The following is a 44,147-nucleotide window of genomic DNA, read 5'->3' as shown; positions in this document are numbered from 1 at the left end:
CTACAAAGCCGCTTGGGACATGCAAAATACAAGACCCCGCGGTGGCGATGGAGGCGTTATGCGTCGTCATAAGAGTAGCGCTGTCTCTGGACAAACTGCTCAGCTTGTTCTGGTGAGAATACGCCAAGCGAAACAGCTACGGTGACGGCGAACTTCTCTCTTGCCCAGTGTTGTGCCGTGATGAACGGTTGATCTACAACGATGTCGGCGCGTTCGAAAACGATTCCTTCTAAGATAGAGTCTGTGCACGCCAGAACCTCGGCAGTAGTGTGTTCGGCTGTGTAATTGTGCGTGGCTCTCTTTCCGTGCAGAAGGCCGGATCGTGCGATGACCAAGACACCCGCACAAATGCCAGCGAGTACCGCACCACGACCGTATGCCGCAGCAATGCAGGGGTTGGCACTGCCTAGTTCGATGATGGAGTCAGGGTTGCCGCCCGGAACAACCACGCAGTCGGCTGGAGTGTCCATGGCTTGTGCAAAGGAACCATTCACGACAACGCGCGTGCCATTGGACGCATCGTGAATGGTGCCATCTGGCGTAAAAAACGAGATATCGCACTCAGGTGCGAGCACTTCGAGCAAAGGGGCGATTTCCAGGAAGATGCTCCCTGGGTACAGGAGGACGGTGACTCTACGACGCATAACGTTGGAAGCAACCTGCCGCAGGAATGCCGTAGGCATGGAGGGAACTCAAGGCGTTGCTTTGGGGGGGGCAGGTTGATAGCAAGGTTAGGCGCGCCCAAGTTATAGCCTTGAAGTTGGTTGTGAGATTAAGCAGGCCGTTGAAATATACAGCCAGGTAGTGACAACGCTATAGCCAGCGAGGTGTATCCCCCTGAGTGGCATGGTGGCGCAAGATACGCTGGAATACGTTGGGGTCTTTACGGAAAGTCAGTTCGCCAGCTTGTGGCTTATGCCAATCCCACAAGCGGGAAACCCAGAAGCGCAGTGCAGCTGCCCTTAGCATCACAGGCCAGGCATCGCGTTCGCTTTGGCTGAAGGGGCGTACGGATTGGTATCCTGCGCACAGTGCTTCGGCTCTCATCGCGTCGATTTCGCCCCCTTCCTGCGCGCACCAGTCGTTCAGTGTGATGGCCAGATCGTAGATCAGGATATCGTTGCAGGCATAGTAGAAGTCGATGAAGCCGCCTATTTGTTCGCCATGCATGAGGACGTTGTCGCGGAACAGGTCGCAATGTACGACCCCGCTGGGCAGGTGGCTAAAGCGGTAGCGTGCTTGTAGCGCCAGTTCGTTGTGTAGCTGGGTGGCATCGGCCTCATCCAGGTAACCGTATAGATCTGCAGCTGTGGCTGTCCACCATGCCGGCCCACGGGGGTTGGCCATGCGGCCAGGATAGGTTTCTCCCGCCCTGTGCATTTGCGCCAGCATGGCGCCCAAAGCACGGCACTGTGCGGTCGTGGGGGTGGTGACCGGCTCTCCTTGGAGCCAGCCTACTATCACGGTCGGGCGTCCGGCCAGCGTGTCGATGTATTCGTCGCGCTGATTGGCAATGGGGGCTGCGCAGGCTATGCCGTGATGGGCCAGGTGGGCAATCAGGTTGACATAGAAGGGCAGCTCGTGTGCTTGCAGGGTCTCGAACAACGTCAGGACGTACTTGCCCTGCGTGGTGGTGACAGCATAGTTGGTATTGGTAATACCTGCGGCGATGCCCTTGAGTTCGACCAGCTCGCCCAGCGCATAATTCTTCAGCCAGGCGCCGAGTTCATTAGGGGTGACAGTAGTAAAGACGGACATGGGCAAGGTCGCATTAAACCCGATTCAGCCAACATGGCTGCATCGGTGGAGTGGTGAAACGGGAGTGCAGCCCAGTTGCCGCACTCCCCCTGGGCTCAGAAGCGCTTGATGACCCACATGGGCGGGCGCAATACGCCTTGGCCGTCACGTCTTACCATTTGACCCGTGCCATCGTCATCATGCAGGTAATACTCTGGTCCGACCTTGGGTTGCACCCTGATCATGTAGAGCTTGCCCCGCAGGCGGTATTCGCTGTAGGTGGCGTCTTCCTTCTGGATGATGGTGACTTCCGGCTGCACCGTGGCTTCATCCACCGTGGCGGCGGGAAGCGGTGGTGGTGGCGGTAGGTCGGCAGGTTTGGGGTCGGCAGCCAGCAAGGGCTGCGCAATCATCACGGCGATGAGCGACAGCAGGGTACGCATGATCGGGTTTCTCCTGGTCTTGGCCATCATAGGCTGAGTTGCATTTCACGCTCAGCAGGGCTGGGGGCAAAGCCCCGGGTTTCGTAGAAGGCAAATATGGCGTCGACGACCGCCTGGGGTTCATCGATGACCTGCATCAGATTCATATCGTCCGGATTGATCATCCGCTCGCCGGCCAGCGTTGTCTTCATCCATTCCAGCAGACCACTCCAGAAACTGCTACCTACCAGGATAATGGGTATCTTGCGGCTCTTGCCGGTCTGTATCAGCGTCAGTGCCTCAGTCAGTTCATCCAGCGTGCCGAAGCCTCCGGGCATCACTACATAGGCCGTAGCGTTTTTGACGAACATGACCTTGCGGGCAAAAAAGTGACGGAAGGTCTGGCTGACATCCTGGTAGGGATTGCCATGCTGCTCGTGGGGCAGCTGGATATTCAGCCCCACCGAGGGTGACTTGCCGTGGAAGGCGCCCTTGTTGGCAGCCTCCATGATGCCCGGTCCGCCGCCCGAAATCACGCTGAATCCCGCGTCGCTCAAGAGTCGGGCAATTTCCTCGGTTTGCTTGTAATAGGGGTGGTCGCGCGGCGTCCTGGCCGAACCGAACAGACTGACGGCGGGTTGTATCGCTTGCAGTCGCTCGGTAGCTTCCACGAATTCGGACATAATCTCGAAAACACGCCAGGCCTCCTTTGAACGGTAGGCTTGGCTGGCCGCGATGGTGGCCGGGTCGTTGTCACTCGGCAGCTTGCTGTGGGCACTCATGGTTTTCTCTTTTTCTCTTTATTTGACAGAGCGCTAGACGCTCGTGGTGGATAGGGCCCAAATGGCAACAGATTCCAATAAGACGCTCCTGCTGATCGACGGTTCTTCCTATCTGTATAGAGCGTTTCACGCCATGCCAGATCTGCGTGGGCCAACGGGCGCGCCAACGGGCGCCTTACGCGGCATCATTGCCATGCTGAAGAAACTGGTCAAGGAGGTTCCGGCCGATTATATCGGCTGCGTCTTCGACGCCAAGGGCAAGACCTTCCGCGACGACCTCTATCCCGAGTACAAAGCACAGCGTCCCTCCATGCCCGATGACCTGCGGGCGCAGATAGAACCCATACATGCTGCCATTGCTGCCATGGGTTTGCCCATACTGATGGTCGATGGGGTGGAGGCGGATGACGTAATCGGCACACTCTGTCGCCAGGCTGACGCAGCTGGCATGGCTGTGGTGGTTTCTACGGGTGACAAGGACATGGCGCAGTTGGTCAGTGCCAATGTGCGCCTGGTCAATACCATGAGCGAGGAAACCCTGGATGAGGCCGGTGTCGTGGCTAAGTTCGGTGTGGCGCCAGATCGCATCGTGGACTATCTGGCCTTGATCGGCGATACCGTGGACAACGTTCCCGGCGTGCCTAAATGTGGCCCCAAGACGGCTGTCAAATGGCTATCCGAATATGGCAGCCTGGATGCCGTCATGGCCAACTCGGACAAGATAGGCGGGGTGGTGGGGCAGAACCTGCGGGATACCTTGGCATGGTTGCCCATGGGCCGGCAGCTTGTCACGATCAAATGTGATGTCGATCTGAGCCAGGAGATGCCCCAGGGTATGGCCAGCCTCAGCCCGCGCGATGCCGACAAGCCCACGCTACTTGATCTGTTTGAGACCTATGGCTTCAAAAGCTGGTTGGCGGAGATGAAGGGTGATGCTGCCGTAGGCGACAAGATTGCTGCCGAGGGCAATAGCAGCAGCTTGCGCAGCTTTGCCCCGAATGATGTGGGTGAACTCACGGAGCTGCCACGCGACTATGAAACCATTCTGACTGAGCCCCAGCTCGATGCCTGGCTGATCAAGCTGGCGGGGGCAGGCCTGGTGGCGCTGGACACCGAAACAGACAGCCTGGAGCCCTTGCAGGCCCATATCGTGGGTATCAGCTTTGCCGTGGCGGAGGGCGAGGCCGCTTATCTACCGCTTGCCCACCGCTATGCCGATGCCCCCGATCAACTGCCGCTGGAGCCCACCCTGGCGCGCCTCAAGCCTTGGTTGGAAGATGCGGCTAGGCACAAGCTGGGGCAGAACCTCAAGTATGACCAGCATGTGTTTGCCAACCATGGCGTACGCTTGGCAGGGGTAAGGGAAGACACGCTGCTGCAGAGCTATGTGCTCGATAGCACCGAACGTCATGGCATGGATGAACTGGCTGCCAAGCACCTGGGGCTCAGAGCCATCAGCTATGAGGAGGTCGCTGGCAAAGGGGCCAAGCAGATCGGTTTCGGTGAAGTGGCCGTGGATGTCGCCACACGCTACGCCGCCGAGGATGCGGATATCACGCTGCGGCTGCACCATGCCTTTGCGCCACGGCTGGCCCAGGAGACGCGGCTTGATTATGTCTACAGGCAGATTGAATTACCTAGCCGGGAAGTGCTGTTCAAGATGGAGCGCCACGGCGTGCTGCTCGACAGCCAGCAGCTTAATCGCCAAAGCCATGAACTGGGCCAGACCATGCTCAAGCTGGAGCAGGAGGCCTATGAACTGGCTGGGCAGCCCTTCAACCTAGGTTCGCCCAAACAGATAGGCGAGATACTGTTCGATAAGCTCAAGCTGCCGGTCATCAAGAAAACGCCGAAAGGCGCGCCATCGACCGATGAGGATGTACTGACCGAGTTGGCGCGCGACTACCCCTTGCCGGCCAAGCTGATCGCCCATCGCAGCCTGGCCAAGCTCAAGTCCACCTATACCGACAAACTGCCGCTGATGGTCAATCCGCGCACGGGCCGGGTGCATACCAACTACGGCCAGGCAACGGCGGTTACCGGTCGGCTGGCCAGCAACGATCCCAATCTGCAGAACATCCCGGTGCGTACGCAGGAAGGTCGCCGCATACGCGAGGCCTTTATCGCCCCGCCAGGCCATGTCATTGTCAGTGCCGACTACTCGCAGATCGAGTTGCGCATCATGGCGCATCTCAGCGGCGATGAGGGCATGCTCAAGGCCTTTGAAGCGGGGATAGATATCCATCGTGCAACGGCCGCCGAGGTGTTTGGCACGCCCCCGGATGAAGTCAGCAGCGATCAGCGTCGCTATGCCAAGGCGATCAACTTTGGTCTGATCTATGGCATGAGTGCGTTTGGCCTGGCTGCCCAGCTCGATATCGAGCGTAGCGCGGCGCAAAACTATATTGATCGGTACTTTGCGCGGTATCCGGGGGTGGCCAATTATATGCAGACCACCCGTGAGACAGCGCGCGAGCAAGGCTATGTGGAGACCTGGTTTGGCCGGCGCCTGTGGTTGCCCGAGATACGCTCCAGCAACCAGGGCCGGCGACAGGGCGCTGAGCGTGCGGCGATCAATGCGCCTATGCAAGGTACGGCCGCCGACTTGATCAAGCTGGCCATGATAGCGGTACAGGATTGGCTGGAACGCGCGGGCATGGCCAGCAAGCTCATCATGCAAGTCCATGATGAACTGGTGCTGGAAGTGCCGGATAGTGAACTGGAGCAGGTTAGGGTTAAGCTGCCGGCGCTGATGGCTGGTGTGGCAGACCTGAAAGTACCGCTGCTTGCCGAGGTGGGTGTGGGCCTGAACTGGGAGGCTGCACACTAAGCGCCACCAGCAACCGCCTTTGGGCGCGCTTGCGGTATCTGGGTACGGATGGCTCAGGTGCTTTCCTTGCTCAGCTGAATGGCACGGCGACGCTGAGTTCTCCTCGCTGTGCCGGTCGCTGCCAGACACCCACTGCCTTGCAAGGGGTGAGCTGGCAGCGCGGTCTAGCTGGGGCTATCGGCGGCTGACAGGCCCTGGGTCTGCCGTAGATAAGAAGCGCCTTCAGTTTTGCTTAATCAAAGGTTAAGTGGTTCCGCTGAATTTCCTGGTAACAATGTTTTTTATTGGGTCTAGATTTAGTTTCTCTTCTCGCCCACACAGGAAATCACCATGGCTCGCCTGCTTGCCACCACCTTGCTTATCGCATTGGCTTTGCCCGCTGCAGCGCACTCATCCGGCGCTTATCTGCATGACGACCGTGCCGACATAGACCATAGCAACTGGATGGGGGTGCTGGATGGCAATACGCCGCTACGCAATCTCTCGCTGGTGGGCACCCATGACAGCCTGTCATTTCATGGCGGCGACATCGTCCAGACGCAGAGCCTGAGTCTGGCCAACCAGTTGCGTGCCGGCGTGCGTGCTTTCGATGTGCGTTGTCGACATATCAATAACGTCTTCGCTATCCACCATGGCATCGTGTTTCAAAAGACCATGTTTGGTGACGTACTCAATACCATGGCCGATTTTCTGCGCCGTAACCCCAGCGAGACGCTGATGGTCGCCGTGCAGGAGGAGCACACGCCCGAGGGTAATAGCCGTAGCTTCGAGGCTACCTTTGCAGACTACAAGGCGCGCTATGGCAATCTGATCTGGGAGCCCAGCAGCCAGAATCCTACCCTGGCGGAGACCCGTGGCAAGTTGGTGATCGTGCAGAATTTTACCGCGCAGCGACGCTATGGATTGGATGGTGCTGGATTTCGCTCGCAGGGCCATTGGCTGCTCAACAACAACTGGGAGCTCTATAGCAAGTGGGAAAAGGTGCGCAACCACCTTGTCAAAGCCAATGCTGAACATGGCCAGGCCTTCCACGCCAACGGGCTTTCTGCTTCTACCGGTGTCTTTCCCTACTTTGTGGCCAGCGGCCACTCCAGCCCGCAGACGGGGGCGCCCAGGTTGCTGACTGGCTTGACCACGCCGGGCTGGCGTCACAGCTATCCGGATTTCCCACGGGTGGGGTGCTTCTGGGGCATATGCAGCATTGCGTTTGAAGGCACCAACGACCTGACCTTGCAATACCTCCATCGCGTGCGGCCTCGCTATGTGGGCCTGCTATGGGCGGATTTCCCCGGCAATGGCCTGGTCGATACGGTGGTACAACTGAATTACCCGCGTTGCAGCAGCTGGGTCAGCGGCGGCGGTGCCCGTTACGGTGAGGTATTCCAGCAATCCGGGCGCTATTACCGCGCACTGCAGGCCGGCCGCTACAGCAGCCCCTTGCCTGCAACGGCCACCAGCAATCAGCAATGGCAGTATCTGGGGACGGCAGCCCGTTGCCAGGTCTTCTGAGCGCCGGTTGCGTGCGACTACAGCTGCTCGGGTGTCAGCATGGTCTTGAGCAGGGTTTGTGGCTGACCATCGCGTAGACGGTACTGCAGCCACCAGATGGCCCCTTTGCGGGCATGCCAGTCGGCCTCTATGCCGCTCAGCAAACGAGCGGCAACCCGGCCCAGCGTGGGCTGGTGGCCCACCAGTACGGTGGTGCCGCCTGCCTCTGGCCAGCCAGCCGCTTGCAGGTAGGCTTCAGCGCTGCTGTCGGGGTTGAGGCGGCTGTCTATCTGGTGGTTGGGGTGTAGTGCTGCTGCAGTCTGGCGAGCACGCAAGGCCAGGCTGGCGATGATCAGGGGGCGTGCAGGTAGCTGGGCGTCCAGCCATTCGGCCATCTTGCGGGCCTGCTTGTGGCCTTTTTCCGTGAGTGCCCGGCGCATATCGTCATCGCCGGCTTCAGCCTCGGCATGACGCCAAAGTATCAGGTTGGTTTTCATCCAGTACATCCAATAGAAAGGGGCGCCGTAGCACCCCCAATATTCAGTCCCGGTCCTTGGCGGCCAGTTCGGCCAGCAGCATGGCTTGTGCATTGCGTCTATGGTCGCCGCGGGAGGTTCTCTTGCGGTAGCGCCCGTCCGGCTGCATTTCCCAGGCCTGGCTGTTATCCACCAGATACGGGCGCAAGCCTTCGCGGATGATGCGACGCTTGGTCTTGAGATCGAAGATGGGAAAGGCCACTTCAATGCGGCGGAAGAAATTACGCCCCATCCAATCGGCGCTGCCGAGATAAAGATCCTCTGCCCCATCGTTATGGAAGAAGAACACGCGTGTATGCTCGAGAAAACGGCCGACAATCGAGCGTACCTTGATGTTCTCACTCAGCCCCTTCACACCTGGCCGCAGGGTACAAACCCCCCGCACGATCAGGTGGATGGAAACGCCAGCTTGGCTGGCATCGTAAAGCGTCTGTATCAGTGCCGGTTCCAGCAATGAGTTCATCTTGGCGATGATTACGGCACGGCGGCCGGCGCGAGCAATGTTGGCCTCACGATTGATCGCATCAATCATCGACGAATGCATGGTAAACGGCGACTGCCACAAGTGCTTGAGCTTGCCGGGGTTGCCCATGCCAGTCAGCTGAATGAACACGTCGTTGACGTCGGCGCACTTCTCCTCATTGGCCGTCATCAGACCGAAGTCGGTGTACAGCTTGGCTGTACGCTGGTGATAGTTGCCGGTACCCAGGTGGGCATAGCGGCGCAGGCGGCCTTCCTCACGGCGGACGATCAGCAGCATTTTGGCGTGCGTCTTGTAGCCATAGACACCGTAGACCACATGGGCACCCACGCGCTCGAGCTTGGCCGCCCAGTTGATATTGGCCTCCTCGTCAAAGCGCGCCATCAGTTCCACCACCGCAGTGACCTCCTTGCCCGCCTCGGCGGCCTCGATCAGGGCCTCCATCAGCGCGGAATCCTTGGATGTGCGGTACACCGTCATCTTGATGGCGACCACATGTGGATCACGGGCGGCCTGCTGCAGCAGATCTATCACCGGCGTGAAGCTCTGGAACGGGTGGTGTAGCAGTACATCGCCGTGGCGTATGGCGGAAAAAAGATCAGGCTGCTTGCGTAGTTCCTTGGGGACGCCGGGCATGAACGGCTGGAACTTCAGGTCAGGCCGGTCTACCTGATCTGGTACCTGCATGAAACGCACCAGATTGACCGGCCCGTCCACGCGATACAGGTCTTCGTTATCCAGGCCGAACTGTTCCAGCAGGAAATCCGAAATATGATGCGGGCAGTTGTCTGCTACCTCCAGCCGTACGCCGTCACCAAACTGGCGCTGGCTCAGTTCGCCCTGTAGGGCGGCGCGCAAGTCCTTGACGTCCTCGTCATCCACATTCAGATCGGAATCACGGGTCACCCGGAACTGGTAACAGCCGCGCATTTCCATGCCGGGGAACAGTTCGTCCACATGGGCGTGAAGTACCGAGGAGAGAAAGACAAAGCCGTGCTCTACACCGGATACCTCCGGTGGCAGCTTGATAAAGCGGGGGAAGATGCGGGGGGCCTGCACAATGGCCACACCTGAGCTGCGACCAAAAGCATCGCGCCCGTCCAGCTCCACCACAAAATTGAGGCTCTTGTTCAATAGGCGAGGGAAGGGGTGGGCTGGGTCCAGTCCGATAGGGGTGAGCACCGGTGCCAGTTCGCGGTCGAAATACTCGCGCACCCATTGGCGCTGCGCCTCGCTCCACATGGTACGGCGCAGGAAGACGATACCTTCCTGTGCCAGCTCTGGCAGTACGACCTCGCGCAGTATCTTGTACTGCCGCTCCACCAGCGCATGGGCATCGATGGCGATGCGATGGAATGCGGCTTCCGGCGACAGGCCATCCGGTGCCGGCCTTGCCGTATGCATGCGGATGTTTTCCTTGATCCAGGCCACCCGTACTTCAAAGAACTCGTCGAGATTGGACGACACGATGCAGAGGAACTTCAACCGCTCAAGCAGGGGGTTGCTTTCCTCCTCCGCCTGAGCCAACACGCGCCGGTTGAATTCCAGCAAGCCCAGTTCGCGATTGAGAAAGAGTTCGGTGCTGTGTTCCAAGAGTGCCTGGTTCATGGTGTGTCTGGCTGTGAGCCCGGTTGGGCTGGTAACGTTGCAGTATAGCGCGGTGGCGATATGGCGAATGCGGGCTGATGGGCGTGCAGCAAAATGGCCGCACAGGGCGGCCATTGATATACGTTGCTACCCGGCATCACTCCTTGGGCGGCACGTAGCCCTGTACGGCGTCTGCACCACTACCGAAGAAATAGTTTTGCAATTGTTGCGACAGATACTGGCGTGCACGGGCATCGGCCAGATTGAGGCGGTTCTCATTGATCAGCATGGTCTGGTGTTTGACCCAGGCAGCCCAGGCTTCCTTGGAGACCGAATCAAATATCTTCTTGCCCATCTCGCCCGGCAGCGGCGCGAAATCCAGCCCTTCGGCTTCGCGGCCCAGCTTGATGCAATTTACCATTCTGGTCATATCAGTATCCTTGTTGAAACTTAACAGATGTTCGTTACGCTGCCGTGACTGGCCATCACCACGGCAAGCCGAATGCTTGGCTCCAGGGCCGTTGCCACAGCGCTGCGCAGCATGTCGGGGCCTGGGCGCTCGTCTTGCAGAGGAGCGACCAGCGGGTGTCTAGGCGCATATCGTAGCGCTACATGGTCTTCAGCGCCATGTGGAAGCACGCCGGCTGAGGCAGCACAGGTATTTCCCTGCCGCGTTTTAGCGCCTTGCCCAGTTTATGGGTTGTCCTGGCTTCACCCACAGCAAGGGCGAGCGTGTGGTCCAACCCTCGGGGGACTCGTACTGCAGGTGCAAGGGGACGGCCGTCAGGGCTGTCTTGATCGAGCCGATTCTGGATACCGGGTAGCGCCCCAGGCTGGCTGAGGCAATGAAGTACTGCCCCGTCTCATAGGGGCCAAACTGCCAAGCGGCGTGGCCGTTCTCGATCGATACCCTGGCAGTCAGTGGCCTTGTTTCGTCCACCGCCATGGTTTGCGCAATCTCTGCTTCCAGGCGGGCAGAGATATCCAGCATCCGTTTCTGTTGCGGGTCATAGCGGTATAGCTGCCGCACCGGCATGGCCGCCGGGACACCCTTGAACAGCACGGTCGGGCAGCTTTGCCCGGTACGGCGCTTGATTTCGCAGAGTTGAGTCACAAACCAGTAGGTGGAAGTCAGCGTGGGCGAAGGTATCCATGCCTGCTCGGCACTGGCCTCCAGCATGAATTTTCCCTGCACATCATATTCTTGGTAGTAGGTCTGGCGCACTGCCGACACCGCGCTATCCTGGCTGATCAGCGGGACGATGGTCACCAGGCAGGCCAAGGCCACGGCGCTATGCTGTATCAGCTTGCCGCTAGGTAGATGCAAGGCCGCGAATCGCAGGGACAGACTGCCTACCAGGCTTACTACAAACCAGACCAGGAACAGATAGCGGTCGGGGCTATGTATGCCGGGGAAAAACACCAGCGGTACCAGGGGGCCAAGTAGGCATAGACCCAGCATAAGGGTAAGCGGCAGGCCTGCTGGTCGTTTGGATAGGCAGAAGGTCAGGGCGGCGGCCAGGATGATCGTCGGCAGAGGCCAGTACGGCCCCAGTATGAGCCTGGGAAAGCCGGCGAAGGTCTGGATGGTTTGTGTCAGCAGGGCCGGCAGGTCCAGGGCGTGACCGGCAGCGTAGCCACCCGTCACACCGCCCAGCATGTACTGCCGCCAGATCACATAGGCGAGGGCGACGCAGAAGTAAGGGGCAAGCAGGCGTGCGCGCTCAGCTAGACGGCCGAAGGGCGGCATGGCCAGCAAGACCATGGGGAGTGGGACGAATATCTCTTTGGCCGTCGCGGCGAGCGCGTAGGCCAGTGCGCCCAGCGCCGCCCATCCGATATGCTGGCGGCGCTGTGCCAGCACAAAGGCGATGACAGCCAGGATGGCAAACAGCAGACCTTCCAGGTAGTGCCGGGTCATCAGCGCTTCCACCACGGCGGTGGTGGGCGCTCCCGCAAGGAACAGGCATGCAAATGCAAGCGACCAGGCCGGGGGCAGCCAGCATCGTCCCAGGGCATAGGCGGCGATGGCCGCCAGGCAGAGCGAGAGCAATTGGTGCTGGTAAAAAAACAGCGGGTCTGGCCCGGCCAACCATAGGTCCAGCTTGAAGGACAGGGTGATCCAGGGGGTCAGGTTATTGGGCGACAGTTTCTGCCAGTCCGTCGGATCGTGGAATGCGCTGAGGCCGCTTGAGTTCATGGCGTGCCACAGGATGGCCGGGTCGTCACCGCGCCACCCGCCGGACAGTACGCCGTAGAAATGGGTCACGGCGATGATCAGCAATAGCAGCAAGGCATGACCATCCCGCAGCTGCCAGCGTGCAGTACGACCCGAGGTGGCGAGTGGTGGCGCGATAGGCGTGTTCATTCGGCCCTGCTGGAGAATGACCAGTATCGGTTAAGTAGGAAATTGGTGGCCGGCACAATCAGGATGACGCTTAGCTGTGCCTTGAGATACCACCAGCCCAGATAGTGGACAAGGCCAAACATCATGCCGGTGTTCATCAGCAAGCCCAGGATGGAGACGAGCAGGAAGCGCCAGAAACTCTGCACCGGTGAACGGCTCGACTGGAATGTCCAATAGTGGTTGAGCGCATAAGACACGCCCACGGCGGCGGCGAAACCGACCACAGCGCCCGCAACCGGCCGCATGCCCAGGCTTTCCACACACAGTGTCATCAAGCCCAGGTGGGCCAAGGTGCCCAACCCGCCTGCCACCAGATAGCGACCGGCCTGCCCTAAGAGCCTGTTCAAAGTCTTTTCGCCGCGCGCCGGCCCGCTGGGCTGATCTGGAAAATGGCCAGGCACAAGGCGTGGTGCGCAGGCAATAACCAGTTATTGCCAAGCGCCACAACGCAGTGAATGGCCGTTTTCCAGATCAGCCCTTCGGGTTCGCAGCCTTGCCGGCGAAGGGCGGCGTTGCAAGCCGCTGACGGTACCCGTACCGCTGCGCGGCTTGCGCCTTGCCCTTCATCCGGCAAGGTTGCGAACGACGCGGCGAAAAGACTTTGAACAGGCTCTAAGATCATTGCTTAACCTGCTCCGCAATGATGTAGCGGGGGCGGCCTTTGACTTCCTCATAGATGCGGGCCACATAAGTGCCAATGATGCCCAGACCCAGCATGACAGCACCACCTATGATCAGCAGCAGCAGGATCACGGTCGTGAAGCCGTCGACAGCCTTGCCTGCCAATTTGAGATAGATGGTCTGCATACCCAGTATCAGGGAGAACAACATGAAGCCCATGCCTGCCAGGGTAATGAGGTGCAAGGGTGCGGAAGAAAACGAGGTGACGGCCGTCATGGCCAGCCGGGTGAGTTGCAGCACCGACCAAGTGGACTGGCCGCCTGCGCGCTCCGGCACATCAAATGGCAGTTGCACGCGCCGAAAGCCAAGCCAGGCACTCATGCCCCTGAAGAACAGATTGCGTTCGCCCATATGGCGCCATGCTTCGAGCACGCGCCGGTCTATCAGCTTGAAGTCCGATGCGCCACGCAGGTCGTAGCCCGCCAGCAGAGCAAAAGTACGATAGAAAACCTGGGCCTGGATACGGTTCCGCAGACTTTCCTTGCCCCGATGCTGTTTTACCGCCTCGACCACTTCTGCGCCATCGCGCCAGCACTGCAGCATGGTGGGGATCAAGGTGGGTGGATGCTGCAGATCGCCATCCATCACCACGATCGCCTTGCCGCTGGCCTGCTCAAGGCCGGCGGCAAGCGCAGCCTCCTTGCCGAAATTGCGGCTCAGGCGCAGCCCCTTGATGGCCGGATTGTGCTTCGCCTGCGTGAGGATGGCCTGCCAGGTATCGTCGGGCGAACCGTCATCTACCAGGATGAGCTCATAGCGGGTTTCGAGGCCTTCCAGGACTTGGCTGATCTCCTTCACCGTATCGCCCAGATGCACGCCCTCTCGATACAGGGGGATGACTACGGACAGGTCACAGGCTTGCCGCACAAGTTCAGACACCGGGCTTGACTCCTGCTATCGCGATCGTTGTCTTGGGTAGCCACAAAGCATGCCGGCCAAGCGAGGCAGGTAGGGTAAGCCCAAGCTTGGCGGCAATCAGTGGTAAGGGGAAGGCATGCGGATAGGGAACCGTCTGCAGTGTCGTCAGGCCGCATTCCGCCAGCAGCCGGTGCAGGGTGCGCTGGTCAAAATAGAGAACATGCTCCGGTAGCTTGAATGAGGGCCAGCGATAGCCCATCAGCTTGCGCCAGAAACTGCTGGCATCGGGTGCGGCGATGATAAGGGAGCCGCCTGGACGCAGGTGCAGCAGCAAATCCCGGATGAATTCACGCGGGTGATAGGTATGTTCGATGACGTGGGTGGCGATGATGCAGTCGAACAGCTCGCCGCTGGGGACCGCCGCCACACCACCGGCATAGACGGCATCGGCATGCGCTTGCGCGGTACGCACAGCCTCTGCAGAAAAATCCGTCCCCACCCTGCGCGTGAAATAGGGCTGTGCCTCGTGCAGCAGATAGCCAAAGCCGCAGCCTATCTCCAACAGGCTGCCGCCCGTACGCCCCTGCTTGGCCAGTGTCTGCAGCAGGCGCCGGAATGTCGCCCGGAGTGCAGGGGCCTGGGCGGCGTAGTTGTTGTAGCCATGCTGATCGCCAGAGAAGTATTGATCGTTGGCGTAATGCGCCAGCATGGCGGCCTCGGTCAGGCGGGGCGACAGGTAGCCCAGCCCACATGCCTGGCAAGACATCAGGCCATAAGGCGCAAAACGGCCCTCATACTGGGCTTTGGCGGTGGTGCTGGCGCAAAGGGGGCAGGCTGCAGATTCAAGATCGCTCATGGAGTGCCTTTGACCGCTGGCGGGGATGCATGGCCGCGGCAGTGGAATCGCAAACATGAGTCATGACTGGGCGAGAAAGTACTCATGCTGGTTATTTCACGGGCCGTCATCGCCGTCGATACCACCGCCAGGTGACGACAGGCGGCGGCTGCTTTTCGGCTGGTCTGCCAAGGGGCGGCCAGCCGGCCTTCGCGGTGGGCTCACAACCTGCCTGGTGAGCGGAGGAGTACACCAGAGCATGGGGCGCTCCTCCTTGAAGGCTGCCAATCAGACGTTGAACAGGAAGTTCATCACATCGCCATCCTTGACCACGTAGTCCTTGCCTTCGGCCCGCATCTTGCCGGCTTCCTTGGCGCCCTGTTCGCCCTTGTAGGCGATGAAGTCGTCGAAGGAAATGGTCTGTGCCCGGATGAAGCCACGCTCGAAGTCGGTGTGGATGACGCCGGCAGCCTGGGGGGCGGTGTCGCCCACATGGATGGTCCAGGCGCGGACTTCCTTCACGCCAGCGGTGAAGTAGGTCTGCAGGCCCAGCAGGTTGTAGCCTGCGCGTATCAGGCGGTTCAGACCGGGCTCTTCAAAGCCAAGGTCGGCCAGGAAGGCTTGCTTGTCTTCCTCCTCTAGGTCGGACAGCTCCATCTCGATCTTGGCGCACAGCGCGACAACCGGCGCGCCTTCGGCTGCAGCATGGGCGCGCAGGCGATCCAGATGGGGGTTGTTCTCGAAACCGTCTTCCAGCACGTTGCCCACATACATGGCCGGCTTGATGGTGAGCAGGCACAGTGGCTTGAGCAAGGCCTTTTCTTCATCGGTCAGTGCCAGCGTACGGGCCGGCTTGCCTTCGTTCAGGTGGGGCAGCAGCTTTTCGCAGGCGGCCACCAGCTTTTGTGCTTCCTTGTCGCCTGACTTGGCCTTCTTGCCTTCGCGCTGTATGGCTTTTTCCACGCCAGCCATGTCGGCCAGCGCCAGTTCGGTGACGATGACTTCGATATCGGCCAGCGGATCAATGCGGCCGGCAACGTGGACCACGTTCTCATCATCGAAGCAGCGCACCACGTTTACGATGGCATCGGTCTCGCGGATATTGGCCAGGAACTGGTTGCCCAGGCCTTCACCCTTGCTGGCGCCCGCCACCAAACCGGCGATGTCGACAAACTCGACGATGGCAGGCTGGATCTTTTGCGGATTGACGATGGCGGACAGTGCCTTCAGGCGCGGATCCGGCACTTCCACGATACCAACATTGGGCTCAATGGTGCAGAAGGGGTAGTTCTCGGCAGCGATGCCGGCCTTGGTCAGGGCGTTGAACATGGTGGACTTGCCGACGTTGGGCAGGCCGACGATGCCGCATTTGAGACTCATAGCGTGTTCCTTTGGGGAAAGGGTAATTCTAATGCGTGTTGGGGTGCCAGCGGTGAGGAGAAAAGCATGCCTTGCTGGCCGCCTTAGGCCTCGGGCTTGGCAATCTTGGGCTTGGTGTTGACCAGCATGGTGGCTTTGCTGAATTCGCCACGGGACAGCCATTTCCAGGCTGCCAGCGAGCGGGTGATCGCATCCTCTATCTGCGGCTGTTCATCCTGCCGGGGCCGATGAAGTACGAAATCCACCACCGGCTGGTTCAAGCCCAGGGTGCGTGGGTGGCCTACGCCCAGGCGTAAACGCCAGAAATCGGCGCTGCCCAGCATGGCTTGTATATCTTTGAGGCCGTTGTGGCCGGCGTGGCTGCCACCTTGCTTCAGTTTGGCTTCGCCGGGTAACAGATCCAGTTCGTCGTGCACCACCAGGATTTCCTGCGGCAGTATTTTATAAAAGCGTGCCAGCGCAGCGACTGCGTGGCCGGAACGATTCATATAGGTGGTCGGCTGCAGCAGCCAGACCTCCTCATCGCCCTGTTTGGCGCGCCCTGCCAGCCCCATGAACTTGCTCTCGACCCGCAAGCCCGTGCCTAGCTCGCGTGCCAACGCATCCACCCACCAGAAGCCGGCGTTATGGCGTGTATCAACATATTCCGACCCGGGATTGCCCAGGCCAACCACCAGACGTATGGGGGGCGGTGCAGTGCTCATGGCTTGCCATCAAGTATTAGGTTCAACGACGGAGGGTGTCAGGCTGGGTGGCCGGATTTACCTTCGTCTGAATGTGAAACGGCCCGCTGGGCCTGTATAGGCTGCGGGCCGTCTAAGGACAAACGCGACCGATTAGGCGGCAGCGCTTTCCTCGGTGGCAGCGCCACGTACCGACAGGATGGTCGCTACGGTAGCGTTGTCGCCATGCTTCAGGGCCACGAATTCAACACCGGCCGGCAGGGTCAGGTCGGACAGGTGGATGGAGTGACCGGCTTGCAGGTCCTTCAGGTCCACTTCGATGAACTCGGGCAGTTGGCCTGGCAAGCAGGACACATCGGCGTCGTTCATGACGTGCGACACGATGCCGCCGCCCAGCTTCACGCCAGGAGCCACATCAGCGTTGATGAAGTGGAACGGTACCTTGGTGTGCAGCTTGGCGTTCGGGTCCACGCGCTGGAAATCGACGTGCATGACGATCTGCTTCCAGGGGTGGTATTGGGCGTCGCGCAGCAGCACGGACTCGGTCTTGCCGTCCACGTTCAGGCTCAGGATGCTGGCGTGGAAGGTTTCCTGCTGCATGGCGTGGTACAGGTTGTTGTGGTCCAGCACAACAGCAACAGGCTCTTGGCCGGCGCCGTAGATGATGCCGGGAACCTTGCCTGCACGACGCAGGCGGCGGCTCGCTCCGGTGCCCTGTTCGACGCGCTTGTTGGCGATAACTTCGATGGTCATGGAATTGCTCCTAAGCAACAAAAAAACATCACCCGCGACCAGGTGATGCTTGGGTAAACGGCCGCTTCTGAAGAAGCGGCCGCAGAGAATCAGTCAACGAACAGGGTGGATACCGACTCTTCGTTGTTAATACGGCGCAGCGTCTCCGCCAGCAGCGGTGCCAGGCTGATCATGCGGATGCGGCTGGACTTCCGGGCGGCATCGCTGAGCGGGATGGTGTCGGTGACTACCAGCTCATCCAGTTCGCTGTTGGCGATACGCTCGATGGCGGGACCGGACAGTACGGGGTGGGTGGAGTAGGCCATCACCCGCTTGGCGCCATGCTGCTTCAGTGCTTCGGCGGCCTTGCACAGGGTGTTGGCGGTATCGACCATATCGTCCATGATCAAACAGGTACGGCCTTCCACGTCACCGATGATGTGCATCACCTCGGCCACGTTGGCCTTGGGACGGCGCTTGTCGATGATGGCCAGTTCGGTGTTCAGTTGCTTGGCCATGGCACGGGCACGCAGCACGCCACCCACGTCAGGCGAGACTACCATCAGGTCTTCATAATTCTTGGTGCGGACGTCATCGAGCAGGACCGGCGTGGCATAGATATTGTCCACGGGGATGTCGAAGAAGCCCTGAATCTGGTCTGCGTGCAGGTCAACAGTCAGCAGGCGATCCACGCCGGCAGCCTGCAGCATATTGGCCACGACCTTGGCCGAGATGGGCACGCGGGCCGAACGGGGGCGGCGATCCTGGCGGGCATAGCCGAAGTAGGGCATGGCGGCAGTGATACGGCCAGCCGAAGCGCGCTTCAGCGCATCGACCATCAACAGGACTTCCATCAGGTTGTCGTTGGTGGGTGCGCAGGTGGATTGCAGCACGAATACATCGCGACCACGGACATTTTCCAGCAGTTCGACAGTGGCTTCGCCGTCACTGAAACGACCTACCGTGGCACGGCCGACGGTAATGTCGAGGTGCTTGGCTACGGCGTCGGCCAACTGGGGGTTGGCATTGCCGGTGAAGACCATCAAACTTTCGTAGGCCATGTCCTGATCCTTGACAAAAAAAGAAAGCGTGTAATCGCCATTACACGCTTTCTGGTTTCTTTTTGCGTTAGGTGAGCGCATCGGCGTGCCGCCCAAACGCTTGATGAAAACTGGCAGGGGAGGTAGGGATCGAACCTACGAATGTCGGAATCAAAATCCGATGCCTTACCACTTGGCGACTCCCCTAAATCTGCCCGACTGGTTTAGTCCAGCAGATCGAACAAAGGGTGCTGCATCATGCTCTGCGCGCTAAACCCTTGCATTGTGGCAGGCAGGGCTGTAATAACACGCTCGGCTTCTACTTGTGTATCGAATGCAGCGAATACACAAGCACCGGAACCGGTCATCATCGCATTGCCATATTGGCTAAGCCAGGCAAGGTGATCAGCGATGATCGGGTACTTCCTCACGGCTACTGCTTGCAGATCGTTGTGCATCTGCTCGTTCGGAAAGGCCGCCATTATTATGGGCTCGCTGTTCCTTGTCAAGCACGGATCGGAAAAAATCTCTGCCGTCGGTACGGAGACGGGTGGGATCAGTACGACATACCATTGATTTGGCAGGTGGATAGGCTGTAGCGCTTCGCCTACACCTTCGGCAAAAGCATCTTGGCCAAAGATGAAAACCGGCACGTCTGCACCGAGTTGCAAGCCTAGTGTCTGCAATTGTTCGCGGCTGAAGCGGGTACCCCATAGGTGATTCAGCGCCATCAGCGTGGTGGCGGCATCCGAGCTGCCACCGCCTAGCCCTCCCCCCATGGGCAGGCGCTTATCCAGGCGCAAGCGGCAACCCAACCGGCTGCCGCTGGCTTGCTGTAACAGGCGGGCCGCACGGATGATCAGGTCTTGTTCGGCAGGCACCCCGGGTAGCGGGTTCTCATGCACGATCTCGCCGCTGTCGTCGACGGCAATATGCAGGGTGTCGCCGTGGTCTATCAGGCGGAAAACCGTTTGCAGCAGGTGGTAGCCATCGCTGCGGCGACCTATGACATGCAGGAACAGATTGAGTTTTGCGGGGGCGGGGAAGGCGTGATAGTTCATGGTTGGGTGCTGGACAACTGCCAGTCATATAGCGCGATGCGGACTTCCAGGTCGGGTCGGTTCAGGGTTAGGCGGCTGGGCGCATGGGTGCCTGCATCGAGCGGAAAGCGTATCTGCCAACCGTCCTGTTCCAGCAGTCTATGGTTGTCGTCCTGGGTCCAGAAGGCGGGGCGGTCGGGTGCTGCCAGGCCCAATAGCCAGAAGCGCAGGCCGCTGGCGGGCAGGCGCCAGCCGAGTTCTCGCTCGCTCAGGGCTTCCACATCGTCTGCGCTGCGCAGTTTGCCGTCACTGTCAAAAAAGCGCGCGCCGCTTGGGTCCAGTTCTACCCTGGCCATGGTCTGTCCCAAGGGGTTGCTGACGTCTACCGTGTCGCGCTGGTCATCGTGCACCCAGCTGAAGCGGGCGCTGTAGCCCTTGCCGGCAGCATTGACGGCCACCCGGCCATTGACGGTGTAGTGCTCGGGGAGCTGGCTGAGTGCGCCGGGGGCCGGCATCTGGGTGGCACAGCCAGCCAGCAGCAGGGCGGCCAGGGCCACCATCAGGGAGTTACGCAGCATGGTCTCAGTTACCGGTCAGTCGTTGCACTGTTTCGGCCAGTACCTGGTGTGCCGGGTCCAGCTTCTTGCCTTCCGCCCAAATCTTGCGGGCCTCGTTGCGTCTGCCTGCCTGCCACAGCGCCTCGCCATAATGGGCGGCGATTTCCGGGTCGGGCTGGGCGGCAAAGGCGCGGCCCAGCCAGATGACGGCTTCCTTCACATTGCCACGGCGGTACTGCAGCCAGCCCATGCTGTCTATGATTACCGGGTTGTCCGGGTCCTGCTCCAGTGCTTTCTTGAGCAAGGCTTCGGCCTCGTCGTAGCGCTGTGTACGGTTGGCCAGGGTATAGCCCAGGGCGTTCAGACCCGCCGGATTGTCCGGCTTGAGTATCAGATAGCGGCGTAGATCGCTTTCGGCGGCGGCCACGTCACCCATCAGATCAAATATGAGGGAGCGATCGTAGAGCAGATCGGGGTTGTCCGCGTGCGCAAGCAAACCGGCATCCAGCGCAGACCTCGCCCGTTCTGGCTCTTTCAGTTCGCGCCATATCTGCGCTTCCAGCTGCACTCGGGTGATCTGGTCGTTCTTGCTGGCATCGGGCAGCAGTTGCAAGGTAGCCAGGGCCGCCTCCCGATTGCCCAGTTTGGCCTCTATACGGGCCAGGCGCAGATTGGCCTGCGCGGCCTGTTCGCTGTCCCTGGCGCTGACATAATGGGTACGGGCCTTTTCCAGCCGGCCTTGTTCCTCGGCAATGGTGCCCAGGTAGAAATGGACCAGCCCGGGCTTGTTCACCCCCAGGGTCAGTGCCTTGTCCAGCGGCGCCTCTGCCTCGGCGTAGCGGCGCAATTGCAGGGCGGTCAGCGCTTGGCCTAATAGATATTCCACTTCGGCCGGATAGTCGTGGCTGAGTTCGGCATACAGTTTTGCGGCGGCGGGCAATTGCTTGCCATCGCTCAGTTCGCGTGCCAGGGCAGCGCGTAGCTCGCGCGATTTTGGCTGTGCTTTGACGGCTTGCTGCAGATAGGCAATGGCGGCCTCCGGTGACTGCTGGCCTATCAGGTTGGCGCGATACAGCATGGCCTGTTCCCAGCCTGGCCGGCGCTTGAGCGCCTCATCTATCGCCGCCACGGCGGTCAGGTTGTTCTTGGCATTGACGGCTGCCAGGGCAATGGCCAGCGCGGCCTCGGGCAGCTCGGGAAAGCCGGCGGCCAGTTGCTGAGTCAGCGCCAGTATGGCCTGGCGATCGGCCTGTGGCTGCCATAGTGTGTGCATGCGCAGGAACACGCCAGCGGCATCGCTGGGGCGATCGCGCATCCAGCTGCCCAGCTCCTGCCCAGCCTCCGCCACCATGCCGGTACTGCTGAAGATATGCAGCAGGTGCTGGCGTGGCGTCAGCGAGCTGGGATCCAGCTCCTGCCATAGGCGTGCAGCCTGTACGGCCTGGGGTATACGTCCGGCGGCAAAGCTCACCTGCAGGGCTCGCTCGGCGGCGCGTACATCGCGGCTGCGTCGGGCGATCTCCAGCCAACTGTCGCTGGCCAACTGCTTGTCACCCTTGGCGACAGCCACTTCGCCTAGCAGCATGCCGAACAGCAGTTCGCGCGTCAGTTCCTGCTTGGGATAATTGGGCTCTACCACCGGTGTTACGGCTGCGGCCATGGGCGCAGCGGGTTCAGCTGGTGCTGACTCCGGTGGGGTGGGTGGCGGCGCCACACTGGCGCAACTGGCCAGCAGGGCGGTGGTCAGGGCAATCAGGCGATTACGGTAGGCGTGCTGGTTGGTCATGTCAGTATCCTTGTCTGCCGGCTCAGGCAGCATCTGCGACCATGCTATAGTCGTTCGTTCTTTCATCTTAACCCGTTCGGCAGCAACCATGCCTGAATTGCCCGAAGTAGAAACTACCCGGCGCGGTATCGCGGCGGCGATGGACGGCGCTGTGCTGCAAGGCGCGGTAGTGCGCGAGGCGCGCTTGCGCTGGCCGGTGCCGCCTGATCTGGCAGAGCGGGTGGCGGGGCTGGGTGTGCAGCGCATCTGGCGCCGGGCCAAATACCTGTTGTTGGACATCGGCCATGGCCATTTGATCCTGCATCTCGGGATGTCGGGCAGTTTGCGGGTGGTCGCTGCGGATATGCCGCCAGCCAAGCACGATCATGTCGACCTGCTGTTCCAGCGCGCAGGTCAGCAATACGCCTTGCGTTATCGCGATCCCCGCCGCTTTGGCGCCCTGTTGTGGCAGCCTGGCGAATTGCTTGCCCATCCTTTGCTGTGCCAGCTTGGGCCGGAGCCGCTGGAGGCGGACTTTACGGCGGCGTATCTGAAGCAGATGTTGCTGGGCAAGCAGGCGGCCATCAAGCTGGCCATCATGGATAACCATCTCGTCGTGGGGGTGGGCAATATCTACGCCAATGAAGCCCTGTTTCGCGCAGGCATACGCCCAAGCCGGCCTGCTGGCAAGTTGAGTGGGCCGGATTGCCAGCGATTGGTGACGGCCATACAGGCCACCCTGACCGAGGCCATTGCGGCAGGAGGCAGTACCTTGCGCGATTTTGTTGATAGCGAGGGTAAGCCTGGTTATTTTCAACAGCGCTATTTTGTATATGGGCGGGATGAACAACCCTGCCTGCAGTGTGGTAATCCGATTCGATCAGGCCGCCTGGGGCAGCGCTCAACCTATTGGTGCATGCAATGCCAGCCTCGCTGAACGTTGCTGTGGCCGGCCATTCCAGGGTTGGGGCGGGCTATTGGCGTGCCAGCAGGGCGACTCGGGATAATGCTCCTATTCATGGCGGGTAGCATATGCTGCCGCCGTAAGGCTGGGCTTGACCGATGACCGCGCTTGCATAGCGTTGCCACACGTTATTTAATGACAATGAAATGCGTTTTTCCTGTTTGACGATTTTGCCGGGTTAAGCGCCGCTCCCCCATTTGCCCTTTTTATACATGCGCCAGCACGCTGTTCCTGCTGTGCGAGAGGATAGAAACATGTCGCACGACAACCTTGTTGCTGATTTTGAAGCCTATAGCGGCTGGCGCGGGAATCTAATCCAGCGCATCGGGGATTTACAACGCTGGTTGTCCGAGCAGGATCTGAACGATGCCCAGACCAATATGCGCATCCAGCATTTGCTGGATAAGCTGCGTGAGGACAAGCTCAATATCGCCTTTGTGGCGGAGTTTTCCAGGGGCAAGTCAGAGCTGATCAATGCGATTTTCTTCGCTGAATACAAGCAGCGGGTTTTGCCTTCGTCTGCCGGCCGCACCACCATGTGTCCGACCGAGCTGCAATACGATGCGGCACGGCCCAATTGCATACAGCTGCTGCCCATCGAGACCCGTGCTGGGGATACCACCACCTCCGAATATCGCCGCTATCCCGAGGAATGGCATACGGTTGAACTCGACATCGAGTCGGGCGAAGCCATGCTGGCTGCCTTTCAGCAAGTAGGCCTGAAAAAATGGGTGGCGGTGGAAGAGGCCAAGCGCCTGGGGCTATTTGACGACGTTGATCCTGATCACAAGCTGTCGGTGCAGGATGGCAAGATCGAGATTCCCTGCTGGCGCCATGCCATCATCAACTTCCCCCATCCTTTGCTGAAGCAGGGCTTGGTGATACTGGATACTCCGGGTCTCAATGCCATCGGTACCGAACCGGAACTGACGCTCAATCTGCTGCCGAATGCTCACGCCATCCTGTTTATCCTGGCGGCCGATACCGGCGTCACCAAGACCGATATTGATGTCTGGCGCAACCATATCGGCCGTGCTCAGGGTGGGCAACGCGGCCGCCTGGTGGTGCTGAACAAGATAGATGGCCTGTGGGACAGCCTGAAGAGCGAAGGGGAGATCGACGCCGAGATCGACAAGCAGGTCAAGACCAGCGCTGAACTGCTGGGCATCAAGACCAGCCAGGTGTTCCCGGTATCAGCCCAGAAGGGCTTGGTGGCCAAGATCAACGATGACGACGAATTGCTGGAGAAGACCCGCATCGTCAAGCTTGAGCGTGCGCTGTCGGATGATCTGATCCCCTTCAAGCAGGAAATAGTCCGCGACAACACCCAGACCGAGGTGGAAGACCTGGTGCTGGCCACGCGCGGCATCCTGAACGCCCGGCGCGAAGGTGTGCGTGAGCAGTTGGACGAGCTGACTGCGTTGCGTGGCAAGAACCGCGATGTGATCGAACACATGCTGGACAAGATCCAGGAAGAGAAAGCCCATTTCGAGCGGGGCATGCAGCGCTTCCAGGCCTTGCGCAGTGTGTTCTCACAGCAAACCAATGTGCTGTTCGGCTATCTGGGCATGGATGGCTTGAAGAACCGTATTACCAAGATACGGATGGAAATGGATGCGTCCAGTTTCTCCTCCGGCCTGACCGGCGCCATGCAGAAGTTTTTCAAGGATATCAACGGCAACATCACCAAGTCGGCTGAGCAGGTAGCGGAAATCCAGGCCATGATGGCCGGCATGTATAAGAAGTTCAGCGATGAACACGGCTTGGGTGCCGTGTCGCCCCCACCCTTCTCTACCTTGAAATATCATAAGGAGATTGCCCGTCTGGAAAAGAGTTTCCACGAGCATTTCAATACCTTTGGGGCAATACTCACCACCTCGCAAAACAAGCTGACCAAGAAGTTCTTTGAAACCATTGCCAGCCGCGTGGTGTATGTCTATGAGGTTGCCAACCGGGATGCCGAGAACTGGCTAAAGGCGGTGATGGCCCCCATGGAAACCCAGGTACGCGAACATCAGATGCAGCTGCGCAGGCGGCTGGAGAGTGTCAAGCGTATCCACAAGGCGACCGATACGCTGGAGGACCGGATCGAAGAGTTAAGCGAGATTGATGCGGTTATTCAGCAACAATTGAGCGAGCTCGATGCGCGCTTGAAAAAGACCTATGAAGCGCTCAATGATGCCATGAAGCCGGTGGCAAGACAGGCGGCCTAGCAACAAGTAGTTAATACCAATAGCATATTTAGTGCTTGCGCCAGGATATTTATTGGTTTATAGGTTGATTCGGGGATGCGTTCGACTGCATAATATTCGCAGTCTTTTGACCAAAATCACTAAATTGATCCAGGAGAATTAAAATGGTGGACTTGTCTGGCCTGTCCTTGCCGCAGCTTTATCAATTGCAAAAAGACCTTGAGCGTGAAATTTCGCGCCGCAAGGTCGAAGACAAGCAAAAGGCTATCTCCGACCTGCAAAAGCTGGCAGCAGAGCGTGGCTTCAGTCTGAACGAGCTCCTGGGTGCCGATTTGCCCAGCAAGCGTGGTGGCAAGCGCGGCCCGGTGGCGGCTCAGTTCAAGAACCCCGCCAATCCGGAGCAAACCTGGAGTGGCCGTGGCCGCAAGCCGCAATGGGTGGTTGATCACTTGGCCAAGGGTGGCAGCATCGACAGCCTGCGCGTGTAAGCCATCATCGCACGCCTGTGAAAAGGAAGCCCTTGGGCTTCCTTTTTTATTATCTGTATGCAATGAAACGTTTATATCGGTTGCAAGCAATCCGTAGTTGGTAGCCAATGTGATAGGCTTGCTCGCCATGCGCTGGCAATTGCCCATCTCCTACCTTGCTCGTGATGCTATGCCGTCCTGGTTGGGGCGGCATTTCTTGCTGGCCTGGCATGCGGTCATATTGGTGACCAGCTGGTATCCGTTCTCGGGCTGGCGTTATACCGGCGAGCCTATCTGGGCGTTTTTGGCCTACCCCTTGCCGCACTATCATACCGTGGCAGACAACGCGCTCAATCTATTGGCCTATCTGCCCTTGGGATATGCCTGGGCCTTGTATTTCCGTTGCCGCTGGTTTGCGCCCCTGGCCGCGCTGGTATTCGGTGCCACGCTCTCCGGCTCGGTCGAATTCGTACAGCAGTTCCTGCCCCAGCGCGTACCATCCAATCTCGATCTGATCTACAACACCGCCGGTAGTCTGATCGGTGCCTTATTGGCCGGTCTATTCAGCAAGCTGCTGATACTGCGGGGCTGGCATGTTTTTCGCCAGCAATGGTTCCGCGAGGGCTCGCAGGCCGACTATGGTCTGATCCTGCTGCTGCTGTGGTTTATCTCGCAGCTGAATCCTGCGGTTCCTTTGTTCGGGGTGGTGGTGCAGCCTGTTGGTCTGCCGCAGCCCTGGGTATCGCCCATAGAGAATGCCCTGCTCTTTCTACGGGGCTTGGAGGCCTTTGGGGTCATGCTCAGCTTGATGGGGGTGAGCCTGATCGTGGTGACCCTGCTGGCGCACCGCCGACGGGCCATGGTGGCCATCGTCGGCCTGATCCTGCTGTCGTTGCTGCTCAAGGTGTTGTTTGCTGGCGCCCTGCTTAAGCCAGATGAGTTCCTCACCTGGTTCAATATCAATGTGCTGACAGGCGGGGTGCTGGGCCTGGGGCTGCTGTTCCTGTTGCTGCGGCTGAAGCGCCGCTGGCAGGCGCTAGTGGCCTTGCTGTGTGTTGGCCTGACCCAGATGGTAGAGGCCATGTGGCCATTGACCGCGCAGCCCTACGGCATGCTCAGCCTGTTCCGTTGGCGCTACGGCCTGCGCGATTTCAACGGCCTGACCCAGACGCTCTCCGAGGTCTGGCCCTGGCTGGCGACGGTTTACCTGATCTGGCTGATGGTGCGGGACTATCGCCGCAGCGTGCAACCCACCGTACTCAGTCGTTGAGATCGGGCTGTGGGTCGGGCTGGACCTGTAGGGCAATCGTAGGATTCTGGAAAGGCTCGCCCCGCAGCAGCTTATCCAGCATGGCTGGGTCTTTCCATTCCGCCTTGCATTGTTCCGAGAAGATCACCTGCTCCAGCGCGATCAGGCCCATACGCGGATTATAGGCATCGGTGCGGAAGCACTGCGCGTAACCGGTCTCGGTTTCATGGGCGATTACAGAATGCAGCACTACGTCCTGCTCGCCATTGGCCATGGCCGTGTTCTTGAGTATGGCGTCGATGATGACGAAGAACAGCCGCGAAAACTGCTCGGCCGATGGCGACACCGGCATGGCGATCCAGCGCTGCGAATAGCGCTTGGCCCAGGCGATGTAATCTGCCTCGTCCCGGTCCCAGAAGCAGATGGCGTGATCAAACGCGTCGATCACATCACGTATCGTGCCCTTCATCAGGCCGAAGTCGTACACCATCTGGCCATGGTCCAGTGCCTGGGCCTCCAGCAGCACCTCCACCTTGTAGCTATGGCCGTGGATGGAGTGGCGGCAGCGATCGCTACTGCAATTGCGCACGATGTGGGCGTTTTCGAACTTGAACAGTTTGCGTATCAGCATGACATGGCTCCTGCAGACAGCCGGCGTTGCAGACCACGGCGCCTGTGTGCAGCGTAGAGGAGGATGGGGACAGCCTAATTGTGCCAGTCCGCCAAAAAAAAGCCACGCGCTTGGCGTGGCAAATCATCTACGGATGGAGTGAGACGACAATGCGATACACCACGGGTAGGTGGTGCAGTCAGGCCGCTCCGGACCCTTGCGGGCACACGGGACGACCGAACTCGGGGTGCCGGAAGGCTTAGAACGCCGCGATGACGGCGCCTTTGTACTTCTCGGCAATAAACTGCTTCACTTCGGACGAGGTCAAGGCGGCAGTCAGCTTCTTCAAGGCAGCGTTGTGCTGGTTGTCGGTGCGGGTCACCACATAGTTGGCATAGGGCGAATTGGCATCCTCGATCAACAGGGCATCGCGGGTGGGTAGCAGCTTGGCTTCCAGGGCGTAGTTGGTGTTGATCAGCGCCAGATCCACCTGGTCCAGTATGCGTGGCAGGGTTGCAGCCTCCAGCTCCTTGAACTTCAGCTTTTTCGGATTGCCGACGATGTCTTTCACGCTGGAAAGGATATTCCGGCTGTCCTTCAGTTTGATGACCCCATGCTTGTCCAGCAGTACCAGCGCACGGCCGGCATTGGAGGCTTCGTTCGGTATGGCGACCACGGCGCCTTCGGCGAGCTCGGCAATTTTCCTGATCTTGCGGGAATAGGCGCCAAATGGTTCTACATGCACGGCTGCCCCCGTCACCAGGCTGGTGCCACGGTTCTTGTTGAATTCGGTGAGGTAGGGCTTGGTCTGGAAGTAATTGGCATCGACGCGCTTTTCGGCCAATTGCACATTAGGCTGCACGTAGTCAGTGAATACCTTTACATCCAGCTCTACACCTTGCTTGGCCAGGGCCGGTTTGACGAAGGCCAGGATCTCGGCGTGCGGCACGGCGGTGGCGGCTATGGTCAGTTTCTCGGCCTGGGCGGAGAACGCGGCCAGGGTGGCGGAGGCCAGCAGCAGGGTCTTGAACAGTTTCATGATTTTTTCCTTGTGATGGACAGCGAGCTTGGGGGAGTCTTTATTTGCGGGTGGCACGACGGACCAGCCAGTCGCCTGCCATCTGCAGTATTTGCACCACGGCCAGCAGGGCCAGTACGGTGATCACCATGACTTCGGTCTGAAAGCGCTGATAGCCGTAGCGTATGGCCAGGTCGCCTAGCCCGCCGCCGCCGATCACGCCGGACATGGCGGTATAGGAGACCAGGGTCACTGCCGTGACGGTGGTGGCCGCCAGCAGGCCGGGGAGGGCCTCGGGCAGCAGGGCGCGGCTGACGATCTGCCAGGTGGTGGCGCCCATGGCCTGGGTGGCTTCGACTATGCCCAGATCTACCTCGCGCAGGGCGGACTCAACCAGCCGGGCAAAGAACGGTGCGGCGCCCACTACCAGCGGCGGAATGGCACCGGCGACGCCGATGGAGGTGCCCACCAGCTTGACGGTCATCGGGATCAGCACGATCAGCAGGATGACGAAGGGCATGGAGCGCAAAGCGTTGATGACGAAAGAGAGCGCGGCGTAGGCCGGCTTGTTGGCCAGCAGCCGGCGTGGCCCCAGTAGGTAGAGCAGCACGCCCAGTGGCAGGCCCAGCAGCACGGTAAAGGTGAGGGACGCGCCCAGCATGGTCAGCGTGTCTAGGGTTGCAGTACCTATGTCGGCCCAGTCGATCAGGCTCCAGTCGAACCATGGGGCGCTCATGCTGCCAAGGCCTCGCAGCGAACGCCACGGCTGGCAAACGCGGCCTGGGCGGCGCTGACATCGCCTTGCAGGCCCACGATCAACTGCCCATAGGGCCTGTCCTTGATGCGGCCTACACTGCCTTGCAGGATGTTGATCGGGCTGGCGAGCTGCTGGCCCACTTCGGCGATCACCGGCTCATAGGTGGCGGCATCGACAAAGGTCAGGCGCAGCAGCTTGCCGGCGACTGAATGAAGCTTGCCCGCCAGGTCCAGCACCGCGGCGTGGCCATCTTCGGCCACCATATTGCGGCTGGCGGCATGCTGGGGGTGCAGGAAGACGTCAGCAACCGTGCCTTGTTCGACGATGCGGCCGCCGTCGATGACGGCCACCCGATCGCAGATGGCCCGGACCACGGCCATTTCGTGCGTGATCAGCACAATGGTCAGGCCCAGTCGCTGGTTGATATCCAGCAGCAGCTGCAGGATGGCCTGGGTGGTTTGCGGGTCCAGCGCGGAGGTGGCCTCGTCGCACAGCAGCAGCTTGGGCTGGTTGGCCAGGGCGCGGGCGATGCCGACGCGTTGCTTTTGTCCGCCGGAGAGTTGCGCGGGATATTGCTTGGCTTGTTCTGTGAGGCCCACCAGTGCCAGCAGCTCGGCGACCCGCGCCGCCATAGTGGGGGCGTCCAGTTCGCCGGCCAGCTCCAGGGCAAAGCGGATGTTGGCAGCGACGGTGCGATGGGCCAGCAGATTGAAGTGCTGGAATACCATGCCTATCTGCTGGCGTAGTGCCCTTAGGCCTGCCTGGTCGAGTGCGGTGGCATCTATGCCATCGATGAGCACCCGGCCTTGGTCGGGGCGTTCCAGCAGGTTGAGGGTGCGTAGCAGGGTGCTTTTGCCGGCGCCTGAGCGGCCGATGATGCCAAAGACCTGGCCGGCGGGAATCTGCAGCTGGATATCCTGCAGGGCTGTGACCTGGCGGCCGTCGACCTGGTAGGTTTTGTTGAGGTGATGAAGTTCGATCACGGGGTGTCCGTTCACTGGTGTAGCGGGCCAGCGGGGTGGCCGCTGTCAAGGAACGAACTTTAGTGAAAGCCAATATATATAAAAAGTAATAAAAAATTAGATAACGGTAACTATTGGTTATTTGGGCGTAGCCAGCCTCGGTGCCCGGCGTGGCGGGGGAGTTGGGCCAGGGAGGGCAGGCCGATATCGACCACGCCACCGTGATGGGCCTTGCGGCCCAGCCAGACGGTGGCCATGCCCAAGCGCTTGGCGGTGACCAGGTTGGCGTGGGTGTCTTCTACCATCACGCAGCGGCGAGGATTCAGGCGGTAGCGGGCCAGCAGCTTGCGATAGCCTACTGGCGAGGGTTTGGGGCGGTGGCGGGTATGCTGGATGGCGATGACACCATCGAAGTGATGGGCTACCCGCAGGCCGCGCAGCACGCTGACCGCGTAGGCCAGTGGTGCATTGGTGAACAGGATCTTGCGGCCAGGCAGGCGCGCGAGGGTGGTTTGCAAGGCGCGCATGGGCCGGAGCTTGCGCTGCAGGTCGGGAAAGCGATGAGTCTCTGCCAGGAAGTGCTCGGGATCGATATGGCCGTGTCGCTGCAGGCCTGCCAGGGTGGTGCCATAGCGTTGCCAATAATGCAGGCGCAGGGCATCGGCCTCGGCCTCGCTGATGTCCAGATGCCGGGCCAAATAGGCGGTCATCAGCCTGTTCATGGCCGGGAAGATATAGGGCTCGGCGTCGTGCAAGGTATTGTCGAGGTCGAAGATCCAGGTGGGCATTCAACTGGCTGCCTTGGGTTCGCCATCGCCTGTGTTGGCGGGGCGTGCCGGGGTGGATGGGCTCAGGGGGCCGACATCAAACCAGCCGTCGTACAGCAGGGTGTTGTCGCGGCGTGCTTCCTTGAGCGTGATCTGGCCGGCTGCAAGCGCCTTGGTGCTACCCTGCAGCGGATGGATGCCGCAGACCGACTTGCCAGGGACCTCGCCCTCCATGCAGGCCCAGATCTCGCCGCCTGGGTAGCTGATGTTCAGGCTGATGGTGAGGCCCTGCTGTGACAGCAGCGCACCCATGGGCGGTGCGCCGGTAAGGCGGTTCAGTGCCGCACGGTTGGCATGTATGTTGCCAACCAGGGCCAAAACCCATTGCTCGGCCTGCTTGCGGGTGGCACCCAGCACGGCGGCGTAACCGGCATCGCCGCCATCGGCGAAGGCGGAAAGCTGTATGGGCTGTTTGGCCTGGCGCCACTGCCGTACCCGTTCGATCAAGGCCAGCATGGCCTGGCTGCTGCGGCCATCAGCCCATTCGTGGCTATCCCAATGCTTGCCTTGCAGCAAGGCCTCGCGTGCGGCCGGGCCGCCGTCGGATTGCAGGTACCGGTCCAGCCTTGCTTGCTCGGTGCTGGGGATTTCCAGCCCCAGGGTGACGGGCTTGCCGGTTTTCAATAGCCGACAGGCCATGTCGCCGGCAAAGCGCGGGGCTTGTTCGGTACCATGCATCTCGCCCAATAGGACATAGTCGGGCTGCTGGGCCAGCAGGGGGGTAATATCGAGCGGTGGGCATTCCAGCGCAAAGGCAGGCAGGGCCAGCGCAGCCAGCATGGCGGCAATCAACTTCAAGGTGAAACTCCCTAGCAATAGACAAGGCCGGCGTGGGGCCGGCCTGATGATACAGTCCTGGGCGCCCGGCCTCGGCAGCCGGGCGCAATGAATCGAATGCACGGTGCCGGCTTAGCCGTGGATGTACTGCTCCAGCTGCTCTATCAGGAACTGCTGCTCGGCGATCTGCTCGCGTACCAAGTCGGTGATCGAGAGCACGCCGATGACCTTGTCGCCATCCATCACCGGCAGGTGGCGGAAGCGTTTTTCCGACATGATGGCCATACACTCGTCCACGGTCTGGCTGGGCAGGGCAAACATGACACGCTTGGTCATGATATCGACTATAGGCGTACCGGCCGAAGTCTTGCCTTGCAACACCACCTTACGGGCGTAATCGCGCTCGGAGAATATGCCGGTCAGCTTTTCACCTTCCATGACCAGCACGGCACCGATGTCCTTTTCGGCCATCAGTTGCAGCGCCTGGTAGACCGTGGCGGTGGGCGGGACCGAGAAAATGGCCTGGCGCGACTTTTCCTGCAGAAGCTGACGGGCGGTTTTCATGCTGCACATACTCCGTGGGCAAAAGTGAGGTCGTACCCTCAATATAAACAGTCAGGCCCTGGCGGCCAAGCGGGAATGCGCGGTTGGCCTCACCATGGCTGCTGCAGCGTGATGATGTCCTCGCGCTCCGGGCTGGTGGATACCAGGCTGATGGGGCAATCGAGCAAGGTGGCAATCCGCTGCACATAGGCTTGTGCCGCAGCGGGTAGAGCCTCGAATTGCCGTATACCCGCGGTAGACTGTTGCCAGCCGGGCAAGGTTTCATACACCGGTTCACATACCGCCTGCTCGGCCGCGCTGGCTGGAAAGCAGGCCTGGAAGACGCCGCGGATACGGTAGCCGACGCACAGCTGCAAGGTGGGCAAGGTGTCGAGCACATCCAGCTTGGTCAGTGCCAGGCTGCGCACCAGTGCCAGTTGCAGCCCCTGCCGCAGCAGGGCGATGTCCAGCCAGCCGCAGCGCCTGGGGCGGCCAGTGTTGGTACCGTATTCATGGCCGCGCTGGCGCAGCAGATCCGCCAGCTCGCCGCTCAGCTCGCTGGGGAAAGGGCCGGCGCCTACCCGGGTGGTGTAGGCCTTGCAGACGCCGAGCACGCTGGCCTGCGCCGCCGCACCCAGGCCGCTGCCCAGAACGGCCTGGGCCGGCAGGGTGGAAGATGCGGTCACAAAGGGGTAGCTGCCGTGGCTGTTGTCCAGCATCAGCGCCTGTGCTCCCTCGAACAGCAAGCGCTCGCCAGCCTGGTCGGCCTGTTGCAGCTGCTGCCAGGCGGAACCCACATAGGGCAGCAGACGCGGGGCCAGGGCCAGTAGCCGCGACAAGGTGGCGGCAGGGTCGTGGGTCGGATGGCCCCAGGCTGCCAGCAGGCTGTTGTGGTAGTGCAGGGCTTCTTCGACCTTCTGCGCCAGCAGGCCTGGGTCGGCCAGGTCGCCGACACGTATGGCACGGCGGCCGGCGCGGTCGGCAAACGCCGGCCCTATGCCGCGGCCGGTGGTGCCTATGGGATGGCGGCGCTGGGCCTCCTCGGCCTGATCCAGGGCGGCGTGGGAGGGCAACACCAGGGTGGCGGTCTCGTCCACCAGCAACTGGCGTGGTCCGATGGCCAGGCCCTGCTGGGCCACGCGGTCCAGCTCTGCCAGCAGGGCTTCGGGATCAATCACCAGGCCGCTGCCTATCACGCCGGGCTTGCCGTGCAGCAGGCCGCAAGGCAGCAGGGCAAGCTTCCAGGTTTGCCCCTGGACCACCAGGGTGTGGCCGGCGTTGTGGCCGCCATTGAAGCGTACTACCCGGTCGGCCTGCTGGCTGAGCAGATCGACGATGCGGCCCTTGCCTTCATCCCCCCATTGCATACCGATGACGATGAGTTTGTTGGACATGCCCTGCACCCCTTGTGTTTGGTTAACAGGGCGCAACGGTACCGGGCTTGGCGGCGCGCAACAAACGACTTAAGCTGTGCTTTCATGTCAGGAAAACTCACCAATGAAGCGACAGCTCCCTCCCTTGAATGCGCTAAGGGCCTTTGAAGTGGCGGCCAGACTGCAGAGTTTCAGTGCCGCAGCCGAGGTGCTTCATGTGACGCATGGTGCCATCAGCCGGCAGGTGCGGCAGCTGGAGGAATGGCTGGGACTGGCATTGTTCGAGCGGCAGAATCGGCGGGTGTTGCTGACGGAAGCAGGGCGTGGGTATCTGGCCGCCTTGCTGCCGGCTTTCGAGCAAATGGAGGAGGCAACGGTCAGATTGCAGCGGCAGCCCGGCCCGCAGGTGCTACGGGTCAATGCACCGGCCACCTTTACCCTGCGCTGGTTGATACCGCGGCTGTCGCGCTTTCAGATGGCGCATCCCCAGGTGGAGGTACGCATCTCCACCTCCAATGAGGCGATAGGCGCGCTGGGCGAGCCATTTGACCTGGTCATACGCGGCGGCCCCCAGGATTGGCCTGGCTACCAGGGCTGGGAGTTCCTGACGGAGCAGCGACTGCCGGTGTGCAGCCCCGCGCTGCTGCAGCGCCAGCCCCTGCTGCAGCCGGCCGATCTGGCGCAGCACACCTTGCTGCATACGGCGACTCTGCCCGAGGTTTGGTCGGACTGGTTGGCGGCTGCGGGTGTGGCCGACCTGCAGCCGGCCCAGGCGCTGCGCTTCAACCACTTCTACCTGACCCTGCAGGCGGCGCTGGATGGGCTGGGGGTGGCCATGGGGCCGACGGTGCTGGTGGCCGAGGATATACAGACTGGGCGCCTGGTGACGCCGTTTACCCAGCCGCGCCTGGGGGACTGGCGCTACTTTGCCTATATCCCCTTGCGCAACCAGGATAATGCGGCGGCGCGGGCATTCTGCGACTGGCTGGTGGAGGTGGCCCAGCCCCTAGGCGATACAAACCCGCGTGCCTGAGCGGCAGGGCGATGGCGCCCTGCGCGCCATATGACCAGAGCTGGCCGAGGGCGGTCAGGTTAAGCCAGACTGGCGACCTGCTGCCCGGTACGGGATGCCGCGGGGCGGATTTTTCTCCGCTTACCTAGCCGCCGAAGCCTGACAGGGCTATCTTTTAAGGCGGCAGCGCAGTCATCCACGGGAGCAGGAAATGGGCCTCTGGAACCAAGCTATTACGTCGCCCTCGATGGCCAGTAAGCTGTCCGCGCTATTCGCCCATAGCCCTCCCTCCTTGCAGGTGTAGCCATCATGCGCCTCCACCATTTTCTGGGATTGCTCCTGGCCCTTGCCGCAGTCGCCCTCCATGCGGCGGCGGACGTACCGCTACGTATTGCCGGCGTGGAGAACGACGAAGGGACAGAGCGTTATTACGAGGTGGTGGTGCGCGAAGCTTATCGCCGCATCGGGCAGCCGATCGAGCTGACATTCATGCCGGCGGCGCGAGGCCTGACCGCCGCGAATACCGGCAAGTCCGACGCCCTGCTGGCACGGCTGCCTGTGATTGAGGAAGCATTTGCCAATATGCGGCGCGTTCCCACCTCGATCGGGCCGATGACCTTCCTGGCGGTCAGCATGAAGCCCTCGCTGGAGATCCGTAACTGGGAGGATATGCGAACCCTGAGCATCGCCGTGCGGCGCGGCTACCGGATCGCTGAGATCAAGACGGCCGGTATGAATGTCAGCCTGGTGGACTCCTATGAATCCATGTTCAGGATGCTGGCACAGGGGCGGGTCGATGTGGTGGTGATACGCGAACCGGGCGTCAGCCCTACCCTGCGGGCCCTGAAATCCGCCAGGGTGCTCAATGGCACCGAAACCTTCCGCTCCGTCGTACTGGAGTATCTGCCCGCCTACCACTACATCAACGTGGAACGAAGCCATCTGATCGGCCCTCTGGACCAAGCGCTCAAGGCCATGACCAAGGAGGGCTTCCTGGAGCGGGCATTGCGCGACGCCCGCGGCGGGAACTGAGCTTAGGGACGCTCTGCAAACGGCAAGCAAAAGGTGGGCGCTAGGTGCTTATGGGCGCTGAGTAACCAACGGTTTTGTGCTGTGCTATCCCACTCACCCTGAACCGGGCATCACCGCCCTCGCAGCCGCGAGGGAGCCTGACTGCCGCTCGTAAGTGGACTCTTGCAGAGGCTCCCTGGGGCTGTGCTCGACATCTATCCCAGTGCGCAACCAGGCCTATTAGGCGGCGCGGGCATTCCGTGACTTGTTGGTGGTGAAGGCGGACTGAACCTGACAGCGGGCCCCTACCTTGGGTAAGGTGCCCGCTTGAACGACTTGGCTAGCCTGAGCAAGCCGGGTGCGGCGGGGTTTACTCGTCGCGCTTGATCATGGTGCCGACGCCGTGGTCGGTGAGCACTTCGAGCAGCAGGGCGTGTTTGACTCGGCCGTCGATGATGTGCACGGCATTGACGCCATTGACGGCGGCCTCGAGGGCGGAGGCGATCTTGGGGATCATGCCGCCGGAGATGGTGCCTTCTGCCACAAGCTGGTCGACGATGCTGGGTGTCAGGCCGGTGAGCAACTGGCCTTGCTTGTCCAGCACGCCGGGCGTGTTGGTCATCAGGATCAGCTTTTCGGCGCCCAGGACTTCGGCCAGCTTGCCTGCCACCAGGTCGGCATTGATGTTGAAGGCTTCGCCTTCTGCGCCCACGCCTATGGGGGCGATGACCGGGATGAAGTCGCGGGTATCCAGCAAGGCTACCAGCTCGGGGTCTATGCTCTCGATTTCGCCGACCTGGCCGATATCGATCTGCTCCTCGTCGCCCTCACCCTTGAGGAACATTTTCTTGGCGCGGATGAAATGGCCGTCCTTGCCGGTGAGACCTACTGCCCGGCCGCCGTGCTGGTTGAGCAGGGAGACGATTTCCTTGTTCACCAGGCCGCCCAGCACCATTTCGACGATTTCCATGGTTTCACTGTCGGTGACGCGCATGCCCTGGATGAACTCGCCCTGTTTGCCCACGCGGTTGAGCAGATCGTTGATCTGGGGGCCGCCGCCATGCACCACGACGGGGTTCATGCCGACCAGCTTGAGCAGCACCACATCGCGGGCGAAGCCTTCTTTCAGCTCGGGCTCGATCATGGCATTGCCGCCGTACTTGATCACGATGGTTTTGTCGTAAAAGCGACGGATATAGGGCATGGCTTCTGCCAGCACACTGGCCTTGTCGGCAGCGGTTTGGGCAGAGATGGGTTCGATGGCGGGCATGGCTGCAGTCCTGATTGAAGTGGGGGGATTTTAGCGCCGTTCGTCATCTGATACTGCACTCGGACTTGCTTAGTTTTGGGGAGAGGCGTAATTTAAATTAAATGAACGTTCATTTATTTTATCGTGAAGCCTGAAAACACTGACTGCAACGAGCGCTGCCCGGTGCTGGAAACCGTGACACGCTGGACCCGGCGCAAGGACGCCCGCCCAGGCGAGATACTGGATGCGGCGCTGGACCTGTTCGTGGCGCGGGGGTTTTCGGCCACCAAGGTTGAGGATATTGCCCGCACCGCTGGCGTGACCGCGGGGACCATCTATCGTTATTACGCCAACAAGGAAGACATACTCAAGGCGGTGATACGCGAGTCGCTGGTGCCCACCCTGCAGGAGGGCGAGCAGCTGATTGCGCAGTTCGACGGCAGCGGCCCCGAGTTGCTGGCCTTTGTCATCCGCACCTGGTGGCAGATGCATGGTGCGACCAAGCTGTCTGGCATACCCAAGCTGATGATTGCCGAGGCCAGCAATTTCCCTGAGCTGGCGCGCTTTCACCGTGAGGAGGTGATAGCCCGGGGAGAGAGCCTGATCGCCAGCGCCATCCAGTTCGGCATAGACCGCGGCGAGTTCCGCCCGGTGGCGCTGGATGTGGCGGTGAAGGTGGTGGTGGCGCCGGTGGTCATGGCCATGGTGTGGAAACATACGGATATTTGCCCCGGTCTGGACCTGGACCGCTATCTTGAAGAAGTCATCGAGACCCTGATTCATGGCTTGGGCGCGCGCCTGGGCGACAAGCAAAACGGAGAGAGTGAAGCATGATGAAGCGCAACCTGGCCCTGTTGCTGGCTGTTGCCACGGCCCTGGCCGCCTGTGGCAAGACCGAGACCCGATATGAGGATGTACGCCCGGTGCGCACCGTGGTGGTCAAACCCGATGGCATTGCCACTACCGCCAGCTATTCCGGCGAGGTGCGTGCCCGCCGCGAGGCTCAACTGGGCTTCCGCCTGGCCGGGCAGGTTGTGGAGCGCTATGTGGAGCTGGGCCAGGTGGTGAAGGCCGGCCAGCCGCTGCTGCGCCTGGATGGCCGCGATGTGGCCTTGCAGCAAGCCTCGGCCAAGAGCCAGTTCGACAAGGCGCGCATGGACTATGAGCGGGCGCAGCAACTGCGTGGCCAGGGTTTTGTCAGCCAGACCAATGTGGATGCGGCCAAGGTGGCGTTTGATGCGGCACGCTCGCAATACAACCTCAGCAGCAACCAGGGTGGCTATACCGTGCTCAAGGCCGAGCGGGCTGGCGTGGTGACGGCCATCAATGCGGAAGTTGGCCAGGTGGTGGCAGCCGGCGCCCCGGTAGTCAAGATTGCCGAGCAGGGTGAGCGCGAGGTGGTAGTGAGCGTACCGGAATCCCGCGTGGAGGAACTGCGCAAGGCCGCCAGCCTGACGGTGGAGCTGTGGGCGCTGCCGGGCAAGCGCTATGTGGGCAAGCTGCGCGAGCTGGCGCCAGATACCGACCCGATCACCCGTACCTATGCAGCCCGCGTGAGCGTGGTGGAGGCCGATGAGGCGATGCGCCTGGGGATGACGGCCAATGTGCGCCTGCCCGGCGACGAGAGCCTGAGTGGCTTTACCCTGCCCTTGACCGCGATCTACGACCGCGATGGTCAACCCAAGGTCTGGGTGGTGGATGGCAAGACCAGCCGCGTCAGCGCCCGGCCCGTGCAACTGGCGGGGGTACGCAATGATGTGGTGCTGGTAGCGGGTGGGCTGAAGGCCGGCGAGACCGTGGTGACGGCAGGTGCGCACCTCTTGCATGCCAACCAGTTGGTACGCCTGGCCGAAAGCCAGCTGAGCCGTAAGTAAGCCGGATAGGGAGCCAGCATGCGCAGCATCAACCTGTCCGAATGGGCACTCAAGCACCAGCAATTGGTGCTGTATTTCATCATTGTCTTCATGTTCGCGGGTTATTTTTCCTACACCCATCTGGGCCAGAAGGAAGACCCGGAGTTCACCTTCAAGGCCATGGTGATACAGACCTACTGGCCTGGTGCGTCGGCGACCGATATGGAGCTGCAGGTTACCGACAAGATGGAGAAGAAGCTGCAGGAGATGTCGCAGATCGAGTACGTGCGCTCTTATTCCAAGGCGGGCGAGAACCAGCTGCTGATCAACCTGAAGGAAGGTGTGCCGCCACAGGAGGTGCCGGATATCTGGTACCAGGTGCGCAAGAAGATGGGTGACATCCGGCATACCCTGCCAGAGGGTGTGCGCGGGCCTTTCTACAATGACGAGTTCGGCGATACCTTTGGCAACCTCTATGCCTTTACCACCGATGGTTTTAGCTACGCCGAGCTGAAGAAGTATGTCGATGCCGCCCGGGCTGAGCTGCTGCATGTGCCGGATGTGAACAAGGTCGACTATGTGGGGGTGCAGGACGAGAAGATCTATGTCGAGACCTCCAATGCCAAGCTGGCCTCGCTGGGTCTGGACCCGCAACTGGTGTTCCAGACCTTGCAGGCCACCAATGCCGTGGTGCCGGCGGGTGCAGTGGAAACCAGCAGCGAGCGGGTAGCCATGCGGGTGACCGGCGAGTTCGACTCGATCGAAGCCATACGCAATATCGGCATACGCGCCAATGGCCGTACCTTCCGCCTGGGTGACGTGGCCAAGGTGTATCGTGGTTACTCCGACCCTACTGTCAGCAAGATGCGCCACAACGGCCAGGAGGCCATAGGTCTGGCCATCAGCATGCGCAAGGGGGGCGATGTCATCCAGCTGGGCCAGAAACTGGATGCCAGCATCGAGCGCATCCGCGCCGAGCTGCCGGTGGGCATAGAAATCCACGCGGTGTCCGACCAGCCCAAGGTGGTCAAGGATTCCATCCATGAGTTCGTCAAGAGCCTGATTGAGGCGGTGGCCATCGTGCTGGTGGTGTCCTTCCTCTCGCTGGGCTGGCGTACCGGCCTGGTGGTGGCGCTGTCCATCCCGCTGGTGCTGGCCATGACCTTTCTGGTCATGTATGCCTTTGGCCTGGACTTGCAGCGCATCTCGCTGGGTGCGCTGATCATTGCCCTGGGCCTGCTGGTGGATGATGCCATCATTGCAGTGGAGATGATGGCGCTGAAGCTGGAACAGGGCTGGGACAGGCTGCGTGCCGCCACCTATGCCTACACCACGACCGCCTTCCCCATGCTGACCGGCACCTTGATTACCGCTGCGGGCTTTATGCCGGTGGGTCTGGCCAAGTCCAATGCCGGCGAATACACCGTCTCGATCTTCCAGGTGGTGGGTATCTCGCTGATGTTGAGCTGGGTGGTGGCGGTAATCTTCACCCCCTATCTGGGCTACAAGCTGCTGCCCGAGACCAAACACCATGGCGACGAGAATGCGGTGTACCAGAAGCCGTTCTACCAGCGCTTCCGCCGCCTGGTGAACTGGTGTTTGAACTACCGGAAGACCGTACTGATCGTCACCCTGCTGGCCTTTGTAACGGCCCTGGGGTTGTTCAAGTTCGTACCCAAGCAGTTCTTCCCTTCATCGAACCGGCCGGAATTGATGGTGGACGTGTGGCTGCCGCAGGCCTCTACCTATGAGCAGACCGAAAGCCAGATCAAGGCGCTGGAGGAGAAGCTCAAGGGCGACCCCAATATCGCCAGCGTGACCAGCTATGTGGGCAACGGCAGCCCGCGCTTCTACCTGCCGCTGGAACAGCAGCTGCCCAACCTGAATTTTGGCCAGCTGATGGTGATGACCAAGAACGAGAAGGTGCGCGAGGAGGTACTGGTCAAGATACAGGGCCTGTTCGACAAGGACTTCCCGCTGGTGCGTGGCCGGGTAACCCGGCTGGAGAATGGCCCGCCTGTGGGGTACCCGGTACAGTTCAGGGTGGCCGGGCCTGACCAGGCCAAGCTCAAGCAGGTGGCGGAGCAGGTATCGACCATCATGCGCGGCAACCCGCATATCCGCCATGTGAACACCGACTGGAGCGAGCGGGTGAAGGTGATGCGGCTGGAAGTGGACCAGGACAAGGCGCGTGCCCTGGGCATTACCTCGCAGCAGTTGTCCTATGCCCTGCAGATATCGCTGTCTGGTGTGACGGTGACGCAGTTCCGCGAGCATGACCGCACCATAGACGTGATTGCCCGGCTGGATCGCCCCGAGCGTACTGACCTGAACAACCTGAAGGACGCCAAGGTCTACCTGCACAGCGGCAAGTATGTGCCAGTGAGCCAGGTGGCCAAGCTGAAGCTGGAGAGCGAAGAGAGCATCGTGTGGCGCCGCAACCGCATGCCGACCATCTCGGTGCGCGCCGACGTGGAAGGTGCGCAGGCGCCGGATGTGACCATGAAGCTGTGGCCGGAAGTGAAGAAGCTGGCCGACAGCCTGCCACTGGGTTACAGCATTGAGATCGGTGGTTCGCAGGAATCCAGCGTCAAGGGCCAGAGCTCCATCATGGCGGTGATGCCACTGATGCTGCTGACGGTGATGACCATCTTGATGTTCCAGCTGCAGAATATCTCGAAGATGATACTGGTGCTGCTGACCGCGCCGCTGGGCATGATAGGTGTGGCCGCTATACTGCTGCTGTTTCAGGTACCGTTCGGCTTTGTGGCGCAGTTGGGGGTGATTGCCCTGGCAGGCATGATCATGCGGAACTCGGTCATTCTGGTGGACCAGATAGACCAGCATATGGCCGAGGGGGAACATCCCTGGCATGCCATCGTCGAATCGGCGGTGCGGCGCTTCCGCCCCATCATGCTGACGGCGGCAGCGGCCATCTTGGCCATGGTGCCCTTGACCCGCTCCACCTTCTGGGGGCCCATGGCTTGGGCCATCATGGGGGGGCTGTTCGTGGCCACCTTGCTGACGCTGCTGTTCCTGCCAGCCCTGTATGCCACCTGGTACCGCGTGAAGAAGCCGCTGGATGCAGCTTGAGCAAGCGGAAACGGATTTGGATTTCAGCTATCAGACATAGTAAGATACTGCATAGTATGTTTAAACTGTGCGCTTAAAACAGAGGATCAACCATGCAACGCTTTGCAATCCGCGCCTTGCCCTTGGCGGTGATGCTTGCCGTAGGGTCTACCGCCATGGCGGCCGACCTGCTGCAGGTTTACCAGGAAGCCAAGAAATACGATGCCACCATCGCTGCGGCGGAAGCAGCACTCCGTGCCGGCCAGGAGAAATCCAGCCAGGCCACGGCGCAATGGCTGCCCAAAGTGCAGCTGGATGGCCAATATGGGCACTCATCCTCTACCAGTGCGACGGCGCGCGGCGATGTGAAGACGCAGGGTGATTCCTACGGCTATAGCGTATCGGCGTCGCAGCCGCTGTACAACGCCACGGCCAGCGTCAATGCCAACCAGTTGAACGAGCAGGCCCGCCTGGCCGAAGTAACCTATGAGGTTGCACGGCAAGACCTGATACTGCGGGTGGCACAGGCTTATTTTGATGTGCTGTACGCCCAGGACAGCCTGGAGTTCGTGCGGGCCCAGAAGGACGCCGTATCGCAGCAACTGGCCCAGGCCAAGAAGAGTTTTGAGGTGGGTGTGGCCACCATTACCGATACGCACGAGGCCCAGGCCAAGTACGACGGTATCGTGGCCAGCGAAATCGCCGCCGAGAACGAACTGACGGTGAAGCAGAATGCCTTCCTGCAGCTGACTGGTGTGCCCGCTGTTGGCCTGGCCGGTTTGCCTGCCAAGATGATGGCCACCCCGCCAGTGCCGGCCGATATCAATGCTTGGGTCAAGCAGGCTGAGCAGAAGAGCCTGGCGATAGAGGGCCAGCGCGGTGCACTGGCCATAGCCGAGGCTGAGATAGACCGTTATCGCTTTTTGCGCCAGCCTACGCTGAACCTGGTGGCCTCGTACGGCCAGGATTGGTACAAGAAGGACCTAGCGGCCAATGCCAAGGACAAGCGCGAAAGCAGCATAGGCGTGCGGCTGGAGATACCGATCTTTACCGGCGGCGCCACCAGCTCCAAGCTGCGTGAATCGCTGGCCTCGCGCGATGAAGCCCAGCACAAGCTGGAAGCCACTCGCCGTGATACCGCCCAGACTACCAAGCAGGCCTTCCTGGGTGTGCAGGCCGGTGCGGCACAGATCAAGGCGCTTGAGCAGGCGCTGGTGTCGTCGCAAAGCTCGCTGGATTCGACCAAGCTGGGCCGAGAAGTGGGTGTGCGTACCACGCTGGACCTGCTGAATGCCCAGCAGCAGTACTACTCCACCAAGCGCGACCTGGCCCAGGCGCGTTACAACTATCTGGTGAACCAGCTCAAGCTGTCGGCCGCCGTGGGCGAGCTGGCAGAGAAGGATCTGGAAGGCGTGAATGCCAAACTGGCGCGCTGATTGATGGCGCTGCCAGTGGCAGCGTGACTGTCTGGCTGCTGGCGCTGAGGCGTGGCTGGCTGTGATGCCCTGACTTGTTGGAGTTGGGGCATTTTTCTTGGTGGGATCGGTGCAGGAGGCTCGGGTGGGTATGCGCTTCGCTTATTGACCTATGCGCTGGGTGGATTAACACCCTCGACCTACGTCCAGCAATTGGCAAAGCGAGCAGCTAAATTAACCTTGGACTGTAAGCTACTATCGGCAACTCTGTCGTCAGGCAGCCATGCCGGCCTGACTTAAAACTAACAGCCTCCACGGAAGTCGGGGTGGTTCACGTAGTGTGTTACTTAATCCGAGGAGACGACGTTCACATGAGGCAGCGTATATTCGTTGCAATCGGAGCCGTGATATTGCCCAGTGCGTCGTTCGCCCTTGGGGGCGAAGGAATCGTTGGAGGCTTGCTCAAGGGCGCCGGGATCCTAGTCGCTTGGTTCGTCATAACGATCTGGAGTTTTTTTTGGCCTTTCAGGCGGTTCGAATTCGCGTGGTTCTTGACATGGGCTGTGCGCTTGAGCGTGCCAATGTACGTCTTGTGGGAAATCCATGTGAGTCCTGGCTCGCAAAATACGAACTGGGAGAGGCAAGAGAATCAGGCGAGGCAAGAGCATAATCGTAGCGAGCTTGCCGCTACGTTCAAGGCTACGTGCGAGGCACACGCTCCGAATGCAACACGCATCCTCCAAGTAGAGACCGCAGAACGTCCAAAGACTGTCTATGTGGAGGATTCGGACGGGCTGTTCGGGCCAGAGATAAGCTCGCGCTTGGCAGAGTGCGCGCATAGTCGCGTGCCCGCCTGCCGGGCGCTGGGACTTGATGCAGTGGAGTGGGCCTGGAGAGACTCGAGAGGGTTCTCATACTGCAGAGTAGGGATCGATCCATCGCGTCCTAGAGAGTG

Annotated in this window: 39 protein-coding genes, 1 tRNA gene and 1 pseudogene; 12 read left to right on the top strand and 29 right to left on the bottom strand. The window is 60.6% G+C overall.

The genetic code is table 11. From position 1 onward, the window contains the following. Positions 1–56: 56 nt before the first annotated feature. The 4 genes from V7714_RS20175 to V7714_RS20160 all read right to left on the bottom strand — a co-directional run bounded on the left by V7714_RS20175 (position 57) and on the right by V7714_RS20160 (position 2,941). Complete coding sequence (locus V7714_RS20175) at positions 57–683, bottom strand: DJ-1/PfpI family protein (protein WP_335711340.1); 627 nt, start codon at positions 681–683, stop codon at positions 57–59. 130 nt (positions 684–813) lie between these two features. Continuing rightward, entirely contained in the window at positions 814–1,758 is a 945-nt protein-coding gene (locus V7714_RS20170) for a homoserine kinase (protein WP_335711339.1), read from the bottom strand. Positions 1,759–1,853: 95 nt separating this feature from the next. Continuing rightward, entirely contained in the window at positions 1,854–2,180 is a 327-nt protein-coding gene (locus tag V7714_RS20165; RefSeq protein ID WP_335711338.1) for a DUF2782 domain-containing protein, read from the bottom strand. Between the two features lie 26 nt (positions 2,181–2,206). Next, positions 2,207–2,941, bottom strand: coding sequence for a TIGR00730 family Rossman fold protein (locus V7714_RS20160; protein WP_284197108.1), 735 nt, complete (start codon positions 2,939–2,941; stop codon positions 2,207–2,209). A 61-nt stretch (positions 2,942–3,002) separates the two neighbouring features. Between V7714_RS20160 and polA the strand changes: the two genes are divergently transcribed. Then, a complete protein-coding gene (gene polA, locus V7714_RS20155; RefSeq protein ID WP_335711337.1) occupies positions 3,003–5,771 on the top strand; it encodes a DNA polymerase I in 2,769 nt (922 codons plus the stop codon). Between the two features lie 330 nt (positions 5,772–6,101). Then, positions 6,102–7,280, top strand: a complete 1,179-nt coding sequence (locus V7714_RS20150; protein ID WP_335711336.1) for a phosphatidylinositol-specific phospholipase C — start codon at positions 6,102–6,104, stop codon at positions 7,278–7,280. 17 nt (positions 7,281–7,297) lie between these two features. Here the strand turns inward: V7714_RS20150 and V7714_RS20145 are convergent, their stop codons facing one another. The 15 genes from V7714_RS20145 to V7714_RS20075 form a co-directional block, all read right to left on the bottom strand. After that, positions 7,298–7,756, bottom strand: coding sequence for a SixA phosphatase family protein (locus V7714_RS20145; protein WP_335711335.1), 459 nt, complete (start codon positions 7,754–7,756; stop codon positions 7,298–7,300). A gap of 43 nt (positions 7,757–7,799) precedes the next feature. After that, complete coding sequence (ppk1, locus tag V7714_RS20140; protein ID WP_335711334.1) at positions 7,800–9,884, bottom strand: polyphosphate kinase 1; 2,085 nt, start codon at positions 9,882–9,884, stop codon at positions 7,800–7,802. 136 nt (positions 9,885–10,020) lie between these two features. Beyond that, entirely contained in the window at positions 10,021–10,293 is a 273-nt protein-coding gene (locus V7714_RS20135; RefSeq protein ID WP_284197113.1) for an oxidative damage protection protein, read from the bottom strand. Between the two features lie 246 nt (positions 10,294–10,539). Beyond that, positions 10,540–12,231, bottom strand: a complete 1,692-nt coding sequence (locus V7714_RS20130; RefSeq protein WP_335711333.1) for a hypothetical protein — start codon at positions 12,229–12,231, stop codon at positions 10,540–10,542. Further along, positions 12,228–12,617 (bottom strand): GtrA family protein, encoded by a 390-nt coding sequence (locus V7714_RS20125; protein WP_335711332.1) that lies wholly within the window; start codon positions 12,615–12,617, stop codon positions 12,228–12,230. Before V7714_RS20125 ends, V7714_RS20130 begins: the two co-directional genes overlap by 4 nt. Before the next feature lie 271 nt (positions 12,618–12,888). Beyond that, positions 12,889–13,830, bottom strand: a complete 942-nt coding sequence (locus tag V7714_RS20120; RefSeq protein ID WP_335711331.1) for a glycosyltransferase family 2 protein — start codon at positions 13,828–13,830, stop codon at positions 12,889–12,891. Continuing rightward, positions 13,823–14,665 (bottom strand): class I SAM-dependent methyltransferase, encoded by an 843-nt coding sequence (locus V7714_RS20115; protein ID WP_335711330.1) that lies wholly within the window; start codon positions 14,663–14,665, stop codon positions 13,823–13,825. Before V7714_RS20115 ends, V7714_RS20120 begins: the two co-directional genes overlap by 8 nt. 267 nt (positions 14,666–14,932) lie before the next feature. Continuing rightward, complete coding sequence (ychF, locus tag V7714_RS20110; protein ID WP_335711329.1) at positions 14,933–16,024, bottom strand: redox-regulated ATPase YchF; 1,092 nt, start codon at positions 16,022–16,024, stop codon at positions 14,933–14,935. A gap of 83 nt (positions 16,025–16,107) precedes the next feature. Further along, on the bottom strand, positions 16,108–16,728 hold the full coding sequence (gene pth / locus V7714_RS20105) for an aminoacyl-tRNA hydrolase (RefSeq protein WP_335711328.1): 621 nt from the start codon (positions 16,726–16,728) through the stop codon (positions 16,108–16,110). A 132-nt stretch (positions 16,729–16,860) separates the two neighbouring features. Beyond that, positions 16,861–17,460, bottom strand: a complete 600-nt coding sequence (locus V7714_RS20100; protein WP_308447039.1) for a 50S ribosomal protein L25/general stress protein Ctc — start codon at positions 17,458–17,460, stop codon at positions 16,861–16,863. Between the two features lie 89 nt (positions 17,461–17,549). Beyond that, positions 17,550–18,500 (bottom strand): ribose-phosphate pyrophosphokinase, encoded by a 951-nt coding sequence (locus tag V7714_RS20095; protein WP_284197120.1) that lies wholly within the window; start codon positions 18,498–18,500, stop codon positions 17,550–17,552. A 111-nt stretch (positions 18,501–18,611) separates the two neighbouring features. Then, positions 18,612–18,686 (bottom strand) — tRNA-Gln (locus tag V7714_RS20090). 17 nt (positions 18,687–18,703) lie between these two features. Further along, complete coding sequence (gene ispE / locus V7714_RS20085; protein ID WP_335711327.1) at positions 18,704–19,540, bottom strand: 4-(cytidine 5'-diphospho)-2-C-methyl-D-erythritol kinase; 837 nt, start codon at positions 19,538–19,540, stop codon at positions 18,704–18,706. Further along, positions 19,537–20,097 carry a lipoprotein insertase outer membrane protein LolB gene (gene lolB, locus V7714_RS20080; RefSeq protein WP_335711326.1) on the bottom strand — a complete coding sequence of 187 codons (561 nt, stop codon included), beginning with the start codon at positions 20,095–20,097 and terminating at the stop codon, positions 19,537–19,539. Before lolB ends, ispE begins: the two co-directional genes overlap by 4 nt. A gap of 4 nt (positions 20,098–20,101) precedes the next feature. After that, positions 20,102–21,862 carry a tetratricopeptide repeat protein gene (locus V7714_RS20075; protein ID WP_335711325.1) on the bottom strand — a complete coding sequence of 587 codons (1,761 nt, stop codon included), beginning with the start codon at positions 21,860–21,862 and terminating at the stop codon, positions 20,102–20,104. 88 nt (positions 21,863–21,950) lie between these two features. On the opposite strand from V7714_RS20075, the gene mutM reads away from it, so the two are divergent. From mutM to V7714_RS20055, 4 genes are all read left to right on the top strand, one after another. Next, positions 21,951–22,778, top strand: a complete 828-nt coding sequence (gene mutM, locus V7714_RS20070; RefSeq protein ID WP_335711324.1) for a bifunctional DNA-formamidopyrimidine glycosylase/DNA-(apurinic or apyrimidinic site) lyase — start codon at positions 21,951–21,953, stop codon at positions 22,776–22,778. Between the two features lie 281 nt (positions 22,779–23,059). After that, positions 23,060–25,018 carry a dynamin family protein gene (locus V7714_RS20065; RefSeq protein WP_335711323.1) on the top strand — a complete coding sequence of 653 codons (1,959 nt, stop codon included), beginning with the start codon at positions 23,060–23,062 and terminating at the stop codon, positions 25,016–25,018. A 143-nt stretch (positions 25,019–25,161) separates the two neighbouring features. Continuing rightward, a complete protein-coding gene (locus V7714_RS20060) occupies positions 25,162–25,485 on the top strand; it encodes an H-NS histone family protein (protein ID WP_284197126.1) in 324 nt (107 codons plus the stop codon). Between the two features lie 127 nt (positions 25,486–25,612). After that, positions 25,613–26,734, top strand: a complete 1,122-nt coding sequence (locus tag V7714_RS20055) for a VanZ family protein (protein ID WP_335711322.1) — start codon at positions 25,613–25,615, stop codon at positions 26,732–26,734. On the opposite strand, the gene V7714_RS20050 is transcribed toward V7714_RS20055, so the two are convergent. The 9 genes and pseudogenes from V7714_RS20050 to V7714_RS20015 all read right to left on the bottom strand — a co-directional run bounded on the left by V7714_RS20050 (position 26,724) and on the right by V7714_RS20015 (position 33,601). Next, positions 26,724–27,344: a 6-pyruvoyl trahydropterin synthase family protein gene (locus tag V7714_RS20050; RefSeq protein ID WP_335711321.1), complete on the bottom strand. Its 621-nt coding sequence runs from the start codon at positions 27,342–27,344 to the stop codon at positions 26,724–26,726. The genes V7714_RS20055 and V7714_RS20050 overlap by 11 nt on opposite strands. Positions 27,345–27,582: 238 nt before the next feature. Further along, the gene (locus tag V7714_RS20045; RefSeq protein ID WP_335711320.1) at positions 27,583–28,362 is read right to left on the bottom strand and encodes a MetQ/NlpA family ABC transporter substrate-binding protein; all 780 of its coding nucleotides are present in this window, start codon (positions 28,360–28,362) and stop codon (positions 27,583–27,585) included. A gap of 40 nt (positions 28,363–28,402) precedes the next feature. Further along, entirely contained in the window at positions 28,403–29,077 is a 675-nt protein-coding gene (locus V7714_RS20040; RefSeq protein WP_335711319.1) for a methionine ABC transporter permease, read from the bottom strand. Further along, positions 29,074–29,361, bottom strand: a complete 288-nt coding sequence (locus V7714_RS20655; RefSeq protein WP_439954237.1) for an NIL domain-containing protein — start codon at positions 29,359–29,361, stop codon at positions 29,074–29,076. Before V7714_RS20655 ends, V7714_RS20040 begins: the two co-directional genes overlap by 4 nt. Next, positions 29,347–30,081, bottom strand: a pseudogene (locus V7714_RS20035) (methionine ABC transporter ATP-binding protein); the annotation flags it as partial. The gene V7714_RS20655 and the pseudogene V7714_RS20035, both read right to left, overlap by 15 nt. Before the next feature lie 110 nt (positions 30,082–30,191). After that, complete coding sequence (locus tag V7714_RS20030; protein WP_335711317.1) at positions 30,192–30,848, bottom strand: pyrimidine 5'-nucleotidase; 657 nt, start codon at positions 30,846–30,848, stop codon at positions 30,192–30,194. Beyond that, complete coding sequence (locus tag V7714_RS20025) at positions 30,849–31,685, bottom strand: hypothetical protein (protein ID WP_335711316.1); 837 nt, start codon at positions 31,683–31,685, stop codon at positions 30,849–30,851. A gap of 111 nt (positions 31,686–31,796) precedes the next feature. After that, positions 31,797–32,228, bottom strand: coding sequence for a CBS domain-containing protein (locus V7714_RS20020; protein WP_284197134.1), 432 nt, complete (start codon positions 32,226–32,228; stop codon positions 31,797–31,799). A gap of 89 nt (positions 32,229–32,317) precedes the next feature. After that, positions 32,318–33,601: an adenylosuccinate synthase gene (locus V7714_RS20015; protein ID WP_335711315.1), complete on the bottom strand. Its 1,284-nt coding sequence runs from the start codon at positions 33,599–33,601 to the stop codon at positions 32,318–32,320. A gap of 103 nt (positions 33,602–33,704) precedes the next feature. Between V7714_RS20015 and gcvA the strand changes: the two genes are divergently transcribed. Beyond that, positions 33,705–34,613, top strand: a complete 909-nt coding sequence (gene gcvA, locus V7714_RS20010) for a transcriptional regulator GcvA (RefSeq protein WP_335711314.1) — start codon at positions 33,705–33,707, stop codon at positions 34,611–34,613. A gap of 288 nt (positions 34,614–34,901) precedes the next feature. After that, positions 34,902–35,624 carry a substrate-binding periplasmic protein gene (locus tag V7714_RS20005; protein WP_335711313.1) on the top strand — a complete coding sequence of 241 codons (723 nt, stop codon included), beginning with the start codon at positions 34,902–34,904 and terminating at the stop codon, positions 35,622–35,624. A 349-nt stretch (positions 35,625–35,973) separates the two neighbouring features. Here the strand turns inward: V7714_RS20005 and argB are convergent, their stop codons facing one another. Then, entirely contained in the window at positions 35,974–36,873 is a 900-nt protein-coding gene (argB, locus tag V7714_RS20000; protein ID WP_284197139.1) for an acetylglutamate kinase, read from the bottom strand. Between the two features lie 123 nt (positions 36,874–36,996). Here argB and V7714_RS19995 point away from each other — a divergent pair, with 123 nt between their 5' ends. The 4 genes from V7714_RS19995 to V7714_RS19980 all read left to right on the top strand — a co-directional run bounded on the left by V7714_RS19995 (position 36,997) and on the right by V7714_RS19980 (position 43,213). Beyond that, positions 36,997–37,686 (top strand): TetR/AcrR family transcriptional regulator, encoded by a 690-nt coding sequence (locus V7714_RS19995; protein ID WP_335711312.1) that lies wholly within the window; start codon positions 36,997–36,999, stop codon positions 37,684–37,686. Continuing rightward, positions 37,683–38,726 (top strand): efflux RND transporter periplasmic adaptor subunit, encoded by a 1,044-nt coding sequence (locus tag V7714_RS19990; RefSeq protein WP_335711311.1) that lies wholly within the window; start codon positions 37,683–37,685, stop codon positions 38,724–38,726. The genes V7714_RS19995 and V7714_RS19990 overlap by 4 nt, the downstream gene beginning before the upstream one ends. 18 nt (positions 38,727–38,744) lie before the next feature. Beyond that, positions 38,745–41,798, top strand: a complete 3,054-nt coding sequence (locus V7714_RS19985) for an efflux RND transporter permease subunit (RefSeq protein WP_335711310.1) — start codon at positions 38,745–38,747, stop codon at positions 41,796–41,798. Positions 41,799–41,890: 92 nt separating this feature from the next. Next, positions 41,891–43,213, top strand: a complete 1,323-nt coding sequence (locus tag V7714_RS19980; RefSeq protein WP_335711309.1) for a TolC family outer membrane protein — start codon at positions 41,891–41,893, stop codon at positions 43,211–43,213. Positions 43,214–44,147 lie beyond the last annotated feature (934 nt).

The organism is Chitinimonas sp. JJ19, assembly GCF_036961565.1.
Taxonomy (GTDB): Bacteria; Pseudomonadota; Gammaproteobacteria; order Burkholderiales; family Chitinimonadaceae; genus Chitinimonas.
Note: the sequence above shows the minus strand (reverse complement) of the source record. Positions and strands in the feature narration are given on the sequence as shown.

Excerpts from the sequence above, each read along its gene's own strand:
- V7714_RS20115 (WP_335711330.1), bottom strand. The coding sequence starts at position 14,665 with ATGAGCGATCTTGAATCTGCAGCCTGCCCCCTTTGCGCCAGCACCACC.
- V7714_RS20145 (WP_335711335.1), bottom strand. The coding sequence starts at position 7,756 with ATGAAAACCAACCTGATACTTTGGCGTCATGCCGAGGCTGAAGCCGGC.
- V7714_RS20020 (WP_284197134.1), bottom strand. The coding sequence starts at position 32,228 with ATGAAAACCGCCCGTCAGCTTCTGCAGGAAAAGTCGCGCCAGGCCATT.
- V7714_RS20060 (WP_284197126.1), top strand. The coding sequence starts at position 25,162 with ATGGTGGACTTGTCTGGCCTGTCCTTGCCGCAGCTTTATCAATTGCAA.
- V7714_RS20030 (WP_335711317.1), bottom strand. The coding sequence starts at position 30,848 with ATGCCCACCTGGATCTTCGACCTCGACAATACCTTGCACGACGCCGAG.
- mutM (WP_335711324.1), top strand. The coding sequence starts at position 21,951 with ATGCCTGAATTGCCCGAAGTAGAAACTACCCGGCGCGGTATCGCGGCG.
- V7714_RS19990 (WP_335711311.1), top strand. The coding sequence starts at position 37,683 with ATGATGAAGCGCAACCTGGCCCTGTTGCTGGCTGTTGCCACGGCCCTG.
- pth (WP_335711328.1), bottom strand. The coding sequence starts at position 16,728 with ATGAGCACTGCACCGCCCCCCATACGTCTGGTGGTTGGCCTGGGCAAT.
- V7714_RS20175 (WP_335711340.1), bottom strand. The coding sequence starts at position 683 with ATGCCTACGGCATTCCTGCGGCAGGTTGCTTCCAACGTTATGCGTCGT.
- ppk1 (WP_335711334.1), bottom strand. The coding sequence starts at position 9,884 with ATGAACCAGGCACTCTTGGAACACAGCACCGAACTCTTTCTCAATCGC.
- V7714_RS20150 (WP_335711336.1), top strand. The coding sequence starts at position 6,102 with ATGGCTCGCCTGCTTGCCACCACCTTGCTTATCGCATTGGCTTTGCCC.
- V7714_RS20005 (WP_335711313.1), top strand. The coding sequence starts at position 34,902 with ATGCGCCTCCACCATTTTCTGGGATTGCTCCTGGCCCTTGCCGCAGTC.
- V7714_RS19985 (WP_335711310.1), top strand. The coding sequence starts at position 38,745 with ATGCGCAGCATCAACCTGTCCGAATGGGCACTCAAGCACCAGCAATTG.
- gcvA (WP_335711314.1), top strand. The coding sequence starts at position 33,705 with ATGAAGCGACAGCTCCCTCCCTTGAATGCGCTAAGGGCCTTTGAAGTG.
- polA (WP_335711337.1), top strand. The coding sequence starts at position 3,003 with ATGGCAACAGATTCCAATAAGACGCTCCTGCTGATCGACGGTTCTTCC.
- V7714_RS20055 (WP_335711322.1), top strand. The coding sequence starts at position 25,613 with ATGCGCTGGCAATTGCCCATCTCCTACCTTGCTCGTGATGCTATGCCG.
- V7714_RS20095 (WP_284197120.1), bottom strand. The coding sequence starts at position 18,500 with ATGGCCTACGAAAGTTTGATGGTCTTCACCGGCAATGCCAACCCCCAG.
- lolB (WP_335711326.1), bottom strand. The coding sequence starts at position 20,097 with ATGCTGCGTAACTCCCTGATGGTGGCCCTGGCCGCCCTGCTGCTGGCT.
- ychF (WP_335711329.1), bottom strand. The coding sequence starts at position 16,024 with ATGAGTCTCAAATGCGGCATCGTCGGCCTGCCCAACGTCGGCAAGTCC.
- V7714_RS20100 (WP_308447039.1), bottom strand. The coding sequence starts at position 17,460 with ATGACCATCGAAGTTATCGCCAACAAGCGCGTCGAACAGGGCACCGGA.
- V7714_RS20655 (WP_439954237.1), bottom strand. The coding sequence starts at position 29,361 with ATGGTGGCCGAAGATGGCCACGCCGCGGTGCTGGACCTGGCGGGCAAG.
- V7714_RS20040 (WP_335711319.1), bottom strand. The coding sequence starts at position 29,077 with ATGAGCGCCCCATGGTTCGACTGGAGCCTGATCGACTGGGCCGACATA.
- ispE (WP_335711327.1), bottom strand. The coding sequence starts at position 19,540 with ATGAACTATCACGCCTTCCCCGCCCCCGCAAAACTCAATCTGTTCCTG.
- V7714_RS20170 (WP_335711339.1), bottom strand. The coding sequence starts at position 1,758 with ATGTCCGTCTTTACTACTGTCACCCCTAATGAACTCGGCGCCTGGCTG.
- V7714_RS20045 (WP_335711320.1), bottom strand. The coding sequence starts at position 28,362 with ATGAAACTGTTCAAGACCCTGCTGCTGGCCTCCGCCACCCTGGCCGCG.
- V7714_RS20135 (WP_284197113.1), bottom strand. The coding sequence starts at position 10,293 with ATGACCAGAATGGTAAATTGCATCAAGCTGGGCCGCGAAGCCGAAGGG.
- V7714_RS19980 (WP_335711309.1), top strand. The coding sequence starts at position 41,891 with ATGCAACGCTTTGCAATCCGCGCCTTGCCCTTGGCGGTGATGCTTGCC.
- V7714_RS20015 (WP_335711315.1), bottom strand. The coding sequence starts at position 33,601 with ATGTCCAACAAACTCATCGTCATCGGTATGCAATGGGGGGATGAAGGC.
- V7714_RS20130 (WP_335711333.1), bottom strand. The coding sequence starts at position 12,231 with ATGAACACGCCTATCGCGCCACCACTCGCCACCTCGGGTCGTACTGCA.
- argB (WP_284197139.1), bottom strand. The coding sequence starts at position 36,873 with ATGCCCGCCATCGAACCCATCTCTGCCCAAACCGCTGCCGACAAGGCC.
- V7714_RS20050 (WP_335711321.1), bottom strand. The coding sequence starts at position 27,344 with ATGCTGATACGCAAACTGTTCAAGTTCGAAAACGCCCACATCGTGCGC.
- V7714_RS20075 (WP_335711325.1), bottom strand. The coding sequence starts at position 21,862 with ATGACCAACCAGCACGCCTACCGTAATCGCCTGATTGCCCTGACCACC.
- V7714_RS20065 (WP_335711323.1), top strand. The coding sequence starts at position 23,060 with ATGTCGCACGACAACCTTGTTGCTGATTTTGAAGCCTATAGCGGCTGG.
- V7714_RS20165 (WP_335711338.1), bottom strand. The coding sequence starts at position 2,180 with ATGCGTACCCTGCTGTCGCTCATCGCCGTGATGATTGCGCAGCCCTTG.
- V7714_RS20160 (WP_284197108.1), bottom strand. The coding sequence starts at position 2,941 with ATGAGTGCCCACAGCAAGCTGCCGAGTGACAACGACCCGGCCACCATC.